General features: G+C 44.3%; 56 protein-coding genes, 2 pseudogenes and 1 other annotated feature (2 of these 59 cut by a window edge). Of the genes and pseudogenes, 10 read left to right on the top strand and 48 right to left on the bottom strand.

Translation table 11 applies throughout. The annotated features are described in order from the left end of the window. Window positions 1-309 carry the 5' portion of an ArsI/CadI family heavy metal resistance metalloenzyme gene (locus QNH15_RS13315; protein WP_283895339.1) on the bottom strand. It extends 141 nt beyond the left edge of the window, so the window shows 309 of its 450 coding nt (coding positions 1-309); it begins with the start codon at window positions 307-309; the stop codon falls past the left edge of the window. Between the two features lie 160 nt (window positions 310-469). Between QNH15_RS13315 and QNH15_RS13310 the strand changes: the two genes are divergently transcribed. Both QNH15_RS13310 and QNH15_RS13305 read left to right on the top strand, forming a co-directional pair. Then, window positions 470-793, top strand: coding sequence for an ArsR/SmtB family transcription factor (locus QNH15_RS13310; RefSeq protein WP_283895336.1), 324 nt, complete (start codon window positions 470-472; stop codon window positions 791-793). A 264-nt stretch (window positions 794-1,057) separates the two neighbouring features. Continuing rightward, window positions 1,058-1,216, top strand: coding sequence for a hypothetical protein (locus QNH15_RS13305; protein ID WP_283895334.1), 159 nt, complete (start codon window positions 1,058-1,060; stop codon window positions 1,214-1,216). A 53-nt stretch (window positions 1,217-1,269) separates the two neighbouring features. On the opposite strand, the gene QNH15_RS26205 is transcribed toward QNH15_RS13305, so the two are convergent. The 7 genes from QNH15_RS26205 to QNH15_RS13275 all read right to left on the bottom strand — a co-directional run bounded on the left by QNH15_RS26205 (window position 1,270) and on the right by QNH15_RS13275 (window position 8,275). After that, entirely contained in the window at window positions 1,270-1,569 is a 300-nt protein-coding gene (locus tag QNH15_RS26205) for a nucleotide-binding domain-containing protein (protein WP_430667151.1), read from the bottom strand. 294 nt (window positions 1,570-1,863) lie between these two features. Beyond that, window positions 1,864-2,028, bottom strand: a complete 165-nt coding sequence (locus QNH15_RS13300) for a hypothetical protein (RefSeq protein ID WP_283895332.1) — start codon at window positions 2,026-2,028, stop codon at window positions 1,864-1,866. 18 nt (window positions 2,029-2,046) lie between these two features. Continuing rightward, entirely contained in the window at window positions 2,047-3,027 is a 981-nt protein-coding gene (locus QNH15_RS13295) for an SDR family oxidoreductase (protein WP_283895330.1), read from the bottom strand. 511 nt (window positions 3,028-3,538) lie between these two features. Further along, entirely contained in the window at window positions 3,539-5,032 is a 1,494-nt protein-coding gene (locus QNH15_RS13290; protein ID WP_283895328.1) for a sodium:solute symporter family protein, read from the bottom strand. Between the two features lie 51 nt (window positions 5,033-5,083). Further along, complete coding sequence (locus QNH15_RS13285; RefSeq protein WP_283895326.1) at window positions 5,084-5,545, bottom strand: RidA family protein; 462 nt, start codon at window positions 5,543-5,545, stop codon at window positions 5,084-5,086. Then, window positions 5,538-7,172: an N-acyl-D-amino-acid deacylase family protein gene (locus QNH15_RS13280; RefSeq protein WP_283895324.1), complete on the bottom strand. Its 1,635-nt coding sequence runs from the start codon at window positions 7,170-7,172 to the stop codon at window positions 5,538-5,540. Before QNH15_RS13280 ends, QNH15_RS13285 begins: the two co-directional genes overlap by 8 nt. Before the next feature lie 14 nt (window positions 7,173-7,186). Then, the gene (locus QNH15_RS13275) at window positions 7,187-8,275 is read right to left on the bottom strand and encodes an alanine racemase (protein WP_283895322.1); all 1,089 of its coding nucleotides are present in this window, start codon (window positions 8,273-8,275) and stop codon (window positions 7,187-7,189) included. A 260-nt stretch (window positions 8,276-8,535) separates the two neighbouring features. Here QNH15_RS13275 and QNH15_RS13270 point away from each other — a divergent pair, with 260 nt between their 5' ends. Next, window positions 8,536-10,083, top strand: a complete 1,548-nt coding sequence (locus QNH15_RS13270; RefSeq protein ID WP_283895321.1) for a glycosyltransferase — start codon at window positions 8,536-8,538, stop codon at window positions 10,081-10,083. A gap of 67 nt (window positions 10,084-10,150) precedes the next feature. Here QNH15_RS13270 and QNH15_RS13265 read toward each other — a convergent pair whose 3' ends face one another. The 15 genes from QNH15_RS13265 to QNH15_RS13195 form a co-directional block, all read right to left on the bottom strand. Continuing rightward, on the bottom strand, window positions 10,151-11,857 hold the full coding sequence (locus tag QNH15_RS13265) for an L-lactate permease (protein WP_283895319.1): 1,707 nt from the start codon (window positions 11,855-11,857) through the stop codon (window positions 10,151-10,153). Between the two features lie 326 nt (window positions 11,858-12,183). Further along, window positions 12,184-12,981, bottom strand: coding sequence for an IclR family transcriptional regulator (locus tag QNH15_RS13260; protein WP_061970224.1), 798 nt, complete (start codon window positions 12,979-12,981; stop codon window positions 12,184-12,186). Window positions 12,982-13,050: 69 nt separating this feature from the next. Beyond that, entirely contained in the window at window positions 13,051-13,830 is a 780-nt protein-coding gene (locus tag QNH15_RS13255; RefSeq protein WP_283895289.1) for a fumarylacetoacetate hydrolase family protein, read from the bottom strand. Window positions 13,831-13,843: 13 nt separating this feature from the next. Then, window positions 13,844-15,049, bottom strand: a complete 1,206-nt coding sequence (locus QNH15_RS13250; RefSeq protein ID WP_283895287.1) for an NAD(P)-dependent malic enzyme — start codon at window positions 15,047-15,049, stop codon at window positions 13,844-13,846. Between the two features lie 113 nt (window positions 15,050-15,162). Then, on the bottom strand, window positions 15,163-17,340 hold the full coding sequence (locus tag QNH15_RS13245; protein ID WP_283895285.1) for a malate synthase G: 2,178 nt from the start codon (window positions 17,338-17,340) through the stop codon (window positions 15,163-15,165). Between the two features lie 123 nt (window positions 17,341-17,463). Further along, on the bottom strand, window positions 17,464-18,915 hold the full coding sequence (locus QNH15_RS13240) for an FAD-binding oxidoreductase (RefSeq protein ID WP_283895283.1): 1,452 nt from the start codon (window positions 18,913-18,915) through the stop codon (window positions 17,464-17,466). Continuing rightward, window positions 18,915-20,273 (bottom strand): (Fe-S)-binding protein, encoded by a 1,359-nt coding sequence (locus QNH15_RS13235; RefSeq protein ID WP_283895282.1) that lies wholly within the window; start codon window positions 20,271-20,273, stop codon window positions 18,915-18,917. Before QNH15_RS13235 ends, QNH15_RS13240 begins: the two co-directional genes overlap by 1 nt. Before the next feature lie 2 nt (window positions 20,274-20,275). Continuing rightward, window positions 20,276-21,601, bottom strand: coding sequence for an FAD-binding oxidoreductase (locus QNH15_RS13230; RefSeq protein ID WP_430667150.1), 1,326 nt, complete (start codon window positions 21,599-21,601; stop codon window positions 20,276-20,278). 248 nt (window positions 21,602-21,849) lie between these two features. Next, window positions 21,850-23,178 (bottom strand): 6-phospho-beta-glucosidase, encoded by a 1,329-nt coding sequence (locus QNH15_RS13225; RefSeq protein WP_283895280.1) that lies wholly within the window; start codon window positions 23,176-23,178, stop codon window positions 21,850-21,852. Then, window positions 23,162-24,154, bottom strand: coding sequence for an N-acetylglucosamine kinase (locus QNH15_RS13220; protein WP_283895278.1), 993 nt, complete (start codon window positions 24,152-24,154; stop codon window positions 23,162-23,164). The genes QNH15_RS13225 and QNH15_RS13220 overlap by 17 nt, the downstream gene beginning before the upstream one ends. Continuing rightward, window positions 24,154-25,116, bottom strand: a complete 963-nt coding sequence (locus QNH15_RS13215) for a carbohydrate ABC transporter permease (protein ID WP_283895276.1) — start codon at window positions 25,114-25,116, stop codon at window positions 24,154-24,156. Before QNH15_RS13215 ends, QNH15_RS13220 begins: the two co-directional genes overlap by 1 nt. A 14-nt stretch (window positions 25,117-25,130) precedes the next feature. Next, window positions 25,131-26,054, bottom strand: a complete 924-nt coding sequence (locus QNH15_RS13210) for a carbohydrate ABC transporter permease (protein WP_283895274.1) — start codon at window positions 26,052-26,054, stop codon at window positions 25,131-25,133. 53 nt (window positions 26,055-26,107) lie between these two features. Continuing rightward, window positions 26,108-27,433 (bottom strand): extracellular solute-binding protein, encoded by a 1,326-nt coding sequence (locus tag QNH15_RS13205; RefSeq protein ID WP_283895272.1) that lies wholly within the window; start codon window positions 27,431-27,433, stop codon window positions 26,108-26,110. Between the two features lie 59 nt (window positions 27,434-27,492). Beyond that, the gene (locus tag QNH15_RS13200) at window positions 27,493-28,887 is read right to left on the bottom strand and encodes a 6-phospho-beta-glucosidase (RefSeq protein WP_283895270.1); all 1,395 of its coding nucleotides are present in this window, start codon (window positions 28,885-28,887) and stop codon (window positions 27,493-27,495) included. Between the two features lie 16 nt (window positions 28,888-28,903). Further along, window positions 28,904-29,815 (bottom strand): carbohydrate kinase family protein, encoded by a 912-nt coding sequence (locus QNH15_RS13195; protein WP_283895268.1) that lies wholly within the window; start codon window positions 29,813-29,815, stop codon window positions 28,904-28,906. A gap of 291 nt (window positions 29,816-30,106) precedes the next feature. Here QNH15_RS13195 and QNH15_RS13190 point away from each other — a divergent pair, with 291 nt between their 5' ends. After that, a complete protein-coding gene (locus tag QNH15_RS13190) occupies window positions 30,107-30,841 on the top strand; it encodes a GntR family transcriptional regulator (RefSeq protein ID WP_283895266.1) in 735 nt (244 codons plus the stop codon). 185 nt (window positions 30,842-31,026) lie between these two features. Here QNH15_RS13190 and QNH15_RS13185 read toward each other — a convergent pair whose 3' ends face one another. From QNH15_RS13185 to QNH15_RS13170, 4 genes are all read right to left on the bottom strand, one after another. After that, a complete protein-coding gene (locus QNH15_RS13185; protein ID WP_283895264.1) occupies window positions 31,027-31,440 on the bottom strand; it encodes a YciI family protein in 414 nt (137 codons plus the stop codon). 29 nt (window positions 31,441-31,469) lie between these two features. After that, window positions 31,470-31,976 (bottom strand): NUDIX hydrolase, encoded by a 507-nt coding sequence (locus tag QNH15_RS13180; RefSeq protein WP_283895262.1) that lies wholly within the window; start codon window positions 31,974-31,976, stop codon window positions 31,470-31,472. Window positions 31,977-32,092: 116 nt separating this feature from the next. Next, complete coding sequence (locus QNH15_RS13175) at window positions 32,093-32,704, bottom strand: class I SAM-dependent methyltransferase (RefSeq protein WP_283895260.1); 612 nt, start codon at window positions 32,702-32,704, stop codon at window positions 32,093-32,095. Window positions 32,705-32,730: 26 nt separating this feature from the next. Further along, the gene (locus QNH15_RS13170) at window positions 32,731-33,213 is read right to left on the bottom strand and encodes a DinB family protein (RefSeq protein WP_283895259.1); all 483 of its coding nucleotides are present in this window, start codon (window positions 33,211-33,213) and stop codon (window positions 32,731-32,733) included. Between the two features lie 291 nt (window positions 33,214-33,504). Here QNH15_RS13170 and QNH15_RS13165 point away from each other — a divergent pair, with 291 nt between their 5' ends. After that, a complete protein-coding gene (locus QNH15_RS13165; RefSeq protein ID WP_283895258.1) occupies window positions 33,505-35,262 on the top strand; it encodes a glycoside hydrolase family 3 protein in 1,758 nt (585 codons plus the stop codon). A 150-nt stretch (window positions 35,263-35,412) separates the two neighbouring features. Here the strand turns inward: QNH15_RS13165 and QNH15_RS13160 are convergent, their stop codons facing one another. From QNH15_RS13160 to ligD, 5 genes are all read right to left on the bottom strand, one after another. Then, window positions 35,413-35,709, bottom strand: coding sequence for a hypothetical protein (locus tag QNH15_RS13160; protein WP_283895257.1), 297 nt, complete (start codon window positions 35,707-35,709; stop codon window positions 35,413-35,415). Window positions 35,710-35,834: 125 nt separating this feature from the next. Next, the gene (locus QNH15_RS13155; protein WP_283895255.1) at window positions 35,835-36,173 is read right to left on the bottom strand and encodes a YgiT-type zinc finger protein; all 339 of its coding nucleotides are present in this window, start codon (window positions 36,171-36,173) and stop codon (window positions 35,835-35,837) included. A gap of 68 nt (window positions 36,174-36,241) precedes the next feature. Next, window positions 36,242-36,862, bottom strand: coding sequence for a sporulation-specific diadenylate cyclase CdaS (cdaS, locus tag QNH15_RS13150; RefSeq protein WP_283895557.1), 621 nt, complete (start codon window positions 36,860-36,862; stop codon window positions 36,242-36,244). Between the two features lie 116 nt (window positions 36,863-36,978). Continuing rightward, window positions 36,979-38,451: an MDR family MFS transporter gene (locus tag QNH15_RS13145; protein ID WP_283895253.1), complete on the bottom strand. Its 1,473-nt coding sequence runs from the start codon at window positions 38,449-38,451 to the stop codon at window positions 36,979-36,981. A gap of 454 nt (window positions 38,452-38,905) precedes the next feature. After that, window positions 38,906-39,799, bottom strand: a complete 894-nt coding sequence (ligD, locus tag QNH15_RS13140; protein ID WP_283895251.1) for a non-homologous end-joining DNA ligase — start codon at window positions 39,797-39,799, stop codon at window positions 38,906-38,908. 76 nt (window positions 39,800-39,875) lie between these two features. On the opposite strand from ligD, the gene QNH15_RS13135 reads away from it, so the two are divergent. From QNH15_RS13135 to QNH15_RS13125, 3 genes and pseudogenes are all read left to right on the top strand, one after another. Next, window positions 39,876-40,817, top strand: coding sequence for an ATP-dependent DNA ligase (locus QNH15_RS13135; protein WP_283895249.1), 942 nt, complete (start codon window positions 39,876-39,878; stop codon window positions 40,815-40,817). A 40-nt stretch (window positions 40,818-40,857) separates the two neighbouring features. Next, entirely contained in the window at window positions 40,858-41,007 is a 150-nt protein-coding gene (locus QNH15_RS13130) for a hypothetical protein (RefSeq protein ID WP_283895248.1), read from the top strand. A gap of 14 nt (window positions 41,008-41,021) precedes the next feature. Further along, window positions 41,022-41,521, top strand: a pseudogene (locus QNH15_RS13125) (YibE/F family protein); the annotation flags it as partial. A gap of 288 nt (window positions 41,522-41,809) precedes the next feature. On the opposite strand, the gene QNH15_RS13120 reads toward QNH15_RS13125, so the two are convergent. From QNH15_RS13120 to QNH15_RS13070, 11 genes and pseudogenes are all read right to left on the bottom strand, one after another. Further along, on the bottom strand, window positions 41,810-42,112 hold the full coding sequence (locus QNH15_RS13120) for a DUF6509 family protein (RefSeq protein ID WP_283895247.1): 303 nt from the start codon (window positions 42,110-42,112) through the stop codon (window positions 41,810-41,812). 108 nt (window positions 42,113-42,220) lie between these two features. Further along, a complete protein-coding gene (locus QNH15_RS13115; RefSeq protein ID WP_283895246.1) occupies window positions 42,221-43,468 on the bottom strand; it encodes a glutamate-5-semialdehyde dehydrogenase in 1,248 nt (415 codons plus the stop codon). After that, window positions 43,465-44,589, bottom strand: a complete 1,125-nt coding sequence (gene proB, locus QNH15_RS13110; RefSeq protein WP_283895244.1) for a glutamate 5-kinase — start codon at window positions 44,587-44,589, stop codon at window positions 43,465-43,467. The genes QNH15_RS13115 and proB overlap by 4 nt, the downstream gene beginning before the upstream one ends. Window positions 44,590-44,635: 46 nt before the next feature. Next, window positions 44,636-44,855 (bottom strand) — a binding site (T-box leader). Between the two features lie 52 nt (window positions 44,856-44,907). Beyond that, window positions 44,908-45,156, bottom strand: coding sequence for a hypothetical protein (locus QNH15_RS13105; RefSeq protein WP_283895242.1), 249 nt, complete (start codon window positions 45,154-45,156; stop codon window positions 44,908-44,910). Between the two features lie 138 nt (window positions 45,157-45,294). Then, window positions 45,295-46,566, bottom strand: coding sequence for an ammonium transporter (locus tag QNH15_RS13100; protein WP_283895240.1), 1,272 nt, complete (start codon window positions 46,564-46,566; stop codon window positions 45,295-45,297). Then, window positions 46,563-46,973, bottom strand: coding sequence for a hypothetical protein (locus QNH15_RS13095; RefSeq protein WP_283895238.1), 411 nt, complete (start codon window positions 46,971-46,973; stop codon window positions 46,563-46,565). The genes QNH15_RS13100 and QNH15_RS13095 overlap by 4 nt, the downstream gene beginning before the upstream one ends. Before the next feature lie 199 nt (window positions 46,974-47,172). Continuing rightward, window positions 47,173-47,447: pseudogene (locus tag QNH15_RS13090) on the bottom strand (MBL fold metallo-hydrolase); the annotation flags it as partial. Between the two features lie 53 nt (window positions 47,448-47,500). After that, complete coding sequence (locus QNH15_RS13085; RefSeq protein ID WP_283895236.1) at window positions 47,501-48,421, bottom strand: dihydrodipicolinate synthase family protein; 921 nt, start codon at window positions 48,419-48,421, stop codon at window positions 47,501-47,503. 230 nt (window positions 48,422-48,651) lie between these two features. After that, complete coding sequence (locus QNH15_RS13080; RefSeq protein WP_283895234.1) at window positions 48,652-49,140, bottom strand: DinB family protein; 489 nt, start codon at window positions 49,138-49,140, stop codon at window positions 48,652-48,654. A 45-nt stretch (window positions 49,141-49,185) separates the two neighbouring features. Continuing rightward, window positions 49,186-50,334: a stage II sporulation protein P gene (gene spoIIP / locus QNH15_RS13075; protein WP_283895232.1), complete on the bottom strand. Its 1,149-nt coding sequence runs from the start codon at window positions 50,332-50,334 to the stop codon at window positions 49,186-49,188. Continuing rightward, complete coding sequence (locus QNH15_RS13070; protein WP_283895230.1) at window positions 50,318-50,497, bottom strand: hypothetical protein; 180 nt, start codon at window positions 50,495-50,497, stop codon at window positions 50,318-50,320. The genes spoIIP and QNH15_RS13070 overlap by 17 nt, the downstream gene beginning before the upstream one ends. 183 nt (window positions 50,498-50,680) lie before the next feature. Here QNH15_RS13070 and QNH15_RS13065 point away from each other — a divergent pair, with 183 nt between their 5' ends. Further along, on the top strand, window positions 50,681-50,983 hold the full coding sequence (locus tag QNH15_RS13065; protein WP_283895228.1) for an HNH endonuclease: 303 nt from the start codon (window positions 50,681-50,683) through the stop codon (window positions 50,981-50,983). A gap of 34 nt (window positions 50,984-51,017) precedes the next feature. On the opposite strand, the gene QNH15_RS13060 is transcribed toward QNH15_RS13065, so the two are convergent. Continuing rightward, a complete protein-coding gene (locus QNH15_RS13060) occupies window positions 51,018-51,737 on the bottom strand; it encodes a YebC/PmpR family DNA-binding transcriptional regulator (protein WP_283895226.1) in 720 nt (239 codons plus the stop codon). A gap of 141 nt (window positions 51,738-51,878) precedes the next feature. Here QNH15_RS13060 and QNH15_RS13055 point away from each other — a divergent pair, with 141 nt between their 5' ends. After that, entirely contained in the window at window positions 51,879-52,997 is a 1,119-nt protein-coding gene (locus QNH15_RS13055; protein ID WP_283895224.1) for an NAD(P)/FAD-dependent oxidoreductase, read from the top strand. A gap of 57 nt (window positions 52,998-53,054) precedes the next feature. Here the strand turns inward: QNH15_RS13055 and QNH15_RS13050 are convergent, their stop codons facing one another. The 4 genes in view from QNH15_RS13050 to QNH15_RS13035 are tightly spaced (at most 43 nt apart) and all read right to left on the bottom strand, a layout consistent with a single transcriptional unit that may run on beyond the window. Next, the gene (locus QNH15_RS13050; protein WP_283895556.1) at window positions 53,055-54,743 is read right to left on the bottom strand and encodes a long-chain fatty acid--CoA ligase; all 1,689 of its coding nucleotides are present in this window, start codon (window positions 54,741-54,743) and stop codon (window positions 53,055-53,057) included. 43 nt (window positions 54,744-54,786) lie between these two features. Further along, the gene (locus QNH15_RS13045; protein WP_129475588.1) at window positions 54,787-55,566 is read right to left on the bottom strand and encodes an enoyl-CoA hydratase/isomerase family protein; all 780 of its coding nucleotides are present in this window, start codon (window positions 55,564-55,566) and stop codon (window positions 54,787-54,789) included. 21 nt (window positions 55,567-55,587) lie between these two features. Further along, window positions 55,588-56,367: an SDR family NAD(P)-dependent oxidoreductase gene (locus QNH15_RS13040; protein ID WP_283895221.1), complete on the bottom strand. Its 780-nt coding sequence runs from the start codon at window positions 56,365-56,367 to the stop codon at window positions 55,588-55,590. A 12-nt stretch (window positions 56,368-56,379) separates the two neighbouring features. Continuing rightward, window positions 56,380-57,671, bottom strand: the 3' portion of a protein-coding gene (locus QNH15_RS13035) for an acyl-CoA dehydrogenase family protein (protein WP_283895555.1). It continues 475 nt past the right edge of the window; only the last 1,292 of its 1,767 coding nucleotides appear in the window; its start codon lies off the right edge, out of view — the gene reads right to left on this strand; the stop codon is at window positions 56,380-56,382.

Genomic DNA, 57,671 nt, shown 5'->3' with positions numbered 1-57,671 from the left:
CCAGAATTTATCCTGAGTCGCGTAGCAGCACGTCACATCCATTTCCTCGCGGGCGAAAAAGCCAAGTTTCTCTAAACGGCCTTTGTGTTTTAGGATCTCTTTTGCATCTTCAACCTGAAACCCAAAATGGCCGACCTGGTTTCCTGATACTTCATCTTGCAGGTTTAACGTAAAGTTAAGACCTGGATCTTGCAGTAAAAACTTGGCATAATCCGATTTTACTTTAACAGGGGTGGCGTCAAATACCTGTGTATAGAACTCAATGGATTTCTCTAAATTAGTGACATTTAAACCAACGTGTACGTTCATGTCTAATCCCTCCATGTTAATCAATTTTTCTTGATTAATCTTAGTATAGTAGCAACTTTATCCAATTGCAACTCCTTTTATCAATTTTTTTTGATTAAAAGAATTGACAACTCCCTGTCCTACGATATACGATAAATTTATCAAGACGAGGTGATGAACCATGCAAAAAGAAATTCCGCTCCAAGACCTTTCCCACGACAATGAATTCGAAAGGTACGAAAGCCAGTTTAAAGCGTTGGCCGATAAAAAGCGGCTCCAAATTATGAACATCCTCACTCAAAAAGGAAGAACGTGTGTGTGTGATCTAGTCGATGTTATGGATATGAAGCAGTCGAAACTGTCTTATCATTTAAAGATCCTCTGGGACGCTGGCATCATCCATAAAGAGGCCGAAGGAACCAATAGCTATTACAGCATCAACATGAAAGAAATTAATCATTTGCTTTCCCATGAGCTGTGTTGTATTTTTAAGCCCAGCTGTTAGTACCATCTTTTTTTAAGGTTTTAATCAATTTTTTTTGATTAATATATCAACTTTACTTGATTAAGGAGGAATTTATTATGTTTAATGAATATGGGGTGTATCTTTGGGCAAAGTCTCGTCATGAAAAAGTGGAAAGGCAAGCTCGGGTGGCGTGGATGTATCAGAACCGAAAAGAAAGTAACAAAGCGAGGAAACGAGCCGTCTCTAAACCTTCCTTAACACTGGAACCTTGCTGCTCATGTGCTTGCTAAAGGAGGAAATGAAATGATCGTTAATCGTGGAGGTGCTCTCGGAAAGGCGTATTTTATATCGTATTTACGGTTAATCATGAATGCTAGAGACTGCTCAGTGGTGGATGCTCAGGAAGTAGCAATGGACATTTTCTTTCATGGAGATAAAACACGTTTTGGGACAGCAACTTGAACAGTTCACAGCCGCTTTCCATGAGCTGTCTCATTAATCAAAGATATCAAACTCTAGAACCGTCTACCATTACAATCCTTAGAAAGGGCCATTTGTCCTCCCTTTTTTACTTTCCAAAACACTTGATAGGGTCCTGGAGTATTGGTTTCAGCAACAAATTCCAGCTCGTAACCAGGTAATAATAACTCTCTTCGTGCTAGGATGTTTTTTAGTCCACCAATCCTGCGTTCTTTGTGCCTGACGATAGCATCCAAAGAATGCTCATATTGTTCATTAGTAATCCCAAAGAAACTGTTCGATGTTTTCCTCGGTATCTCTGTACACCTCGCTATCTTGGATGGCAGCGTATTCATTTCGTTGTGACATAAGTCATATACAACAATATAATAAAAATTTATAAAAACACACCTTTATAGGTGTGTTTTTATATTGAGATATGCTTTAGCAATAATTTCTTCCCTGGGTCTTGCATCACAGACGATAAACTTTCAATATCTACTAATGCTATCCCTCCGGCCCTTCAAACGACTGTGATAACTCTTTTCTTATCAGTTTAAATGGATGAATTGAAAGTTAGCATAATTGTGAAACCTAAGCGAAGAATGGATTTCCACACTGTGTATAGTAGTCTTTTTGTCTGTTATTATTTAGATTATTGGATAATTCAGCTCGTAACTTGGGTTGTAATAGTATGGTGGTCTAAGTGCTATTTTAGACATTGGCCAGGAATCCTCAATATAGTCCATCTTTACTTTTTCATTTGAATGGTTTACTAGCAATAGCTTTACTTCTGGATTAAATTCATATCTCAAAATGGTAACCCCCTTCCATTAGGAATGTGCGGATTCTCCCCCATCAACATGAAGAACTTGACCAGTAACAAAACGAGAATCATCAGAAGCAAGATAGACAAAGGTTGGTGCCAGTTCAAATGGATGGGCAACTCGTTCCATTGGATTAAATGCTCCATATACAGCGACTTGGTCTGACGAGAAACTTGCTGAAATAAGTGGGGTCCAAATTCGGCCGGGGGCGACGGCATTGACTCGGATCCCTTGTTTCACGACATTTTTAGCCAAGGCACGTGTCCAACCCACTATTGCGCCTTTTGTTGCCGTATAATCAATCATTTGCTGCTCACCTACATACGTCACCACTGAAGATGTGCCAATGATTGAGCTGCCTGGTTTTAAATGAGGAAGCGCTGCTCTTGTTGTGTAAAAATGAGAGTATATATTAACTTTGAAGGTGTCATCGAATTGCTCATCTGTAATGTCAAGCAGACTTAGCTGTTGGAATTGGATACCAACGTGGTTACAAAGAATATCGAGACGTCCAAACGTATTTACTGTTTGTTCTACAATGGAGATACACTGTTGTTTGTCTCGCAAGTCACCAGGCATTAGAAAACAACGTTGTCCGAGTTGTTCAACTCTCGTTTTTGTTCTATTTGCATCCTCATGTTCATCTAAGTATGAAATAGCAACATCTGCGCCTTCTTTAGCAAACGCAATTGCTACTGCTGCACCAATACCACTGTCACCCCCTGTAATAAGTGCTACTTTTCCTATTAACTTTCCACTCCCTTTATAGTTCGGGTTTTCGATAATTGGAAGGGGTACCATAAATTTTTCCACTCCGGGATGGCGCAGCTGGCGCTGTTCAGGTAAACTTATCGGAATTTCTTCGTAACGTGTGATTTTCCCATAGTTAGGGTACATGGGATAAGGTTGAGTTTTCATGTTCGCTTTAAACATTTGTTGCATTTGCTTTATTTGGTCTAATTGACGACTTTGATCCTTTTGATCCATGGAAACCTCCTATAGAAATAATTTCCTTCTATAGAATGTTTATGTTGTTCACTACAAATAAAGTAAAAAAGTGTGAAAAAAGTTGTTCTCTTTCAACACAGAAGCCTATTCTTCCTCAAAAGAGCCTTTATTGAACTGACCTTTAGGACAAGGAGCTTTACTCAACATTCTACCCCCTTTAACAGATCAACTTATTGTTACTTAACAGTTCTTTAATCCCGGCTACCTCAAGAATAGTACCTAAAAAATAGGTCAACCAGAAAAAACAAGCTAACCACATAACCGTTTCGCTGTTCTCGATTCACTATATTGTTGCCAATCCTTTTTCGTGAGCATTGGAAGACGAACTTTATTTACAATATGCCGTACAATCACCTCTGGAATCTCATTAACTCTTTTAAAAATCCCCCTATTCTTGTGCCGATTAATTATATTAGGAATTGCTGAAAAATGTAAGAAGAATAAAAAAGCAGTGATTCCCAAGTACAGCGGGTTCACTGCTTTTTATTTCCTATGGCGTGACCTGCTTATTGCTGAGCACCTCTTCTGCCGATGAAGTATGGATCATCTCGCGGTCCTTTGCCAGTTTCTTCAGAATGTCTTCTTTGGACATGGTATTTTGGGGGGTTAACAGACTAACCACGATTCCGGCAAGAAAGGCAACGGCTAGTGATGGAAGGATAGGATTGCCCCAATAAGCCAGTAATTTCGGGCTTTGTAATAGAGTAAAAGAAGTAATCGAACCGCAAAGCAGGCTCGCCAGTCCTCCCTGCCATGTCACTCGCGGCCAAAACTTACCCAGGATAGATGCGACAAGAAGCCCTGACATGACGGTTGAAACAAAGTTGGATATGTAACCAATAATACTGTTTGAACCGAGGGTGAAGAGGAAAGCAAGAACGAGAGTGCCCACTAGTGCGATTCTTGAGTACATAATCATCTTTTCCTTTTCTGGATTCTTTCCTGTAAAAACCTGATAGACATCCCCTAACAGGATCGTTACCGCGGCAATGAAATCCGAGCTTCCTGATGACATGGTCGCACTTAAACCGGCAGTGAGTACAATGGCCCCGATCCAGACGGGAAATACCTCTGTAGCCAGATATGGAAAGGCATAGCCCGCTTCTATGTCTGGATTCATAATATGCGCGGCCATTCCAATTATAGAAGGAAAAAACGAGAATAGAACAAATAGGATACCTGAAACGAGAAAACCCTTCTTCACTGTGGCTGTGCTGTCGCTCGAGTAAATCCTATGTCTGTAAGACGGTGTGGCCAGTACACCGACAGCAATAACCACTGCCAGCGAAATGGCCGGGATGAGACCCATTTGATCCACGCCAAGGAACGATACCATTTCAGCGGGAGCTTCACTTGAAATGTGGCTGTATCCGCCGATTTTCATGAGCGTAAGTACGGTGAGAAGAATAAATCCAAGGAAAAGAATGACGCCCTGGATGGTGTCTGTATAAACGACGGCGAGATAGCCGCCGATAAAGGTATAAACAGCAAAGCCAAGGGCGGTTATGATTTTGGCCAGCAAGGGATCCATGCCTGTAATCCAGGACAGATACAAACTGCCTCCCATGATGTGGGCGCCAAGCCAGCCAATAGAGGCGATATAGAGAATAATTGAGGTTAACCCTTTGATTAGTTTGTTTCCACCGAAATAAAAGCTTAATTCCTCGGAATATGTCATAAAGTTATACTTTCGAACGTCAGCAAACAGGAGCAAAAGAACAAACATCCCGATGGAGCCCCCGATGCCGTAGAGCGCTCCCGCCCATCCGTTCGTATAGGCAAAACCGACCGCACCCATACTGGAACCGGTTCCGACAAGTGTAGCAATGGTCGTTCCGATGAGCAGAGGCAAGCTTAAACCCCTGCCTCCCATCAGAAAGTCTTCCCCGCTTTTGACCTTCTTGGATACCCACAGGCCAACCATTATCATAAGGATCGTAAACGCTATAAAAACACCTAAATAAATTCCCTGGTTATTTTCCATCGTACTACTCCCCTTTGCTTGAATGATGCCTTTCTTAAACCTGATCCGGTTCTACTCAATTTCAACGATCATCTCTATTTCTACTGGGGTATTAAATGGCAGTTCATTGGAGGAAATAGCCGATCTGGCATGCTTTCCTTTTTCTCCAAAGACTTCCTCAAGCAGTTCTGACGCCCCATTGATGACATAGGGCTGCTCCACGAACCCGTCGGCCGAATTTACAAAGGCGAGCAATTTAACGACTTGTTTGATCCTGTCAAGGTCTCCGACATGCTCCTTTAAAACAGCCAGAAGGTTAATCATGGTCTGCCTTGCTGCCTTATATCCTTGCTCCACGGTCAGATCGCTTCCCACTTTGCCATTGTACATCAGTTCTCCATTGATTCTGCAATCGGCTCCGGATGTGTAGACCAGGTTTCCTACGGTTTTCGCAGGGACATACACTGCTCCTGGGGGCGGAGCTTTTTGTAATTCAATTCCAAGTTCCTTCAGTCTTAGTTCAATGTTAGCCATGAGCTGCCTCCTGTTTTGTGTGGTGTTGGAACAGACACTTAGCCGCTGCGGCTTTAATTGCCATTCCGCCGCTCTGTCTGAGGTTTTCTTTTTCTCTAATGGTCAGTATCCCATTGACAATCACGTGGGATATTCCCTCAGGATGCTGGATCGGATCCTGATAGGTCGCTGTATCACTAATCTTTTTCTCATCAAATATGGTTAAATCCGCATGGTAGCCGGGAACAATCAATCCCCGTTTACCCAGGGAAAACCGCTGCGCCGGAAAGGAGGTCACTTTGCGGATCGCCTGTTCCAGTGAAAGCGACTTGTCTTCGCGTACATATTTGGAAAAAAGGCGGGGAAAGGTTCCGAATGACCGAGGGTGCGGTTTACCCGTTTCACAGCCTAGGCTGTCAGAAATGACGAGCGAACGGTCCCATTTCACCACCTGCTCGACATCCTGATTGGACATGTGATAGTAAATAATAGAAACCATTCCGTCCTCTTCTAGCAGCAAATCCAATGCCGCTTCAGCAGGGCTCTGTTCGATTTCAGTGCTGATGGCTTCAATGCTTTTTCCTTCCCATTCCTTGTGGCGGGAAAGAGAAGAAACGACGACGTTATCCCAACCAGTTGAAACGACAAGATTGTCCCATTCCTCCTGCTCTTCTCCAAGTTCCTCTATCATTCTTCGACGTGTAGCTGGTTCTCTGATTCGATCCAGACAAGCGGGAATTCCGCCTTCCAGGCTCCATGGAGGTAGTAACGTGGTAAGTGATGTAGATCCTGCATCATACGGATAAACATCACAGGTCACATCCAGTCCTCGTGCACTTGCTTCCTCAAGCAGCTCCATCGCTTTAAGCACTTTGCCCCAGTTCCGCCTGCCGGCCGCTTTCAAGTGGCTTACCTGGAGAGGGACACCTGCTTTTTCTGCAATCCAGATGACTTCTTTTATGGAAGGTATAAGATTGTTACCTTCTCCGCGAATATGGGTCGATAAAATTCCGTTGAATTTGGGCAGGACCTGGCATAGTTCCGCCAGTTCTTCCTTGGAGGCATACCTTCCTGGAGAATATAAAAGGCCGATCGACAAACCAATTGCCCCTGCTTTCATCCCTTCTTTAAGCATTTCCTTCATCATGTTCAACTCTTGCTTATCAGCGGGGCGGCCTGCAAACCCCATGACAGCAATCCGGAGGGCGCCATGTGCCACATAGGTTGATACATTTTCAGAGATTCCTGTTCTGTCCAATTCTCTGATATAGTCGGATACCGAATGCCATGGCCATTCCCACTGCGTCTCACCGACGACAGGCTGTATGTATCCTTTCAGCAGTGCCCCGTACTTGGGGACAAAAGGTGCAGGAGCAAGCCCACAGTTTCCGACTACTTCTGTAGTCACCCCTTGCTGCAGCTTTATATCCATCATCGGACGGTTAAGAACAAGCAGATCCGAATGAGAGTGGCCGTCAATAAATCCCGGCGATATGATGTTCCGTTTTGCATCGATTGTTTCCCTGCTCTCACTATTCACGGCACCGACCTCAACAATGATCCCATCCTTGATGCCAACACTTCCAAAAAACCAGGGATTACCCGATCCATCTGCAATCCGGCCGTTTTGGATGACTAAATCCAGCATAGCCTACATCTCCTTTACTGAAGTTTTCCTCTGCCAAGGACTGCTTGCTTCTCCAAAGTCCCATCTTCGTTTTTCAAAAAGACGTCATTATGGAGATTCACTGTGCTGCATATGTGATTGGGTATAACCTGAAGTACATCTCCGATTTGTACATTCGTTTCTCCATGAACCGCAATCATTCCGTGTTCTTCTGTCAGCCGTTCAAGCAGCATTTCCGGGTGTCCATTGATTTCCCCGAATCCCTCCAGAAATATAGGCGGCTGACCTGGCTGCACATCGGTAGCGAACGTTTTGCTTCCACCGTCTACGATCAGAAGAGAATCGGATGGTTTGCTGACAACGGTGACATGAATGGCAGCCGCACATTCCTCGTGTGAACAGCAATGATACTTTTCCTGCATCCTGTCATAAAAGACATAGGTGCCGGGGCGGATTTCCGTTATCCCTTCAACTTCTGCAGCGGAAGCAGAGGTGGAAGTGGATCCTACGCTGACATCGGTGATTGGCACGCCTTCTGCCCTAAGCTTTTCTGCCAAATCCGCCATCAGCTGTCCTTCCTGTTTTCCTGCTTCCTCAATATCCAAAGTTGGCTTTCCATCCAGAATGGGTCCCCGGAAGGTGTAGATTCCGGTTAACTTTATTCCAGGCAGCTCCTTTGCCTTCTTGGCCAGTTCAACTGCCTCATCATAAAGGACTCCTGTTCTGCGAAGACCGGAATCAATCTCCATCCGCACTTCAAGTACAACGCCGGCTGTCTCTGCTGACTGGGACAGTTTTTGTATCCCTTCGAGACTGTCAAACGCAGTAATCAATCTTATTTTTCTGCTCAAATCGATGGCTTTTTGAATTTTTATTTCTGAGACAAGAGGATAAGCGATGAAAATATCATCCATACCATGCTCGGCCATTACCTCAGCTTCTGACACTTTTGCCACTGTGATGCCAGCGGCGCCAGCTTCCAACTGAAGCTTCGCAATCTGTGGGTTCTTATGGGTTTTTGTATGGGGTCTTAAATGAACCTTTTGTGTTCGGGCAATGTCTGCCATCTTTTGAATGTTTGCATCCAGTTTTCTTTTTTCGATCACGAGTGCAGGTGTATCCATAATTTCCTCCTATATTAGTAGTAGTTGAATAGACCCAAACGGTTATCTATTATTTTCGACAAAGCTTATCCTACCTCTAAGTGCTTGTCAATAAATTTACAGTCAATTCAGACAATAGTCATTACAATACAACTTAATTTTTCCATCAATATGTTCACAAATTATAGCTATTCTTACATTTACGTTAACTTTTGTAGTAATATAGAATTAAAAATGATGTGGGATTTTTTGTCATATTAGTAAGTATTGAGGGGGATTTTATGAAAGATCAAATAACGATGTTCTGTCTTCTTAATTCTTTGGACTTGCAGCGTGGTGGTTTGACAAAAGCTTCTTTGATGCAGGCCAATACGTTTGCCTCACTTGGATATAAGACATTTATCCTCACCTTTAATTTTAATCCACGCTACAATACCATCATTGAACAAATGGTCAGCTTGAGAAAAATAGATTCAAGAATCCAAGTTTTAAATATGTATCAGTCCCTTGGTGAATTTGACTACTCCACCCTTTCCAAGCAGCCCATGATGGAAATTGAAAAAAGTAAAGCAAATGGAGCCGTCCTGGACCCGCATATTGGACAGCCACATTCCTACCGCGTTTACGAAAACGGGCTATATACCAAGTATTTCAGATTGGACGAAAATGAGAGATTGCTTTTTATCGATCATTTCAATGACCAGCGGTATCGCGTGAAACGTGAGGACTATGATGAATATGGCTATGCGAGAAAAGTGTCTTTCATGGATTATGAGCGTAATAAGCCGCGACAGATGGTCTTTTATAACGATACTGGCGAAGCATTCCTTTCTAAATGGGTGAACCCTCAAAATAGACTCGCATTCCGGGTAAACCTATTCCAGAATCGCCAACTCAAGGAAATATTATCCAATGATAATGAACTAAAAACCTATTGGCTGGAACAGGTTACTTCAAATTATGAGTATCCTGTTATTATTAGCGATGCCAGAGCATGTGACATCCTTCTCCTCAATCTCAAGTCGGAACACGCCGTTAAAATTTGGCGGCTCCATAGTAATCACTTGGATATGAGAGGAGAAGTAGCCAGCACTGTAGCTCCAGCACTTAACAACCTTCAAGCATTTGATGTAGCGCTGGCATTAACCAAACAGCAGAAAGAAGATATCGAAGATCAATTTGGTACAAAAGACAATTTAAAAGCCCTCCCCCATGCTGCAGATCAATTTGCTGAGTATAACTGGTTTAACCCCGTAAAAAAGGAAAATATCGCTGTCGTCGTTACCCGCTTTGCTGCACTCAAACGCATTGACCATATTATTATGGCGTTTAAACATGTCATTGCCCGGGTGCCGGATGCTAAACTGGAACTATGGGGCTACGGGGATGAAGAAAAGAACCTTAAAAGTTTAATCCGCTCGGAAAACCTTACAGCAAACATAAAAGTAATGGGCTTTACCCAAGAGCCTGCTGTTCCTTATCAGCGCTCCCTCTTCTCGGTGATGGCCAGTAAAACCGAGGGGTTTCCATTAAGTATCTTTGAGAGCATGTCCAATGGCTCTCCAATCATCAGTTATAACTTTAAATATGGTCCCAACGATTTAATTGATAACGGAGAAAATGGCTGGATCATTCCCAATGAAGATATCCAAGCGCTGGCAGAAAAAATGATCTGGATGTTTGAAAACAAAAAAGAAGCCATTAAAATGGGGAAAAAAGCGATTAAAAAGGTGAAAGAAAACTTCAACATGGATTTATATGCCAAGCAGTGGATTGAAGTTATTGAAGAAGCTGTAAAAAAGAAAATGCAAAATTACTTACAACAATAAAGGAAAACAAACAAAAGCAGTGATTCCCGATCTGGATCACTGCTTTTTATGATTTCATTAAGTCAATCTACGGCAGCATCCATGATAATACCGTGGATTGCAAATACGTGATGCAGCAAATGATGAGAAGCAGGATGATGCTATGCTTTATAGTGAAGCGGAGCAAATCGGATTCTTTTCCTCCCAGACCCACAGCCGCACAAGCAACCGCTATGGATTGTGGTGAAATCATTTTCCCTGTTACACCACCGCTGCTGTTTGCCGCAATAGCCAAGATGGGGTCCATCCCTACCTGGTTTGCCGTAATTTTTTGTAGGCTTGAAAATAATAAGTTGGCAGACGTATCGGAACCGGTCAGAAATACTCCTAACCATCCAAGAATCGGAGAAACAAACGGGAACAGAGAACCTGTAGCAGCGAGTGTCATCCCGAGTGTAATACTCATACCTGAAGCATTGGCCACATAAGCAAACCCCACAACTGATGCAATGGTTACCAAGGCGAACTTTAATTCATTCAGCGTTTCAATAAAAGTTGAAAACCAGCTTTTCCAGCCGATTTTTAGAATGAACTTCGAAATAATGGCCGAGATTAAAATGGCCGTGCCTGCTGCCGCTAATAGCTCCAACTTAAACAGCGCCGCAATGGGCTGGCCGTTTCCGTCGATTATTAAATTGTTCAACCCGGGGACGGCCGGATGAAAACTGAGATAGCTTCCAAGAGAATTCAACCCCTGAAGCAGAGTATTTGTTCCTTCATACTGTCCAATTAGTGCCTTTTTTATGGTCGGTATGCCCCAAACAGAAATGATGATAGTTAATAAAATGAACGGTGACCAGGCTTTTAAAATTTGCGGGAAGGTGTAGTTTTTACCGTCCGACTTAATCGCATGTATGGATACCGCGTTACCTGCCGCCATTTCTGCCTGTCCCATTTCAGACTTAAAACGAAATGCCGTTTTGGGCTGCCAAACTTTCAGGAACAAGGTTAAGGCGATGATGGATACCAAAGCTGAGATGATATCCGGAAGCTCCGGTCCGAGATAATTGGACACAAGGAACTGTGTGACCGCAAACGAGACCCCCGATACGAGAATAGCAGGAATCACTTCAAATGCCTTTTTGAAGCCTGCCATCATAACGACGAGGTAAAAAGGCACGAAAACCGATAAAAAGGGCAGCTGACGGCCGACCACCTTGGAAACCTCAATCGCTGACATTCCCGTGGGTCCTTCAATGGCGATCACAGGCGATCCAATGGCTCCAAAGGCTACAGGAGCGGTGTTGGCAAGCAAACAAAGACCCGCGGCATAGAGAGGATTAAACCCCAATCCCACAAGCAGAGCGGCAGAGATGGCAACCGGTGCGCCAAAACCGGCAGCCCCTTCCAGGAAGGCACCGAATGAGAAGGCGATTAATAAAGCCTGCAAACGCCTGTCCTCTGTTATGGAAACAATGGAATCTCGAATAATATCAAACTGCCCCGTTTTTACCGACAGTTTATACAAAAAGACCGATGCAACGATGATCCAGCCAATGGGCAGCAGTCCATAGACAGCACCCTGCAAAATGGACATGGCCGCCATTCCTGCTGGCATGCCGTAGACCAGCACAGCCACAAAGAGAGCCACAACCAATGTAGTCAATCCCGCTATGTACCCTTTCATGCGTTTTATTGCCAGCGCCCACAATAAATACAAAATAGGGATAAGAGCAACGAGTGCAGAGAGGCCAATACTATCGCCAATTGGATCATAGATTTGCTTCCATGACATCAAATAAAACCTCCTCTTTTTTTGTTTGTTATTACCAAACAATGTTTCCCGAAATTCTTAAATAAAAAAACACTAAGGAATTAATTCGTTGAATCATGAATGGAAGAATGTCTAAGGGTGGGATCATTGATGAGAGAGATGAGATGAAATTATAATAGATTTTTTAAATGAAGGTTCTTTATACTCCTTTCCTGCTGTAATAGAAGAGTTTCAAAATTTATTGTAATCGCTCTCATAATACCGCGTCAATTTATTTTCTGTATATTTTAAAAATTCAGTACATAAAAAGAGGACGGATTGTTTAAAACCCGTTCCTCTTCTTTTCACTAACTTTCCTTTTTCATCTGAACGAAATCTTCGTTCGTATAACCAAGCCGGGCAGAAAGTTGCATGCCGATTTGCTGCATGCGGGGCTTGAGCTGTTCCAAACGTTCATTGGTCATACGGAGGGTTGGCCCAGAGATGCTAACCGCACCAGCTACCGTTCCCAAATGATCGTAGATGGGTACTGCAATACACGTGATGCCCGTTTCATTTTCTTCCAAATCTAATGCATAGCCCTTCTGTCTTACCTGATTTAATTCTTCTAGAAAAAGATCTTTGTCTGTTATGGTTTTGTCCGTATGCTTGGGCATTCCTTTACGCTGGAGAATTTCCACGACCTCGTTCGCAGGCAGTGAAGCAAGGATGGCTTTCCCTACAGATGTACAATGCATCGGGGCACGCTTTCCCACCTTGGAATGCATACGGAGAGTTTCGTTTCCGTCCAATTTTTCAATATAGACGACCTCACCTTGATCAAAGACAACAAGATGAACGACTTCATTTGTTTCATCTTCCAGCTCCTGTAGAAATGGTTTTGCTTCCGCTCTCAGGTCGATGGATTCAAGCAGTTTTGAACTAACTTCCAAGAATTTATATCCGAGCTTATAACGCCCTGTTTCTTTATCTTGTTCAATATAGCCATACAGCACCAAAGTGGACAGGATCCGATAGACAGAGCTTTTGTTGATATCAATTTGTTTTGCGATTTCAGTTACACCCAATCCGCCTTTTTTCAAACTGACCAGGGTAATGATATCCAGTGCCCGGCTGACGGACTTTACCATATTCTCTCTTTCCAAAACCCCTCACCTCATCTGTAAGTATAAGAAAATTATAGCATATCTGCCACCGGGCCATGGATGGTTCACTTAAGCTTGGATGCGTTCTCTGGCTGCAGCAAACGTGTTGCGGAGTTTCCCAATCTCCTTGATCTCGCATTCGATCACATCGCCTGCTCCCACAAATTCTGCGCCGACAGGGCTGCCCGTTAAGATTACATCACCAGGTTTAAGCGTCATGACTCCGGTAAGATAGGAAATCATTTTACGAATGGGAATGATCATTAAATTCGTGGGACTGTTTTGTTTTTTCACATCGTTCAGCTTTGCCTCGACAATAACATTGAAAGGGTCCAGCTCCGTTTCAATGACCGGTCCTAGTGGAGTAAAGGTATCAAATGACTTTCCAATGGTCCAATGGCCGGCTTCATGGAAATATTGAGGGGCGGTCACATCATTGCCGACAGTATACCCGAAAACATACTCAAGCACCTCTTCTTCCCGGACATTCTTTGCTTCTTTTCCAATGACTATCGCAAGCTCTGATTCAAACTTAACCTGCTCGATATTGCCCGGTATGATGATATCTTCTTCAGGTCCGATTACCGAGGAGGTTGGCTTAAAGAAAAAAACCGGGATTTCCGGAAGCTCACTTGGAAGCTCGTTTGTCTTGGATACATAGTTGGCGCCAATTCCAATGATTTGGTTCGGAGCTATTGGAGCAAGGAAGTTAACGTCCGTTTCTGAAAACATTTGTCCGGTATATTCCCATTTACCAAACAGGTCTCCCTTGATTTCTCTGATGGTACGGTCTTCCGTTAAAACCCCTGTTAAAACAGAAGACTGAACCTTAAATCTAGTAAATTTCATTCTGCTACTCCTCTCAGTAATTGGTAGGTTGTTTCATATTAATGTTCCGGGCCACCCCTGTGGAAATGGCAGCGTCTGCTACCGCTTTGGCCACTGCTTCTACGACTCTCTTATCAAAGGCATGAGGAATGACGTAGTCATAGGTTAGTTCTTCGGTTGTAATTAAGTTAGCAATAGCATAAACAGCAGCTATTTTCATTTCTTCATTGATTTCAGAAGCAAAGACTTGTAAAGCACCCTTAAAAATACCTGGAAACGCCAGGACATTATTCACCTGGTTGGGAAGATCGGAACGTCCGGTTCCCACTACCGCCGCACCAGCCGCCTTGGCAAGCACAGGCATAATTTCGGGAATAGGATTAGCCATGGCAAAAATAATCGGGTCTTTGCCCATGGATTCTACCATTTCCGGCGTTACGGCCTCAGCCACTGAAACCCCGATAAAGACGTCGGCTTCTTTAATGACGTCTTGTAAGCTTCCTTCTGCGTTCTCTTTGTTGGTGAGAACAGAAATCCAATCTTTCATGGCGTTCATCCCATAGGCTCGTCCTTCAAAAATCGCCCCTTTGGAATCACAAAGAATGAGATCTTTCACGCCCATATTGATTAGCAGCTTCGTTACAGCGATCCCTGCAGCCCCGGCTCCATTTACAACGATTTTTGTATCCTCAATCCGTTTGTTGACAACCTTCAGCGCATTAATTAAGCCGGCTGCCGTAACAATGGCTGTTCCATGCTGGTCATCATGAAAAACAGGGATATCCATTTCTTTTTTCAGCCGTTCTTCAATAATGAAACAGTTAGGAGCTGAAATATCCTCTAAATTAATCCCGCCGAATGTCGGCTCTATTGATTTCACAATTTGAATGATCTGTTCGGCATCCTGCGTGTTTAAACAGATCGGAAAGGCATCAATTCCTGCAAAGGCCTTAAATAGCGCCGCTTTTCCTTCCATAACCGGCATCGATGCTCCTGCGCCGATGTTCCCTAATCCTAATACGGCTGAACCATCAGAAACGACCGCAACCACATTTCCTTTGATCGTATAATCGTAAATTTTTTGCGGATCCTGGTAAATGGCTTTACACGGCTCTGCTACTCCCGGAGAATAAGCCAAACTCAGGTCATCTGCATTTTCGATCGTAACCTTAACCGCCACACTGAGTTTTCCTTTGGACTGTTTGTGAAGTTCAAGCGATTTCTCCTTCAGGTTTTGCATATTCTCAACTCCTCACGAATTGTTGAACAGTAATCTCACGATCGAACCCGTAAAATTACTGCATTACCAGGTTTGTTTCTGTTATAAAAAAGCCGGTGGAAGCAGGCATTCTGCTACTGTTTGATGGCATATTTGGCTTTCGCTTCAATACGTCGGCGGTGCAGGATAGGTTCTGTGTAACCGTTTGGCTGTTCAAAGCCTTTAAAGACCAGGTCGCATGCTGCCTGAAACGCAACTGAATGGTCATAGTTATCGGACATTCTGAGATAGGATGGATCTCCGGCATTTTGTTCATCTACTACCTTGGCCATCCGCTCTAACGTCTCCCTTACTTGTTCTTTTGTGCAAATTCCGTGGTGCAGCCAGTTCGCCACATGCTGGCTGGAGATTCTGAGCGTCGCCCTGTCTTCCATCAGTCCAACATCATAGTAATCCGGCACTTTGGAACAGCCGACGCCCTGTTCCACCCATCGAACGACATAGCCTAATATCCCTTGCGCATTATTGTCCAATTCCTGTTGAATTTCTTCTGCGCTCCAATTTGCACGTTTTACGACCGGAATTTCCAAAATGTCATCCCGTAAATCCTTTGATTCTTTTTTAAGCTCATCCTGTACCTTGGAAACATCCACTTGATGGTAATGCAGGGCATGCAGCGTAGCGGCTGTAGGCGACGGAACCCAAGCTGTATTTGCTCCGGCCTTTGGGTGGCCAATCTTCTGCTTCAGCATATCTGCCATCAAGTCAGGCATCGCCCACATTCCTTTACCAATCTGGGCTTTACCCTGGAAGCCGGTCTCAAGCCCTGTAAATACGTTGGATTTTTCATAGCCTTGCAGCCAGGCGGATGATTTCATGTCACTTTTACGGATCATCGGACCTGCTTCCATGGAGGTATGGATTTCATCGCCGGTTCGGTCAAGAAAGCCTGTATTGATAAAGGCGATCCTGTCTTTGACTTCACGGATGCATGCCTTTAAGTTAAGGGACGTTCGACGTTCTTCATCCATTACGCCGATTTTAATGGTATTGCGTTCGAGTCCAAGCATATCTTCCACACGACCGAGAAGCTCATTGGCAAATCTGACTTCCTCTGATCCATGCATTTTCGGCTTAACAATATAGACGGATCCTTTGGAAGAGTTTTGATAGCTTCCATTACCGAGAAGAGTATGTTTGGCCAAAAGGCTCGTAATCACTCCATCAAGAATCCCTTCCTGAATCTCCTCTCCATTAACCAAAATCGCGTTATTCGTCATCAAGTGGCCGACATTACGGACAAACATTAATGATCGCCCTGACAATGTGAACTCTTCTCCAGCAGGAGTTGTATATTGGCGGTCGGCGTTAAGGGTGCGAGTCATGGATTTGCTTCCCTTCTGGAAGGTAGCCGTTAAATCTCCCTTCATAAGACCGAGCCAATTTCGATAGACAAGCACTTTATCTTCGGCATCCACAGCGGTTACAGAATCTTCACAATCCATAATCGTGGTAATGGCTGCTTCGACCAGGATATCTTTTACGCCGGCGTCATCGGTTTTACCGATAGGATGATTGCGGTCAATCTGGATTTCAAAGTAAAGATCATTGTTTTTGAACAAAAGGGCGTTTGGATTTTCTAACGACCCTTGAACCCCCGCAAACTTTGAGGAATCTTCCAGTCCTGCGGTATCCCCGGTATGTAGCGTAACGGATAACTCCCCGTCGACCACACGATATTGAACCGCATCTTCATGAGAAGCATCTTTTAAAGGAATGGTTTGGTTAAGAAACTCTCTTCCAAAGGCAATGACCCTTTCACCCCGAATCTGATTGTAACTAGCACCTCGCTCGGCCCCATTTTCTTCACTGATAGCATCCGTTCCATAAAGCGCATCATAGAGGCTTCCCCAGCGGGCGTTCGCCGCGTTGATGGCATAACGGGCATTGTTCACCGGAACCACCAGCTGTGGTCCAGCTTGGATCGCAATCTCATCATCCACTCCTTGGGTGGTAATTTCAAAATCCTCTGCCTCCGGTTCAAGATAACCGATTTCCTGTAAAAACTCCTTATACGATTCAAAATCGAACCGGTCCTTATGGTCCAGATGCCATTCATTAATCCGGTCCTGAATTTCATCACGGCGCGCTAATAATTCCCTGTTCTTTGGTGTGAGATCCTGAATCAGTCCTTCAAATTCCGACCAGAACGTGTCAGGGTTTACCCCGGTTCCGGGTAGTGCTTCAGATTGAATAAACTCATAAAGTTCTTGAGCTACTTGCAAATTACCTTTTTGAACATAGTTTTCCATCGCTTGTTCCTCCTTTTAGTATTTATTGTTTGTTATTACAAAACGCTGTTTTGTATGATGTTGAAAAAATAATAGCACGAAGTATAAATCGCTTTCAACTGTTTTCGGAAAATTTACACGATTTTAAAGTGCTGCCTCTTTTATCTCTTTTTTGACTTCAGCACATCGACCCGGACTTGGAAATAATTTACCGGCATTTAACAGGTTCCCCGGATTAAACACCTCTCGAATATCGGTCTGGGCCTGTATTTCTTCATCGGTGAACACGAAGCGCATTTCTTCTCTCTTCTCAATTCCCACTCCATGCTCTCCCGTAATGGTTCCACCAACATCTGCACAAGCTTGCAAACACGCACTGCCTGCGGCGATGGCCAATTCCGTTTGACCCGGAATTCTTGCGTCAAAAAGAACGAGCGGGTGAAGATTTCCGTCCCCTGCATGAAAAATATTAGCGATGCGAAGGCCGGATTCTTCACTGATCTGGTTGATTCTGTTTAGCACTTCCGGCAGCCGGCTGCGCGGGATGACTCCGTCTTGTACCAAATAGTCGGGAGAGATGGCACCCATGGCACCGAATCCTGTCTTCCGGTTCGCCCACCATCTGGCCCGTTCTGCTTCATCCTGGGCGACTTTTACTTCCCTGACATTCCGGTTTTTACAGACGTCGAGGATCTGGCTGATTTGCTCATCAATCCCGGCAGAGATGCCATCAACTTCAATGAGCAGCAGTGCTTCAATATCTCTCGGGTGTCCCACAGGAAAGGCTGCGGCCTCCACCCCTTCAATGGCTGTTTTATCCATCATTTCAAGCGCAGCAGGAACAATACCAGCAGAGATAATGTCCGATACCGCATGACTCCCGTCTGAAACGTCATTAAAATAGGCGAGCACAGTCTGTTTGGCTTCCGGGTTTTTCAGAATCCTGACGGTGATTTTGGTCACGATTCCCAGCGTTCCTTCCGAGCCAGTAATCAATCCGAGGAGATCATACCCAGGCGCATCAGGAACCCCGTTATTGCCGATTTCAATGATTTCGCCGTTTGGCAAAACCACTTCCAGTCCCAAAATGTGATTTGTGGTCACCCCATACTTCAGACAATGAGCGCCTCCCGCATTTTCTGCCACATTCCCGCCAATCGTACAGCAATACTGGCTGGATGGATCAGGTGCATAGTAATACCCTTTATCCGAGATGGAGTTGGTCAGCTTCAGGTTGACGAATCCGGGTTCAACCACCGCTCTTCTATTCTCGTAATCTACACTCAGCAGCTTTTTCATTTTAACCAGACTGATCACCACTTCTCCGTTGACGGGAATGGCTCCGCCGCTCAAACCTGTGCCTGCGCCGCGAGCGAGAAAAGGCAGCCCGTTGTCTGAGCAATAGTTGACGAGACGGGCAACCTCCAGTGTATCCTTTGGAAAAACAACCGCTTTTGGCAAATACTTGTGGATCGTAAATCCGTCACAGTCGTACGCCAATAAATCCTCTTTATGGTGTAAAATCGAACGGTCGCCTACGATCCTTGCGAGATTCTTAATGTGTTTATCTTTTGTTTTCAGTCCCTTTCGTCCCATTATTCTTGCCCCCTTAAGCCATCTTCTTTCTGGTAGGCCCAGTCGAGCAGCTGAACAGTGTGAACAATTTTTTGATTCCGCCCATATTTTTGGACGCCCATCGCCATTTGAAGCATGCAGCCGGGATTTCCCATCGAGATCATCTCCACGTCATCCGGTACATTCTCCATCTTGCTTTCCAGCACAGCTCCCGCCATTTCAGGATTGGTAATATTATAGATTCCGGCACTTCCGCAGCAGCGGTCAGCGTTTGGCATATGGACCATTTCAACGCCCGGGATATCAAGCAAAATGTTACGAGGCTCCTGACGTACTCCCTGTCCATGTGCTAAATGGCAGGCATCGTGATAGGTGATGCGGGTGTTTATTTCGGCCTGTGGCTTTTCATACCCCGTGTCATGAAGATATTTCGATACGTCTTCCACCTTGGCGGAAAACGCCAGCGCTTTTTCGTGCCATTCGGGCTCTTCACGGAACAATTCCGCATATTCCTTCATCATGCAGCCACATCCTGCGGCATTAACAATGATTTTTTCTGCATCGTTAAATGCCTCAATGTTCTGTATAGCAAGCTTTCTTCCCATTTCCCGATCACCCGCGTGCACGTGAAGAGCACCGCAGCATGTCTGGTTTTGCGGAATGACCACATCATTACCGTTTCGGGTCAGAACGTTAATTGTAGCGTCATTAATGTCACTGAACATCACATCCATGACACATCCCGTTAAAAAGGAAACCTCATGCTTGGTTACGCCTTTTGCTTTAATCACTTTTTGATTCTTGTATTTTTTTCGCACGGGTTTTGTCAGTACCGGCATGATTCCTTCCATCTCTGCCAGATGATCAGGCATTACCTTTAACAGTCCGGTTTTCCGGACGACCTTTTGCATCCCGCTCTTTTGATAAAATTTTAATAACCCGCCAACGGTGTTCAAGCGGTTCTGATGAGGAAATAGACTGTGCAGGAAAAAATTGCTGACGGTTTTTCTGTAGCCTGTCAATGGCATGGCTTGGCGAATTTGCCCACGCGCCTCTTCGATCAGTCCCCCGACATCCACATCCGCAGGACAGGCAGTTGTACATGCACGGCAGTCCAGGCAGGCAAAAACCGGATCCATAAACTGTTCATTCACCTCGATTTTTCCTTCGGCGACCGACTTGATGAGATGAACCCGCCCTCGGGGAGAATGTTGCTCCTGGCCGGTGAGTTCATACGTGGGACATGATTCCAGACACATCCCGCAATGGACACAATCCGCCCATTTATTTTCGTCAGGAGGATCGCTCCAATGATAATTGCTCAGGTTTGTGGTTGTGCATGCCAGGCGTTCTTTCACATCGCTTTCCCTTGTGCTCACGCTTAGATCCCTCCCACATAACGTTTGTCATTGAGAATTCTCTTGGGGTCAACTTTGGTTTTAATTCCTTCCAGCAGATAAAAATAGGATGGTGGCTTGCCCCACACACTGACCTGCTGCCGGAGAACGTAAGGTAAATGTGTCACGATAAGATAACCGTTTAACTGTTCTACAAGTTGCCGGAGATGAGTTATAGCCCTCAGGATATTACCGCTTGCTCCTTTCAATGTCACTTGACACAAACCATGTCCTAATCCACCGTGCCCCTGAATCACCAAATTGTGGCTGTCTTGCAAGAGCTCGCTTTCCTTTAAAACATGAAGGACGTCAAGATTGGTAACGCCGATTTTGACGGTTGCAACTGTTTCAGTATCGGTGGAAGGTAGGGCTCCATTCGGCCTGAGGATATAGAATTGATCCCAAAACGCCTGTGCTTTTTCTTGGGGCAAGATGTCCATTTGGACCTGGGCTGGAGAGATGCTTTTGACGAATTCCTCCTGATAATGCACAGCACTCTTTACATCCTCGAAACTCATCGCCAACGTATAAACTCGTTGACCGGTCAGTCTTTCGGAGAGAGCTGGTGTTAACAGCTCGAGAGTGACAGGTTCCATCATGGATTCCAAAAGAGTCGTGGCAAACAAGCGAACCGCCTCCAGATTTCCTTCCTGAAAGGACATGAGCACCAAGCTTTCATACTTCGCAAGCGGACGCAGTTTAAGAACCACTTCAGACATAACGGCCAGCGTACCCATGGATCCAATAAACAGTTTGTTCATATCATAACCGGCCACATTTTTTACGACCTTTCCCCCGGACCGTATGATTGAGCCATCAGGATAAACCATACGCAACCCAATGACTACATCTCGTGAGGAACCATAACCCAGCCGCTTGGGACCGCTTTCATTCGATCCGATAATACCGCCAATCGTGGCCTGTTCTGGCCACGCCGGATCTAGGGAAACGCGCTGCTGGTGCTCGGCCAGGTACGTTTGCAGCTCGTGAAAAGAGGTTCCTGCCTTCACAGTGATTGTCATATTTCCAACCGTATGTTCAACAATCCCTTTGTATTTCGATAACGAAAGCAAAATGTCAGCTTTTTCATTTTGTCCTCCATAACCCCTTTTTGTTCCCCTGCCCTGAATCGTAATCTTTTTATCATGGTCCCCAGCATATTTTAAAATGCCCTGAATTTCCTCTTCAGTTTCAGGAAAAACGGTGATATACCCTCCATTGCCTAGGGGAGGGTCATTCTCTTCCTCGACCATGATTTGTTCTTGGGGTAAGATCGAGGTTAAATCCGACAGGGATACTGTCTCAAGCAATACTCTCCACCTCCGGTTGTTTCGTAATAAGAAACACTGTTTCAATAATTGCTTAAAAAAATATTGCCTCTTCCTTTTTTCAGTTTTTAAAATATATAGCTTTATTAAACCACTCCATATCTTACTTTTCAACCGATTTATCAAAAAATTTTTAATACTTTAACAAATTAAGTTTTTGAGATTACATGGTCCTGCCTTCACTCATAAAAACGGAACTGAGAGATTTTTCCCAGTCCCGGAGCTTTTGCTTATACCGTTTTGCTTTCTGAAAAAAACTGTGGCAGAAAGGTCTTATTTTCATTTAGAATGTCTTGGAATATTTTTTCTGCAACAGAAGCACTCTTCACCAGCGGATGAGTAGTCAAGGCGAGCAGTCCCATGGCATAGTCTCCGTAAACTGCAGCTTCAATGGTCATTTCTTCATACGCTTTTACCACTTGCAGCAATCCGCGGATTCTTGCATCGATTTTGGTAGTAAGTTGAATGGGATGAGCACCCTGCCGGTCAATCACGCAATTGACTTCAATAGAAGCAGTATTAGGAAGACAGGATAGGATCCCATTATTCTGCACATTTACGGTCTGAATATCTTTCTTATTGTTATAAATCGAGGACATGATATCTACCGCTGCCTCCGAATAGAATGCTCCTCCTCTTTGAGCGAGTTCCGGTGGTTTGATGGACAGATTGGGATCTTGATAGCGTTTAAACAAAGCGGCCTCTACCTTTTTTACCTCATCCGCTCTGGTTCCAGTCTCCTGTAATTGCTCTAATTGATGTTTCAAAACCTCATCTTCCTTATAATAATAACGATGATAACCGCAAGGTAGAGCATCCAATGCCTGCAAAAAGTCACGATTCCATTCAAGATCAGGAATATTATTCATGTTAAAGCCTTTCAGGTCTGCTTCTCCATTTAAGAAACTCTCAGTAACATCTTTGTTTTTTACCCAAATTTTTGTCGTCCAATTCAAATGATTAATTCCTGCCATTTCAATCTCAATTTCATTGGCGTCCACATTAAAGAATTCAGCAAGCTGTTTCCTTGTGTTGATCGGTAGGTTGCAAAGCCCAATCGCATTTACGGTTGAATATTTATTTACCGCTTCCGTTACAACACCTGCAGGGTTAGTAAAATTGATCAAAAAAGCTTCAGGAGCATATTTTTCAATATCCCGACAGATATCAAGGATAACCGGTATGGTCCGCAGGGCTTTAGCAAACCCTCCGGCCCCAGTGGTTTCCTGGCCAATGCACTGATAACGGAGGGGGATTCTCTCATCCCTCGATCTTGCCTCAAGCATTCCCACACGGAGCTGGGTGATGACAAAGTCAGCTCCTGTGATAGCTTCCTCCCGATCAAACGTTAACGTGAGATGAATGGGAACGCCGCCTTTTTGAATCATCCTCCGTGCTAATTCTCCTACGATTTCAAGTTTTTCCTTTCCCTCGTTGATGTCCACCAGAAAAAGTTCCTGTACAGGAAACTCTTCATGCCGTTCAATAAAGCCTTCAATTAATTCAGGCGTATACGAAGATCCACCGCCGATCACCGCTACTTTAAGCCCGTTTTTCATAACTTATCCACCCTTCTTCCATTCGGTTTAAAATTTCAATGCTAACCGGCAAATGAAGATGGTCAAATGCCAGTAACACTGCTCCAAAAACCGGATCCTTTTGTGGAATGATCATCTCGATTTCGTGTCCCTCATTCTCGATCGTCTTTCTTAATGCATCCAATACTACAGGATTTTTCCCCTTTTGCAGTACACTGCCTGTTAAAACGATGGGAATAGGTAAAGGCAAGTTCCCGAGTCTCTTGATCACAGAGTTTGCCGCTATGCCCAGCTCGCTGCCGGCGTTTTGTAATATCCGGATCGAAAGCAGATCTCCATCCATTGCGGCTTGATGCAGAACAATCGCCAGTCTGCCGTCGACTTTCGTTACCCCCTTATCCAAGAATTGATTCCACATTTCTTCCATCGTATTAAATCCCAGAAAACGGGGGATCCGTTCGGTTAAGCTCGAAGGAATGTCCCGAAGCTCCCAGGAACGCACCGCAGATCTGAATGCTTCTGCCGCAAGTGCATTCCCACCTACCTGTCCATCGCCATAGAGATAACCGAAACCTCCAGTTTGGACCACGTTCCCTTCCTGGTTTCGTCCGGCTGCATTTGTACCGCTCCCTGCTACTAAAACGACTCCGGTATTGGAATCACTCCCGAGCCGCAAGCCTTCCATGGTGTCACATACCAGGTCCCATTTTTTATAAGGCAGGGTTGCAAGCTTTGATTTCAGCGTTCGAATATCTATTTCACGATCAGCGCCGGCCAGTCCATACTGGACAAAAGAAAGATCAGTGCTTGAAAGCCGGGCCTCCTGCATGGCGGTTGCAACTGCTTCTTGAATATTGGTGAACGCTTGCTCAATCCCGTTCACCTGGTAGTTGGAGCATCCTGAAAATCCTTTCCCAAGAAGGTTACCAGACTGATCGGCAATAACCGCATGTGTTTTGCTTCCGCCTCCATCAATCCCCATCACAATGTGTGTCATTATTCCTTCACACCTCCACCAGCAAGGCCCCCGACAATATATTTATAAAGAAATACGGAGACCAGAACCGGCGGCAGCGAGGCGATAAAGCCCCCAGCCGTCATAAGTCCCCAATCAATGTTGTGCTTGCCAATAAACTCACGGATAGCGATCGGCAATGTTTTGGAAGCAAAGGATTGAGTGAACGCACTGGCAAACATAAATTCATCCCATGCCAACAGCAGCGTAAAAATAGCGGTTGCCGCAATTCCGGGCATGGCAAGGGGAATAATAATCCGAAACAAGCTTCCCATACGAGAACACCCATCGATAATGGCAGCTTCCTCCAGTGCTTTAGGGATGGTTTGGAAGTAGCCGGTCATGATCCAGATGGCAAACGGCAGTGAAAAGGTCGTATAGGAAATAATTAACGACCAAACCGTGTCCAAAAGAGGAGGCGATTGAAACAATATGACATTGGTGAATGGGATAGCAATGGAAATTCCATTTCTCATCATGACATAGAGCGGAGCGATGATCGAGATGGACGGCAACAACTGCATCGCCAGCACTGTAAATAACGCAGAATTCCGAAATGGAAACATCACCTTGGAAAAGGCATACGAAGCAAAAATGGCCAAAATCAGTGTGCACACCGTGGTGCCCAGGGACACAATGATACTGTTTTTCATGGCTGCAATAAATTCGGCAGCCCCATTTCCCGTAAAAAGACGATAATAGTTTTCCAGTGTGGGAGAGTGAGGAACCAAATGACCGCTAAGAAGTTCTTCGGTTTTACTGATGGAAGACGTAAACAAATAGACAAAAGGAGCCAATGTAAACAGTGCGAGCAGGATTAAGCCGCACCACAAGTAAAGGGGAGGAATCAGATCTGTGCTGTTCACCTTAAACAAGCTGGATTTCCTTTTAACCGTTGCGACCTCATTTTTCACGCTTCTCTGTTCAATCGTTGGTTCAAACATGAATATCCCTCCTTTTATACCTCATGGGAATTCTTCTTTAACATGCGAATATACAAGACAATAAATACGAGAATGATAGCCGTTGAAACCCACGCCATGGCTGAAGCTTCACCGAGATAAAAGTAACGGAATGCCTTGTTGAATGTCAGGTAGGAAATAGAAGTGGTTGGGTCTCCTGTGAAAACGGTCAGGATGTCATAAACGCGAAATGCGGCAATGGTACGAAGCACAACGGCAATCATCAGGATGGGAAACAACTGAGGAATGGTGACATACCAAAGCTTTTTCCAGAACCCAGCACCATCCATCATCGCCGCTTCATAAAGTGTCGAGGGGATTGCCTGAAGGCCGGCCAAAAGTAAAAGTGTCATAAACGGGGTCATTTTCCAGACATCGGCAACCACCACGGAATTAATAATATTATGGGCATCAGCCAGCCATAACGGGTTTTCACTTGCGCTAAGCACATGAATTTTCTTCAGGATAATCGTAAATGACCCGTTCCCAGGCTGAAAAATCCATTTCCACAGCAAACCGTTTACGAGGGTCAGCATCGCCCAGGGAATGATGATAATCATCCGGAAAAATACTCTTCCCCTGAACATCTGATTGAGCAGCAAAGCGCTAAACAAGCCGAGTACTAATTCCGCTACAGTGGAGATGACGGTAAAGTAACCGGTAAAATAGATTGCCGTCCAGAAATCATGGTTCTTGAACAATGCTGTAAAATTACTAAAACCTACAAATACCACATCAGAACCATCCAGCATGTGATACTTATACATACTCCAGACGAGCGATTGATAGATGGGAAATAAAAAGGTTTTAAAGAGTATGTAAAAGGTGGGTAACAGCAAGATCACAGCAAAAAGTAGATCTTTTCTCTTTTTTTTCCCCCTAAGCCTGAATTTCACTGACTTACCAGCCGATTTTTCCATCTCGATCCTCCTTTGAAAGAAGAAGCGGTTAGTGCCTAACCGCTTCCTGATCATTATTTTGACTCTTCAATTGCTTTCTCTATTTTTTTTGCTGCCGTATCCAATGCCTCTTTCGGAGATTTTTTCCCTAACAGTGCTTCATGGATTTCAGCAGATAATATATCCGCCCACTCCACGTAACCTGGAGCATTGGGACGGTTTTGTCCATATTCAAACTGCTTCATGACTTTGTCCACTGTTTTTGTTTTGTCTGCCGCCTTTAGATCAGGATCGTCATATAGCCCTTCCGTTGTAGGATACATTCCGTCATTCTTAAACAATGGAAGTTGAAACTTCTTGGTGCTCATCCATTTTAAGAATTCCAATGCAGCTTGCTTATGTTTACTGTCTTTCATTAAAGAAATGCCCTCAGAACCGGTAACTGCAGCCGACTTCACATCCCCATTTCCCGGCATTAATCCGACATCGGTTTTATCAACTACTTTGGATTTGGATGGATCATTTAAATCGGGATACATACCTTCCCAGTTCGTCATCATGGCGATCTTTCCTGTAGAAAATGCATTTTTCACATCATCCTCACTCCATTGCAAGCTTGCCGGATCAACGGTTTTATCCTTTTGAGTGAGATCCGCCATAAATTGAAGCGCTTTCAATCCCCCGCCTTTATTAAAAACAGGCGCTCCATTTTCATCAAAAAATTTACCGCCAAACCCATATACGAGGCTGACAAAGTCACAGTTTAATCCTTCTGCTTGTTTCCATGACCAGGCAGAACCATATACACCATTCTTCGTCAGTTTTTTAGACATTTCCCGAAATTCATCCCACGTTTTTGGAGGAGCGTTATATCCGGCTTTTGCAAGAAGCTCCTTGTTCCAGTAGAAATGCTTTGTGCTGGAGAAAAATGGAACAGCGGCCAACTGGTCTTTATACATGACGGAGCTCAGGGACGATTGCGTATACTTTTTCTGAACGTCTTTCGGTACGGTGTCCGCCAGATCATAGGCAATCCCACCTTCCATGAACTGACCGGCCCAAATCGTATCCATTTCTGCCAAATCAATGTCCGCCGAATTGGAGAGAACAGCGGTAGTGATCTTGTTGTACAGGGAATTGTAATCAACCGCTATTTCTTTCACTTTGATTCCTGTGTCTTTGGTAAACTCTTTTAATATTTTTCCTCTCGGCCCGTTAGCACCGTCAGTATTCACCCACAATAAGGTGATTTCTTCCCCTTTTAGGTCTTTTTTGTTATTCCAGCTCAGCTTTTCACTCTTTGCCTCGTTTTTCTTTCCGCTTGTTGGCGGAGCAGCATTACAACCGACCAATAAAGAAAAAATCAAGATTAAAAGAAAAAGCACCTTTCCTTTTTTCAATGTAGACCCTCCCTTTAAACATTTTTTTGGAGTCTTGCTGGAAAACTCGTAATCTCTTGTTAAACGTTAATATTCTTATCTCTGAATTGAGGCAGATGCTTTTGGTGAGCCGTCAGATAATCATCCATCATTGCCTTCGCTGAGGTAAATGAAGGGACAAGAGGATGAACAGTCAAGGCATTCACCCCCGCTTGATAATCTCCCTTTACTGCACATTCCACGGCTAACCGCTCATACGTTTTTACCGGATGGATCAATGAAAGGGCAAAATCCGGAACGTCGCCAATATTAATTGGAAAATACCCATTTTTATTTACAAGACAAGGAACTTCCACCACATCATCGTTATGCAGCTGAGTGATTGTCCCATTGTTTGGCACGTTTAGGGTTAAGATTTGCTGTTTGTTGTTTGCAATACTGCGGATGATGTTGAGGGCCAAACCTTCATAGCCTTCTTCTTCAAAGGAGAGTTCAACGGTTTCTTCTTCTTCGTGAACATCATGGATTTGACCGGTCGTTTCCCTCGACATGTACGTGCTGCCCCGCGCATCAAGTGTTCCTTTATAATCAGCCCAGGCTTCCTCCATACGGTCCTGTTGGACGAGGTCTGACACTCTTTCAAGAAGCGGGCGGTTTAACTGAACAATTTGCTCGCCTCTCGTTTGATTCGATTGCAAGATGTTTGTTACTGCTTGATCTGCGTAATAAAAGTAGTACAAATATTCATTGGGCAGCATCCCCATGTTACGGATCAGTTCCGGTTCAAAAAAACGGAAAGTATGCGAAATACGGGATAGGTGTTCATAACGATCAAGAATTTCAGGAAGCCGGTCCACACCTTTTTCATAAACAGAAGGGACCCAGCCCAGATGGTTTAATCCAAAATAAGTAACTTGCAGGTCAGTATGAGGCACCTTTAAAAACTTGCACAGCGAATTTTTAATCCCGGCATGTGCATCGCATATTCCGATTACTTTTTTATGTTTTCCATATGTAGTAAGGGCTTGAGCCATCAAACCAGCCGGGTTGGTAAAGTTCAGAAGCCAGGCTTCCGGAGCTTCCTCGTAGATAATCCTGGAGTATTCGAGCATGACGGGAATCGTCCGCAACCCCATGGCAAATCCCCCCGGACCTGTTGTTTCCTGGCCGAGCACTCCATACTTAAGAGCGATTTGTTCATCAAGGACGCGTCCTTCCTCCTGACCCACACGAATGGCGGAGAAAATAAAATCCGCACCTCGTACCGCTTCCTTGATATCGGTGGTGAATGAAAGAATAAAATCTCCTTGGTATTTGTCTACCAGAAATCGAGAAATGCGTCCCATAACCGATAGCCTTTCTTCATCAATATCAAAGAGAGTGACTTCTTTAAAATGAAGATCATTTTGTTTAAACAAGCCTTCAATCAATAAGGGAGTCCTCATCCCGGCTCCGCCTAATATGGTCAATTTCATGATTCATCCTCCTGTATTATTTTATAGGTTCCAAAAAACCCTTTTGTACCTGTTGCCAGCTCGGACTGCCGGTTGCTCCTCCCAAACTTTGCACAGAGCAGCTACCGCAGTAATTGCCTAATTTAACGGAATCCTCTAAAGACCATCCCTTTAGCATCCCTGCCAACAGGCCGGCAGAGAAAACATCTCCTGCCCCTGTTGTATCAATGGCCTCGCATTGATAACCCGCGATTTTTTTGATGGTGTGATTTTGTCGCATCAATGCACCGTGCTCTCCCAGTTTAATAACGACGGAGGTGTTATGTTTACCCAGCTTTTCAATGGCTTCATAGGGATTCATAATCCCTGTTATTGTTTCTGCCTCTTTTTGGTTAGGTGTAAAGATGTCCGCCATTTTAAGGAGCTCACTCAATTGGTCGTCCTGCAGCCATTCCTCATCCCAGCCTACATCCAAAGAGATCAGCATTCCTTTAGTTTTGGCCGTTTCAATGACCCCTTTGTTACCTCTTCCTGCCGAAGTATGTAAGACCTTTGCTTCTGTCTTTTCAATTACAGAACACGCATAATCAGCAAGGTTTAATTTTTCAACGCTGTCCTGAAAAGAGAGAAACGATCGGTCTCCGCCATAATTAATGCAAACAGATAAACAACGAAGAGGTTGATCAACTTGGAACATGAGAGAGGTGGAAACACCTTCCGCCTCCAAACTCCCCTTCATAAACTGACTGAGAAAGTCATTGCCCATTGGGCCGATTACTGCCACCTTCAGCCCCAGCCTCGAAAGAGCTACTGCTGTGTTATAGGCTGCACCGCAGGTAAATTCAAACGATCCGCAATAGACCTCTTCTCCAGGATTCGGCATTTTGGGAATGGATGAAAAAATAACATCCGTGGAAATGATGCCCTCTACCAGTACATCATATGTCATAACATTTTCCTCCTTTCTCAATTTGTTGTGTTGTTACTACAAATCTATTGGATTTCTAATCTCTTGTCAACAGAATTTTCTAAATATTTAGATTGCATAACCGTTATTTACTAAGAATCCAAGCAATTCTTAAGGATTTTGATAGCGTTAATTGCATTAAAAACGACAGTAGCCGGGAAAACAGAATATTTTTGTAATAGTTCTACTATTAAATAAATTGTATAAATTCACAAATTTGTTGTAACATATGTATACACCATTCAGGTAGGAGAGATAAATCGGAGTGAGAATATGATAAATAGAAGCCCGGGAACTGCCTTATATTATTTAATTAAAGAAAAGCTTTTGGAACTTATTAAAAATGAGACGTATCAGATTGGGAGCCAGCTTCCCACTGAATCCGAATTATGCCGGATGTTTGATGTCAGCCGAACAACAATCCGCCTGGCATTGCAACAACTTGAAATCGACGGCAAAATTCATCGCGTTCAGGGAAAGGGCACTTTTGTATCAAAGCCGAAAATCAATGAGGCACTTTCTCAAAATATGAAGAGTTTTTCAGAGCAGATGAAAGATGCCGGCCTTGTATCTTTTTCAAAAGTTCTTGCATTTGAGGTCATCCCCGCCTATTATTCTTTGGCACAGACCCTTGAGATAGAAGAAGAGGACCCAGTCATCAAGCTGGTACGATTGCGTCATGGCGGTTCAGAACCTCTTCAGCATTCCACCTCTTTTATCCCTTGGAAGGTTGCACCAGGTTTGATGCAGGAAGATTGTTCGGGTTCTTTGTTTCAATTGTTAAGAAGCAAATTTGAGATTGAAATCCACCGATCAGTGGAATCCATCGAGCCCATTCTAACCAATGAAGCCATGAGCGAACTGTTGAACATCCCAGCAGGCTCCCCGTCTTTTTTACTGGAATCGATCACTTATTCCGCAAAGGAATTGCCAATCGAATTTTCTGCAAGCGTTGTACGAGGAGATCGTTCAAAGTTTGTTATGGAGAGATATTATAACTATTCTTGAGTAACAGATAGGAGGTTAAAAAACGAGCAAATCAACCCATTTACATCATATATGGCATATAGACAAAGAAAACTCGCCAACTTTTAGACGAGTTTTCTTTGGTATTATTATAGTTCTTCTCAGACTGAAGCATCCTTTAGTTTTTGAAACAATTTGTCTAGAGGGGTTACAATCAACTTCCCTTCTCAGAGCTCACGTAATTCCGCTTCCTTGGCCAACATTTCCGGATTCTTGGTCAGCTCCGGTGCCTCAAATACTTGACGCAATTCAATCTGACCTTCCCCATGTCCTTGCGGGTCCGGCATCCTCATGGCCCACTCGATGGCTTCTTCCCTCGACTTCACATCAATCAGAATGAACCCGGCGACCAATTCTTTTGATTCCGTAAATGGGCCTTCCGTAACCACCGGTTTTTCCCCTGGTTTCAGATACGAAAGGCGAATCCCATTTGAACTAGGATGAAGTCCTTTAGCCACAACCCTCACACCTGCCTTAACTAATTCCTCATTGTACTTCGTCATGGCTTCAATAAGCTCAGAGCTAGGGAGTTTTCCGGCTTCGGAATTCTTCGAGGCTTTGACGATCAGCATAAAGAGCATAATAATTACCTCCTCTTTTTTATGCTTAATTATTTAAGTATCTTCAAGTTATCCAACCACTCTTCGTTCCACTGGAAGGATACACAATCAGTTGTTTCTTCAAAAATGGATGCGGGGTATGGTATAGCAAGTTCCGGCCTCTCATCTGCTTTGAAATAGCGCAAATCAAAGGTTTCTGAATCAATCGGATTTAAGTCGCCACTGTGAACCTTACATTCGAACACAAACAAGTTGTATTCTACTTTATTTCCATCCGGATATTGATAGCGAAAGTCCTTACCGCCGAATACACCTAATAGTTTTTTTGGTATAACATGCAACCCGGTTTCTTCCCAAACTTCACGAACTAATGCTTCTGCTGGCGCTTCACCGGGTTCGATCGCTCCGGCAGGAAGACTCCAGTTCTCTCCTGTGCCTTTGTTTTGAAACAGAATCTCTCCGGCTTCATTTCGAACAATACCTGCCACACTCGGAACAAAAATCAGTTCGTTACCCACTTGATCTCTTAGTTTTTTATAGTAGTCTGACATTCCCATTTTGAATTGAACTCTCCTTTAAAATCATTTTTTTCAGAGTAAGCACTTTGCTTTTTATTTTAATGATGGAATAGTTACAGGTGTCTGCCTACTGCCATCTTCATATGGTCCACTCCTTATTCCTTTCGTGGCATGGCCCAAATAAGATGAAAGACATCCAGCCAATGATGTTCTGCTTTCTGAATTTCCAAAGGCGAGCGGTTAATCAGTTCCATAATGTTACGATTTTGATGGCAGCCCACGGTTTTAACAGCCAAGGGGTCCAGGGCTCTTTGTAAAGTTGAGACGAGGAAATTAGAGCTGATTCCGTGCTCCAGCAGCAATACTTGTCCGTTTGGTTTACACCATGTACTTACATTTTCCAGGATTCGCATAGGATGGGAATAACCACAAAATGAAAGAGTAGAAACGACCGTATCAAACTGTTGTTTTTCAAAAGCCAGCTCGTCAATGTCGCTTTCAATAAACGCTACCGGAAGATGATATTGCTGAGCTGCCTTTTTTGCTTTCCAAAGCATCTCCGGGCTGAAATCTACCGCAGTAATGGTATCGATCTCTTCTATCCTGTAAAACGGAAAGTTTCCTCCTGCGCCCACTGCCAGTTCCAGTACATGTCCTCTAGCCTCTCCAATTAATTTTTCTCTCCATTTTTGTTGGAAATGTTTTTCTCTCATTCGGTCGTAAGTCTCAGCCTGACGGTTAAACTTTTTAATCAGCTTTTTATTCACACTAGAGATTCCTTCCTGATAAATTGTCAACTAGGAATGAATTCTTCTATGAGATCTGTATCCGGCGGAATATACCCGAGCTGTCTGCCGATTTTTACAATCTGTCCTTTATGATGAAACTCGTGAGTGGCCGTGTGCGTAAACAGCCATAATACCGTTACATTCCAGGATTCTCCATTCCTGGTGACTTGAATGTTTCTGTCGCCATTTTCTTTAAATTCTTGAAGAAATTCAAGAACCAAATCATCTGTTTTTGCAAAAATCTCTCGCATATCTTGTACACTGTGAATGGTCTGTGGGTTAATTTCGGGAAACTGCTTTCCAAGTGCCCGAATTCCGAGCCAGGTCTGGTAACAGTCCGCTACATGAGCATGCAGATTTCGGATGGAGTCACCGCCAAATGTTTCTAACTCTCTTACATAATCATCATGTGCTAACGTTTCGCAATAACGAAATAATGTTTCCCGGGTGCGCCTGATCCAATCATACTGGCTTAGGAATACATCCATTTTCCCACTCTCCTTTTTTAATCTTTATAGTAGATTCATCCACGCTTTATATTCCCTGTGAGAGAGGTGAAAACCTTTTTTAATCACTAGGCAGAACTTCCCCATGCTTTTTATCCAGGAACGTTTTCATACATACAACCAATCTACCATATTCATCCAATGACAAGCTGTATAAATATGTAATATGATTCATTTTTTCTATTTTATGTAAATGGTAATTGCCCTTCTTATTCAAGGGTGCTACCCTTTCTTTGAAAGCGATTACATTTTATGCTAAGGAGGGAAAGTGCAATGAAGAAAATGAGTGCTTTTATCAGTACAGTTCTTATTGGTTCCACTCTCTTATTGCCTCTTAGTGCAAGTGCCGATCTATCAAAACGAAATGCCGATCCATCCAAGTCTCCCAAAGATAAGGTCATCGAGCAAATCATAGCTAAAATGACGGCTAAGGAAAAGATCGGACAGCTTGTCATGCCCTCGACACATGACAATGAAAGTAAAATGCCGAATGAGGATACCCGGAAGCTGATCCAAAAGTACAAAGCGGGTTCAGTTATCGTTTATGGTGCCCGTAATGCCCGTACAACAGCTCAATATAATAACCAGCTGCAAAAATGGGCTGCCAATACCTCTCCAAAACTCTCACTGTTGGTTTCCGCCGATTTGGAATTCGGGACAAAACAACATGTCACCGATGCAACCCCTTTTCCACGGCAAATGGGTATTGGTGCCACACGACAAGCAAAAGCGGCAAAGGATGTGGCCAAAATAACGGCACTCGAAGCAAAAGCAACCGGATTTAATTGGAACTATTCACCGGTCGCTGACGTGAATACGAACCCTGCCAATCCTGTTATCGGTGTACGGTCCTTTGGCGAAAAAACAAGTCTTGTCTCCAGCATGACCACCGCACAAATTAAAGGCTATCAGGAGAATGGCGTAGTCGCAACAGCCAAGCACTTCCCTGGCCATGGGGATACGAGCGTGGATTCACACCTGGGCTTAGCTGCTGTTACATATGACCGCGAAACACTTGAAACCGTGCATCTTCCTCCATTTCAGGCGGCAATTGATGCAGGAGTAGATTCCATCATGACGGCCCATGTGATCATTAATGCGATTGACAAGGAACTTCCTGCCACGCTTTCCAAGAAGGTGCTCACCGGTTTACTCAGAAATGAGATGGGCTTTAAAGGACTGATCGTAACAGACGCCATGAGCATGCATGCGATCGCCAAGGAATGGGGTGCAGGACAAGCGGCTGTGATGGCGGTAAACGCCGGAGCGGATATTGTGATGGCTACCGGAAATCTGGACGAACAACTCGAAACCTTTGATGCCTTAAGTGCCGCGCTGAAATCCGGCCAATTATCCGAAAAAAGAGTCAATGAATCGGTAAAAAGGGTTCTGGCTTTGAAGATTAAATATAAGCTTTTTGGCCACCGGTATGTGGATCCCGAAGGAGCTGTCAATGTCGTCAATCAACCGGCACATAAAGAAACAGCTGCCGAAGTTGCAAGAAAGTCGATCACGCTCGTAAAAAATGAGGATGTCCTTCCTTTTCACCCGGCGGAGAAAAAATTGACACTTGTAACAGGACCGCAAATCTACGGCTCCACCAATTTCATCAACAATATTGCCAGCATGGTCGATGAAAAATCGGCAGGAAATGTAAAAAGCTTTACCACTTCAGAAGATGCGACAACGGCAGAAATTCAACAGGCAGTAAAGCTCGCTGAACAAGCGGACCAAATCATCGTTCCTACGTTTTCTCCAAGTGAGCTGCCTGCCGGACAGGCGAAGCTGGTAAAAGAACTGCAAAAAACAGGTAAGCCTGTTGTCGCGGTTTCCCTCGGCCTCCCTTATGATGTTAAAGATTATCCTGAAGTCGGCGCGTACATTTCGACATTCTCGGTTGAGCGCTGGGGTTCACCTGTTCCAACATCGTGGAAAGCAGCTGTCGATGTGATTTTTGGAACACAACCAGGAGGAAAGCTGCCCGTTTCCATTGAAGGCCTGTACCCCTATGGAACCGGCTTGAATTATTAATATTCAGCACAAAACCCTGTTATTTGGCTTCTTTGCCAAACGACAGGGTTTTGTCATATCTCTTTTTTAACGAAATAACCTAGAAGAAAATAAAGGCCGCTTATACTCAGAACCAGGAATTCAATCGCTTTTCCCAAAGCACCTATGGAACTAAAAAAGACAATCAGGAGAAAGAGTCCCATGCTCCAGCAGAATAAAACATATTCCATTTCTCCATCCTTTTCTTTTTAAACCGAGGGAACCTAATCCTGTTATGAAGCCAATCAATAAAATACACATTAGAACTACAAACATAAACGGTACATCCACTGAAGGACCTGTCTGTGAGCCAAGCGCTTTTCCCAAAGAGGTCCCAAGCATATACAGCCCTCCAAAACCCAGGGCGGACAGGATAATGATAATGCCTGCAACAAGACCTATAGTTTTGGAAACTGTGTATTTCTCCATTTCTCCTCCCCTTCAACCTATTGACCTTGAATACTTTATGGATACTATTCCTCATATCTGGTCCTATTCCTCTATTGATAATAACCATGACTCCGTTTCGTCAATGGCTATAACCTGAGAAAACATTAACGGGAATTATTTCTTGCTGCATACCATAGTGCACCCGATTCTCCAACCAGTGCCCCCAATAAAAATACGGAGGAAGGGGCGGATGGCTTGTCCCCCGGTTCCTTGATCTCAACAATTTCATATTTAAACGTGCGGGTTCCATGTTCATCATTCAAATTCTTGGCCACCTGTTTGATTTCGGATAAATGATCCACAAATTCATGGGTATTGCAGTGGGTGCAAACAGTAAAAGGCACATTATGAATGTAAAGACTCGCTCCCTTATGATAAACAGAGATAATATTAATCATAGGCAAAACCAAACCATTTTTACAGGTTTTACAGCTTTTCAGCATGTCCAGCCTTCCCTTCAAAAGTAAATAGAAAATCATTAGGAGTATATTCATCCCCACATAGAATAGAACTAAACAATAGAACTGGAAGTACTAATAGGATATAGCTTACCTCCCACCGCAAATGAGACTCTTCCTGTTTCTTCAGAGACTACGAGGACAAGTGCATCGCACACTTCTGTTAAACCCATAGCAGCCCGGTGACGGGTACCTAATTTTTTATTTCCTGCTTCTATGCCGGATACCGGAAGCACGTTCGAAGCTGAAACAATTGTCTCACCCCTAACCAATACTGCTCCGTCATGCAGGGGATTCCCGGGATAAAAAATGGATTCCAGCAGGGGAAACGTAAGATCCGCTCCAATTTTATTTCCAGCACTGATCAATGCTTCAAGAGCCTCTTCCCGTTCGACCACAATTAAAGCGCCGTGCCTTTGGCTGGAGAGGTGCTGAATACAGGTAGAGATCTCCAGGTATTTTTCTGTGTATGGTGAAAGATAACAATTCAAATAAAAGGAAGCTGCAACAGTTTGGGTTTGTTCAATCTCTGCTTTTAGTTCTTCAAGATTTCCCAATAAGCAATAACTCTCTGTTTCCAATGAGCGTAAAAAATGTTGAATCCCCTGGTTGACCTGTTGAAGATGGTCAACAATTTGCTCTTTCATCGAGGAGGTATCACAATCTTCTCTCATGTCTGCACCCATTTCCGTCCACACTCTCTCCGAGTGTCTTAGTTAGATCCTTTATCTATTCTTTACGCCCGTTCACCCTTTTATGAGAAAATTTGTCATAAAAAAGCATGGACGATTTATCCATGCTTTAAATACTGATATTCCTGGCTCTTAGATTTTCTTCTTTTGATTAAAGCAAATGATACAGCAAAGCTCAAGCCTGCGGCCAGCAGCATTCCGCCATGAATGGCATGAACGGCAGAAGCAAGGATTCCGTGCATCTCTGACAGCTTGTCCTCCGGTACATGACCTTCGCTGAACGAGGCGTTGAAATTCAGGTCTCCCTCGCCTTTTTTCTTTGCTTCAGAAAGCAAAGTCAGGTTGAAAATAGTACCAAAGATCGCGGATCCCAATGTTTGGCTGAACGTGTTTGTAAAGGTGTTCAGTGCCACTGCAACTCCACGTTCTCGTTGTTGGACAGACGATTGGATCGTAAGCATAAAAATCGGGGTAATGAGCCCCATGCCCAGTCCAACCATTCCTGTTGCCATGTAAATAAAGGCAGAAGGCGAGTCGCCCGTTAGCGAGAACATGAACAATGAAGCAGCAGTCACAATCCCAGTTCCAAACGTAATGATCCAGTTAGGCTTCATCCGTTCTACAAGCTGGCCAGAAAGAATAGCCCCCAATGTCCAGCAGACGGGCATCGGCATCAAAACAAAGCCTGCCTCCGTCGCGCTTTTGCCCATAACCCCCTGGCTCCAGATGGGAAGATAAACCGTTATGCTGATGACGACTCCGCCAACAAGCAAGGTTAAAAGGTTGATCAGTGAAATGTTCCGGTTGGAAAAAAGATGCAGCGGGATCAGAGGCTCAGGCGATCTTCGTTCAACTCCATAAAATCCGATATAAGCGGTTAATGTAAAGAGGAACAAGCCGATGATGACCGGGCTTCCCCACTCCTGCGACTGGCTTCCCTCCAATAGGGCATACAAGAAGGCGATCGTTCCTATGGAGAAAATAGCCGCTCCTTTGTAATCGATGTACGGTTTTACCTTTTCAATATCTTCCTTATAATTCGCTGCGAGCATCATAAATGCAACCAATCCAAACGGAATGTTCAAAAAGAAAATATAGCGCCAGGTAAGAGTATCCACCAAAAAACCGCCCATCAGCGGACCGAGAACCCCGGCAACACCCCAAACGGCACTAATCCAGCCTTGTGCTTTTGCCCGATCTTTGGTTTCCGTGTACAAGTCGCCGATAATCGTCATCGTGACCGGCATAACAGCTCCTGCTCCCAAACCCTGAACCGCACGAAATAAAATCAGCTGTCCCATCGACTGGGCCAGTCCGCACAGTGCAGAACCCGCAAGGAAAATAACTATCCCCGCGAGCATTACTTTTTTACGTCCGAACAAATCCGCAAGCTTTCCATAAATCGGTGCAGACACTGCCGTTGCCAGCATATAGATGGCATACACCCAACTCACCAGCTCAATTCCCGACAAATCACTGGTGATCCGCGGTACAGCTGTACTGACGATGGTGCCTTCCATAGCAGCAAGAACCGTCACCAGCAGCAATGCTCCCATTATTTTATTTCTCATGTTTTTTCCCCCTGATCCACCAGGCTTTCTCTGACCTGGTGAATGAAATACTGCCATACCTCCAATGGGATGGTAACGTTCAGTATTTTCGATAAAACCCAACAAGATATTTTATCACTTAAGATTTTAATAAGCTATACATTTAACAAATAAAAAAAGCATCATTAGAGATGCCGGTTCAATATTTTATTCACCATAATGCCCGTTAATGGAGGCAAGGATTTAAGAGACTGGAACATACATACACCAATAAAGATCATCTTCATTTCCATCTACATGAGATGCAGAATGAATGCGGAATTTATTGATTTGATTTGTTGGTCATTTATCGAAATGAAACTAAGCCCTTCTGTTGTATGTTGTTGGTTACATAAGCTTTGAAACAGCATGCTTTGCTGCTTTAGATTTAGCTATCGAAGCAAAAAAGGCTTAGACTACTCATTTGAAATGTAGTCTAAGCTTTTTTTGTGAAAGATAATATTTCGTATACACGTGAAGTGTTCTCTTCTTTAATCTTGTGCGTCGTTGCAAACAGGTCCCCTTTTTCTCTAATCCTTTGAAGAACAACAGATGGAGTAAAATCACTCGGGTGAAAACCTGAACTTAATTCTTCCCAGGTAACCGGGGTAGACACCAATGCATTCTCTATTGTCCGGAGACCATAGGGAACTGCGATCGTCCTTCCCTTCCATAATTGAAGATAATCAAAATAAAGTTTGTTTCCCCTTCTTTCTTTTACCCTCTCCAAGGTTACTTTACCTGGATATTTTTCTTGAATATACTGTGCAATAAATTGATTTACTCTTCTTGCCTCTGCAAACGAGAACAAGGGTTCTATCGGAACAAAAAGATGCAGGCCGGTTTTTCCGGAGGTTTTGACATGACTGGTTAAGCCAAGCCCGTCCAATACCTTTTTCAGGACCAATGAGATTTCAAGGACGTCCCCAAATTCTTCCGGTGAATGATCCAAATCAAACACCAAATCCGATGGGAAATCGGGTTTGGTGTATTGATCAAACGGTACGTGAAACTCAAGCGCTCCCCAATTGGCAAGCCATAGTAAGGTCTTTTTATCATGAAGTGATATCCGTTCTTTTTCTTTATAAAAGGTGCTCACCAGCCATCCCGGTGCTTTTTCGGGTCTGGAACGCTTCTCCACTTTGGGTTGGTGCATTCCATGTGGATACAGCCAGTACATCAGCATCCGGTCTTTCGTATAAGGAAGCATGTAATCGGAGACTTCTAATAAATAGCGGATATAATCAGCCTTGGTAAAACCGGCTTCCTTCCATATCATTTTTTCCGGATGTGAAATAGGAATGACTATGCCTTCCACTTGTACTTCCATGACGATTCCTCCGCTATTGATCACTGATGCTGCTAGTGTAAACGATTGGCGTAAATCTATACCCGAGGTGAACATCATGGATCCCCTTTTTCCCATGGAACCGAAAAGCGCGACAAATATCCCTGCTTCTTCAAAATGGATTGCTCAAATCAAATGGGATGGCGTACACATTCTAACCTATTCCGATGGCCAAACCACACGTCTTTTTAATCGCAAAAAAAGAGAGCGTACAGCGAACTATCCAGAACTGGCTCCTATACAAACATACTGTTCGGCCGAATCTGTCATCTTAGATGGCGAGGTCATTGCGCTCGGGGACAACGGGCGGCCAAGCTTTCATAAAGTAATGAGAAGAGATGGAGTAAGAAACCTGGACCGTGTTCGCCTCCTGCAACATCAGGTCCCTATTACTTACATGATTTTCGATGTTCTTTTTTACAATGGTGAGTGGATAACAAAATGGCCGCTAGAAAACAGGATCTCACTGTTGTCTGAGATCATCACGCCGAATGATCATGTTCAGCTGGTCCGTTCCCATCATGATGGCGAAGCTTTATTTAAAGCGGTAAAAAGCTCCGAAATGGAAGGCATTGTGATGAAACAGCTGCAAAGCCCTTATTATATTGGTGAGAAGAACGAGGTTTGGCTGAAAATTAAAAACACCCTGGATGTAAATGCGGTGATCGGTGGATTTACGTTGAGCGGCGGTGTAGTGAATGCGGTTCTTCTTGGGTTATATGATGATCAGGGACAATTCGTTTATATCGGGCATACGGGTACGGGGAAATTTACCGTTCAGGATTGGCGGAACTTGACTTCCAAGCTTCTTACGATTGAAACTTCCCAGCGGCCTTTTGTGAACCTCGTTGAACGGCACCGTGATGCCTACTGGGTAAAACCGGAGGTGACCGCCAAGATTCATTTTGCAGAATGGACGGAAGCTGGAAAACTCCGGCAGCCGAGTATACAAGCTCTGCTAGATATTCCACCTTCAGAATGTACCTTTCAAAACACATAGAAAGATAAAAGTGATACATAATACAGGAGAGGTGAAAACTGTGACAGAACGAACAGGACACAATAACATGGAAGAATACAAGCCGGTCGTCAATGGGTCGGTTGAAACACCTGTTGAAGCTCACCGTATGGTAACGGTCAATAAAGCAGAAGAAGAGTTGAAGAACCAAAAAGGCCAACTACCTGAATAAGGTAGTTGGTCTTTATTACAGCTTTCCTTTCTACTCTTGTCACGATAGTTATCTTACTTTTATTTATTGACATCGTGGCAAAAGTGGCAATGATTCAAGGATTTGGTGAAGAACAATCAGAGGAACTTGCTCCATTTTCCCTTTTTGTTGGTGTTGATTTTGCTAAAATTGGCGCATCCGTGGTTATTATCAGCACAATAGGCGCTATTACGGAGGTGGCGATATCCATTACTCCATCAATGGGGGAAACATTGAATCATCACCCTGCCATCAGCAGGAAAGATTTGTTCTTATCGGGAATAAGAATTGGGAAGGATATTCTGGGGACGGATATTCAATAGGCGAAATAGTGAATTCAAGCATCTTTTGTGCTGAAATGATCACTATTTTTTGTGCGGGTATTGGCGTAGCGCTAATTATTCCCATTACTTCATGGATTAATGCCTATTTTTCAGTGAAAGCCAGAGAAAAGCAGCGAGATGTGAAACAAGGAAATATTAACGGAAAAACATAGGTTGAAAATAACCACCAAAAAAGTGGCAGTTTCTGCGCGCTGTTTTGGTGGTTCACTTATATACACAGGTACCTGTCCATTTTCCGGCTGAATCCCTTGCTTTTACTTGAAATTTATAGGCCTGTCGTGAGGTTAACCCTTTGACGATATAGAAATACTTTGTGGTTGTGTATTGATTGGAGTGAATACAGCATCCCCCATTAACGGTTTGCCGTTTTGGTAGAGACCTGCTGATCATCCCGAGCGTGAAATTATCCATGCTTGTTGGTTAGCTTGTATGTATTATAGTTAATTTAAATTACTCTCTCCGGCGCTTAACTTGCTTTTACAAAACGCATCCAGCTCTTGTTCTTCCTCTTCCTCCAGTTCAAAATCCATGATGTTATCAGTATAGTTTTCTAAAAGCGTATATTGTACAATTCGGGAATTTCCTGGCTGAACAACATAAATCAGTTTGACATAGATTCCGTTTTCCATGTAAAGTTCATCATCTTCGTCCACATCGACGTGAATGATAAATTCATAACGTTCCCCCTCCAAAATTCCTGTGGGGTCTTGCAATTTTTCCATTGAGTGCCTGGTGATTTCCATTTGCATTCATTCCTTTCAGCTGTGTTCTCTTTATTATACCCTTAAGTATCACTAAACAACGAACAGGAGCAGCGCATGACTGGCTGCTCCTGTGAAAAACGTTTTTGATTATTGACGAATTTGCCCGTTCCCCCGTATCACATACTTGCTTGATGTTAATGCAGGCAGTCCCATTGGCCCGCGTGCATGAAGCTTCTGTGTGCTGATTCCGATCTCAGCGCCAAAACCGAATTCAAATCCGTCGGTAAAGCGGGTTGATGCATTATGATAGAGAGCGGCACTATCAACAAGTTGGAAAAAAAGCCTCACATTTTCTTCGTTTTCGGTGATGATGGCTTCAGAGTGTTTTGAACCATAATGATTGATATGCTCGATCGCTTCCTGTGTACTGGAGACTCTCTTTAGCGCCAAAACGTAATCAAGGTATTCCGTATGCCAATCTTCCTCTGTCGCAACGGTAAGGGAAGGAAATGAATCGCTGAGAGCAGCATCTATTCTTATGTCTACACCATGTTGCTGAAGAGTCTCAACCAGCTCCTTAACATTTTCATCTGGCCAGCTCTCATGAACAATCACTTTTTCAATAGCGTTGCAAACCGATGGCCGCTGGGTTTTGGCATTAACAACAATATCGATGGCCATTTGCCGATGAGCTGTTTCATCAATATAGATATGGCAGTTGCCTGCGCCTGTTTCCAGGACGGGAACCGAAGCATTCTCAATTACAGTCTGAATTAATTCTTTTCCTCCCCTTGGAATCAGAACATCAAGGTATTGGTTAAGCTTGAATAACTGGGAAGCCGTCTCCCGGCTTGTATCTTCAATCAACTGTACAGCATCGACAGGGAGATCGCTTTGTTCCAGCGCCTGATGGATGACATGTACCAGTGCTTTATTGGAATGGATGGCAGAGGAACTGCCTCTCAGAAGCACAACGTTCCCGGTTTTTAAACAAAGGCTGGAGGCATCAACCGTTACATTGGGTCGTGCTTCATAGATCATTCCAATCACACCTAACGGAACGGCGATTTTTTCTACTGAAAGACCATTGGGCCGTTCAAATCGCTCAAGGACCTCACCAGCCGGATCCGGCAAATGAGTGAGCTGCTCAAGAGCACCTGCCATATCTTCAATTCTTGCTTCGTTAAGCATAAGACGGTCGACCAAAGATTCATGAACCCCTTTTTGCCGGGCTGTTTCAATGTCCTTTGAATTTTCCTCGAGAATAAAAGGCGTTTCCTGAATTAATTGACGGGCAATAAGCCTGAGCGCTTCATCTTTTTGCGCGGTGGATTTTGTCAGCATGTCACTCACCGCTTCTTTTGCCTTTTTCGCTTTCATCAGCAGTTCACTCATATTGTTTTCTCCTTTGCCATGGATAGCCATTTGTTTCGATGAATGACTTCCGAATGGGGATTGTTGGTGTGCATTTTCGCATCCTGGCTTGCCATTCCTTTAATCAAGTTCAGCTCATCAGATGAATATTGAACCTGTCCTTTTCCGATCACTTCATGATTTGTATTGATAATTTCAACGACATCACCAGCTGCAAACATGCCACTAATCTTTTTAACACCGGCCGGGAGCAAGCTTTTTCCTTCATGTAAAATCGCCCGGGCTGCTCCATCATCGACTTCAATCGCACCACTAAGCGGAGAGTGAAAAGCAATCCATTGCTTCTGTGTTTTTAACGCTGGAGCAAGCTGACTGCCGATATAGGTTCCATCCCCCCTGCCTTCCAATATTTCGAGAAGCTTGGATTTGCCGGTCCCTGTCCCCACGAAGACCTGAACTCCTAGGGATAAAGCGGTTTTAGCGGCCAACAGCTTAGATTTCATTCCACCGGTTCCGAACTTTGAAGACGACGGGTTATTGGTCATCCCCAGGTGTTCATCTGTGATTTCTTCAAGAAAATCATAGCGCCGCGCTGTTGGTATCGTACGTGGATTTTGGTTATACAAACCGTTGATATCGGTCAAAATGATGAGATGATCCGCATGAACGAGCCCGCTGACAAGAGCCGAAAGCATATCATTGTCTCCAAAGGTTAATTCATCAATCGATACTGAATCATTTTCATTAATGATTGGCAATACCGACCGCTTTAAAAGTTCGGTTAACGTAGCATAAGCATTCGTGTATTGTTCATTTTTATAAAAGTCATTTCGTGTTAAGAGCAGTTGTGCAGCAATGATTCCATGCTGTTTAAAAACCTCTGTGTATGACTGGATCAGCAATCCTTGTCCGACTGCCGCTGCAGCTTGTTTGCCTGCTGTTGTCACTGGACGGGACGGATACCCCAAATCCGCGAATCCTGCTGAAACTGCTCCTGATGAAATCAAAACCACCTCATGCCCCATTTTGCGAAGTTCAGCGATGGCACTGGCATGCTCCAAGATTTTATTTTGGCTCAGCCCGCCATTCTTGTTGGTAAGCGAGCTGCTCCCAATTTTGACCACAATTCGTTTTTTGCCCATAAACCCAGCCCCTTTCATTAACTAAAAAAGACCCTTCCCATCCTGTTATAAGGACGGAAAGAGTCTGTTATCCGCGGTACCACCTTGATTAGCATCATCTTTTGATGAGGCTCTCTTAGATCCCGTAACGTGGGTAAACGGTCAGGTTTCATCTGACAGCTCGAGGAGTAGGTTCAATTGGTTCATGACGATGGAATCTTTCAGCCGGTGGATTCCACTCTCTTGCGCATGTCTTCCAATTTACTGGTTCCTGTTAACGCGCTTAGCAATTTTAAAATATATTATGATGCACGTGATCTATTATTGTCAAGAAAATTCTTATATTTTATTTTGCTGGTTGATTTGGTTGATTTCCTCTTCCAAGGCTTTTTCTTTCCGCATTCGCCGGTAATGGGGCTCACAATATCCCTTGCAAAAATGGTGGCGTTCACAGCCTGCTACTTTACATTCTTTTTTTACCATAGTGACTTCAGGATCACCATGCCTTGCCCACCGTTTATAATGCATATGGCAAAGTCCTCTCCCTGCCACAGGTCTGTCGCACCCTTCCATTTTGCATGATTTCATTTTCTTTCACCCGCTTGTTTGATAGTAGTGCTATTATATCACTTTTGTTCTTTATAAAGAAATACTTGTACTTCAAAAAGAATAAAATTATAGTAAAAAAACGCCTTTCGTCAAAAGGCGTTTTTTCTGGCACAGGCATTAATCTTCTTTGTAATGGAGGTAATTGCTCTCATACTTGATAAACTCTTGTTCCTGAAAGGCGGCTACCATGCCATGGTAGCTGATATCCAGCCCTACCTCTTCTTCCTCTTCGGTGGAACGGACAGGAATCCATAGCTGAATCAATTTCAAACCTAACCAGGTTAATACAAATCCCCATGTGCATAGGACCAAAAGGCCGAGTACTTGAACCCCTAGTAAGTGCCAGCTTCCTGTTGTAAATAAACCATTATCGGTTGCAAACAGGCCAACCGCAATCGTTCCCCATATCCCTGAGGCTGCATGTACAGGAAACGCTCCAACGGGATCATCAATCTGTTTGATTTCCAGCCAGTGGGTCGCAAACAACATCACAAATCCGGAAACAACACCAATTAATATCGCGAATGAGTCACTGACAAAGGCACATCCGGCAGTTATTCCCACCAGTCCTGCCAGTGATCCATTAATGACGGAAGGAGCGTCAGACCGCTTGTAGCGAAATAATGTAAAGAGCATCGCTGTCGCTCCTCCTGATGCTGCAGACAACATGGTTACGATAGCAATGTGGCCAATCCTGGCATCCGTTGCGCTCAACGTACTTCCTGCATTAAATCCAAACCAGCCGAACCAAAGCAAAAAGGCTCCGACCGATGCTAACGGAAGGTTACTAGGCAACGAGACTGTACTCATCCCTTGAGGCGTGAATTTCCCTTTCCGCGGTCCGATAAACATCGCTGCTGCCAGTGCTGAAAAACCGCCAAGTGCATGAATGACGCCTGATCCAGCAAAATCCTGCATTCCGAGTTTGCCAAGCCAGCCTCCGCCCCAGACCCAATGTCCGGCGACAGGGTAAATAAAAATGGTCATAAGGATGGCATAAAGAATATAAGCACGAAAGTTGATTCGCTCCGCGACAGCGCCGGATACGATGGAAATAACCGCTATAACAAAAGCTGCCTGAAACAGCCAAAATGTATCCGTAGAAATTAAAAAGTCCAAATGGGATAAATCCCCTTTAATCATGAACCCGTTGGTTCCAAGTAACCCGAATGCGTCTTTCCCATACATGAGTCCAAAACCGATCAAATAAAAGCAAAGGGTGCCAATGGTAATATCCGCAAATACCTTCATAATGATGTTGACATTATTTTTGTGACGTACAAACCCCGCTTCAAGCAACGCGAAGCCGCCCTCCATCAAAATAATCATGGCCGCCGTTAAGACCACCCATATGGTATCAATTCCTGTATTTAATGTTTGTATCGTCATGATGAAAAGTTCTCCATTCTATGATTATTCCTTACTTCTCTAAAAATGGACGTTGATAGCGTTATTTCTTCCTTGTGTTCTTCCTGCAGAGAGCGTATGGAATGATTGAGTTCAAAAAGTCCTTGCTTTAGACGCTCAATCTGCTGTAACGGCTCTTTTACATGAGCGATATATTCAACAGCCTGGTGATGGCTCGGCGAACGGCCGGTAAATAATTTTCTCATGGGGGACAGCGATTGATAGAAGGTTTCCTCGGCATTTTTCTTTTGTACGTATTTATTAATCTTGCTTTTAATTTTGTCAATCTCTTGTTCTTTTTTCGTGCGAATAAAGTGAAGTATCTCCAGTAATTCCGTTTCCGCCATATGCATATTCACATTTTGATTGAGCTCATCCTGTACGATCATGTAAATACCCCTTACAATTCAATGTTATATTTTCTAACATTATATCGAAAGAGTTTCTGTTTCGTCAATAACGGAATGTTAAGAATATTATTGTTTTTGGATTCTTAAACATCAAAAAAGCCTGGTTTTTCAACTTAAATGCTGAGAAATCAGGCTTTTTTCGTTCAGATATAGAAAATTTATATCACATATTTTTAATTTACTGGTCTCTGTACTTAAACACATATCTTTTATATAAAGCTTTGTTGTAAAACAGGTCTCGCCCATGTAAGGAACTGATTAGGGAAGGCAAAATTTCATCAATAATCGCTCCGCTATCTATATTCTGATTCATATCCACACTGAATTTCCTAATGGGTGGATGTAAATCGTCTTTACTTTAATAAAAAGCTCTCCAGATAATAGTACACGATCCATTTCGTGATAATAGACGACATGCCCTGGAGAATGTCCTGAAGTAAGATGGTAAGCGATTTCATAGGATTATCCGAGAAATTGGGCTTTTCGCATTTGCTCGAGGCAAATGATTATTTTACTAAAACTGCCGATTCATCCAGCAGCTGTGACAGGAAGCTTTTTATTTGTGCTTTCTTCTCCTCATTTAATGGCCGTGCAGGTGCCAACACATCCGTCGAGATATCAATCCCGCGCAGAGCAATCGCCTCTTTGGCCACATTCACAAACGGAGAGTCCAGTTTATACAGGGAAAGGGTTGGTGCCAGTTTTCTGTGCAATTCAATTGCCTTTTTGTAATCTCCTTTCTTAAACGCCTGGTAGATACCAACAGAGAATTCCGGTACAAATGAGGCGGTAAGAGGGATCGAACCATCTCCTCCCAGAGATAAGGTATTAAGAAAATGATCGTCATAACCGGAGAACACCGCAAAATCTTCTGTATATGACTTAACCGTATAAATCATTTCCCTCGTATGTCCTACAGACTCTACAGTTTCTTTAATTCCGACAATATTGGGATACGCTTTCACCAGCCGGAGTACAAATTCTGGCGAAAGGTCCTGTCCGGTAAGACCCGGAAAGTTATACAGCAAGATTGGCAAATCAATAGCTTCAGCGATGTCGGCATAATGCTTGAAAAGGTTCTCCTCTGTAAGAGTCCAATAGTATGGATTAATGACAACGATGCCATCTGCTCCCGCATCCTTGGCATGGTGACTTAACTCAAGGGTGTCCATAGTACTTGGGGTCCCAGTTCCGATTAATACCGGAACCCGTCCATTGACATAACCGATCGCAAAGTCTGCGACTTCCTTTCTTAGTGCGATTGGCATCTGGCTGAATTCTCCGCCGGATCCAAGAAAAAATAACCCATCAACCTTTGATTCAATTAAAAAGTCGATAAGTGCCCCCATACCCTTTTCATCTAATTTCCCTTTATTATGAAGGATGGTTGGAATTGGCGGGATCACTCCCTGGAATTTTACAGGCATTTTCATCTCTCCTCTTTTTTGTGCTGGTTGGACTTAAGAAATATCAACTGAGCTTGTTATGTAATGACTGTTTAATTGTTCTATAATATAAAACTCAGTTTTCGATATCGTAAATTTAGTGTACCACTTTTTCAGAAATATTTGAATTATGACGAGAGGTATGATGAAAATATTCTTTATTCATTATTTATTATAAATATTAAAAATACGGTACGTGAAATTATTTCGTTTTAATCCACTCCCAAAACATCTGTATTTGGCGGTTCCATCCCCAGCTGCCGCATCATCGCCATGACTTGTCCTTTATGATGAAATTCATGAGTCACTGTATGAAACAACAACTGTCTTGGCGTCATGGAAAGAGACTCCCCGGTATCTCTCCACGGGATGATTCTATTGACAGGTTCCTCCATCCTTCCGTCATACTCACTCCAAATCTCTTTCACGTAAAGATCAACTTGTGAAAACCTTTCCCTGATGTCGTTCAGGCTCATCTCATCAAATTTGTCTTTTGGAGTGAGCGGTGTTTTGGTCCTCAGCAAAAGAAAGGAGCCCAGCCAGGCGTAGTAGCAATCTGCTGTATGAACCAGTAGATTGCGGATCGATGGATAGCCAAATCCCTCCACGTTTGCAGTCAGCATTTCGGTTGTCAGGTTACCGCAAACGTCCAGCATAATTTTTCTTGTCTGTTTCACCCATTCATATTCAATCGTTTCCATATCTTCCTCTCCTTTGCACAAATAAAGAGCTGAAAATTCAGCTCTTTATTCTTTCTTTCTTTCCCCGCCGTTCACCTTCTCTGCTTGCCAGTAAAAGTCGCCAAACACATCAGCGAAGGCATCAGCGGTTCGATACAGCTCCTGGAAGTTATTATCTATGCCACCGATTTCAATAAGCATGGCATTATTGGAAAGATCCTGGTTATAAATGCCGTTTCCTTCATATTTGTTTTTGATGATGACCCCCCTGCTCAAATGCGGATATTTTTTGACGATCCTGCGGTTGAGCTCTTCAGCAAGCTGCAAGTTCTTTTGAAACGATGGGTGCTCCCGGCCAACGATGAAACAAATCCTTGCATAATCCTGGTTTTTGATGGAGATTGTCGTCAGCTTTCTTGGCTGCGAGTCGCGATGAATATCAATGAAATAGGAAAGTCTTCGATTTTGTGATACAGCCTGCTGGACGGTTTCTCGCGAGAGAGCATAGGCCTTGCCTGTTCCCCATTTCCTCGCGTTCAGCTTTTCCCCGACATTTGACGTATCATGCGATGCCCCGATTCCCCTCGTCTCTAAATCCTGTTTTAGCCGGTCCCCGACAGAAATGATGTTGGTCTTCGGATCCGTGCTCGTGAACTTTCCTCCTTTTAACACCGGTCTGAATGATTCATAGCTGTGGGAATGGTAGATATAAACAACTTGTCCTTCCGTGTTTTGCTTAGGAGGCGGAAGATTCTTTTCCGGCTGCTGCACTTCCGCGTTCTTTTCGTTCGGTTCATTCGGCTGCAATACCTCCTGCAAAGGAAGCGTAGGCTCGATTGGCAGCGTTGAATAATTTGTTCCTTTACCGGCAATATAAATTTCAGAATCAAAAATAGCAAAGCCCGGCAGCTCCGAACCGAGAAGGCTGCGGGGATCTCCCGGCCGCAGGCTCGTCATGAGCTGCAGCATCACAGAAGATAGAGCCGGCGGCTTGCTTTCTTTAGGCAGCACCTGCGTATAGTACGGATTCTCTGAACCAATCGCATACACCATCGCTTCAGCGGTAAAGTTATTGAACCATTTCTTCACAATAGAAGATGAAACATCAAACTTGAATTCAGCGGATGAGATAAACCCGGCAATAAAAAAAAGAAGAATGCTCAAGAGAGAAATCTTCAAACCTGTTGAAAAAACCCGGTTATTGCTGTTTCTCATCCCATTCCTCCTCCTTAATCTCAACGGCCATATACACAAGACTGGCCATAATTAAGCCGGTTATAAAAAAGCTGACAGTAAATAACGGCGAGAGATACAAATAACTGTAAACGGTGGTAACGATCATCATCAGCAGCCAGAAGCAAACTTCCTGAAGTCCCATGTCATTTCCCTTCTTCCATTTCGTTTCTAGTAAACTATATTCAGATTGCGAGAGTTTATTCTGAATTTGGCAGAAGTTTTTCAGCTGAAAAACTTGCTAGTTTCATGGGTCTGAGCCAACAGCGTTTATTTTTCACAAAAATGGGTGACATAGTTAAGAAGAGAAAAAAGTGAGGTTGTAGCCATGCCAAAAAATGCGCTGGGAACGTGTGAATTATGCGGGAGAGAAAACGTAGAAACGACAATACACCATCTGACTCCAAAGGAAATGGGGGGCACATTTAAACCGACGTCCTCCCTTTGTTTGCCCTGTCATAAGCAAATCCATTCCCTTTACACCAACGAGGAGCTGGCGGCACGGCTAAATACCATTCCTCTACTCAGAGAAGATGAAAAAATAGGAAAATTCATTAAATGGATCAGAAAACAGCCGGCTTCGAGGCTGATCCGAACCCGGAAATCAAGAGAGCGAAAAAGAAGAACATAAAAAAGACCTTGGCTATCAAGGTCTTTTACTTTCATTATTCGCCCAAATCAACGTTATGGTACACCTGGCGGACATCTTCCAAATCCTCGAGTGTATCGATCAGCTTTTCAAACTGCACCTGTGAATCTTCCGGCAAGCTTACATCGTTTTGTGCGAGCATCGTCAGTTCAGCCGTTGTAAAGTCGGTTACGCCTGCCTGCTTGAACGCTTCCTGAACCGCGTGGAACTGATCCGGTTCCGCATAAACGATCACAGCATCATCTTCTTGTATAATATCACGCGCATCGACATCGGCTTCAAGAAGAATTTCCATTGCTTCTTCTTCCGTTTTGTCTTCGACTCCAAAAACAGCCGTTGCATCAAACATATAAGCAACTGATCCGGACACTCCCATGTTTCCTCCGTTTTTCGTAAAGGCAGCGCGAACTTCCGCTGCGGTACGGTTCACGTTATTGGTCAGCGCATCGACGATCACCATCGAACCGTTAGGGCCGAATCCCTCATAGCGCAGTTCATCATACGTCTCATCAGAACCACCCTTCGCTTTTTCAATCGCACGGTCAATGATGGTTTTCGGCACGCTGTATGTTTTTGCACGCTCCAGCACGACTTTTAATGCCTGGTTGGATTCAGGATCCGGTTCGCCCTGCTTGGCTGCCACGTAAATCTCACGGCCGAACTTAGCGTAGACCCGGCTTGTATTTGCGTCTTTTGACGCTTTTTTTTCTTTAATATTGTTCCATTTACGTCCCATTATGTTCCACTCTCTTTCAACTTCGTTTTCATTCTGTCAAAGTGTTCAACATCTCTTATTATACATAAAATGGACTTTTTTCTCCATGAAAGGATTCGGTTATAATAAAAGAGGAATTTTCTAAACAAAGGATGCTGATTCATGCAAAACATTATTATTATCGGCGGCGGAATTCTTGGTGCCTCTGCGGCTTATCTGTTAAGTAAACAAACTGTGAAGGTTGTGCTCATTGACCGCAAAGACAGAGGACAGGCAACCGATGCGGCTGCAGGCATCATTTGTCCGTGGATCTCTCAGCGCCGGAACAAAGCATGGTATGCTCTTGCGAAAAATGGAGCAGCATTTTACCCTGATCTTATCAGCCAGCTTGAAGCAGATGGAGAAGTTGACACCGGCTACGCCCAAGTAGGGGCCATCAGCCTGCATCAGGACGAAGAAAAGCTGCTTAAAATGAAAGAACGCGCATTGAAACGAAAAGAAGATGCACCGGAAATGGGAGAGATTACACAATTAACGCCAGAAGAAACAAAGCGGAGGTTTCCTCTCCTGCCTGATGATATGGGGTCGGTTCATGTAAGCGGAGCTGCCCGCGTTGATGGCCGGGCACTTCGGGATGCGTTAATTCGCGGTGCGGTCAAACACGGGGCACAACATGTTCGGGATAGCGCTTCTCTGCTTTTTACGGGGAAAAAGATAACCGGAGTTCAAGCAGGGGAGAAAACGTATGAAGCAGAAACTGTGATTATTTGTGCGGGTGCCTGGGCCAATGCATTGCTCGAGCCACTTGGCATGAACATGAAGGTCACCTTCCAAAAAGCACAAATCGCCCACCTGAATATTTCGGAAAAAACAAAGTCCTGGCCGGTTGTCATGCCGCCTAGTGATCAATATGTCCTTGCGTTTGATCATGGGAAAATTGTAATCGGAGCTACACATGAAAACGATCCTGAGGGTTATGACACCAGGATTACTGCCGGCGGATTGAATGAGGTTTTTGCAAAAGGAATAGCCACTGCTCCCGGTCTGGCAGATGCGGAATTTTCAGAAGCACGCACCGGCTTCCGCCCATTTACCCCCGGTTTCCTGCCGGTCGTGGGCCCGATTCCCGGATGGGAAGGCTTGTTGTTTGCTAACGGGCTTGGCGCTTCCGGACTTACCATGGGGCCGTTCATCGGAAAGCAGCTGGCCATGCTTGCCCTTGGACAGGAGCCGGACCTTGATCTTTCTCCCTATAACGTACAAGGAGCAATGGAAATGTAAGAAGACAGCGGTTTTTGTCAGCTGTCTTCCCTTGTATTGCCTGAACTGGTGCAAAAACTACTTAGACGCTGAAATAGATTCCCTTTTGGACTTTTCTTCTTCCTGCAGCTTTCTCCAAAGAATTTTGCCGCTGGCCGTTGTTGGAAACGATTCTCTAAACTCAATGGTTCTCGGGTATTTATAGGCAGCCATGTGCTCTTTGGACCAGTCAATGATCTCCTGTTCCGTTATTTTCCCCTTGTGTTCTTCCTTTAAAATAATGAAAGCTTTTACCGTTTCTCCGCGTTTCGGATCAGGAATGCCGACTACACAAGCCTGCAGTACAGCAGAATGGTCGTAAAGGAGAGATTCCACCTCTGTCGGCCACACTTTAAAGCCCGAGGCGTTGATCATCCGTTTCACCCGGTCCACCATAAAATAATAGCCTTCCTCATCAAAGCGTCCTATATCTCCTGTTCTGAAAAAGCGTTTACCGTCTTTTTCAAAGAAGGCCTGCTTCGTCTCTTCCGGACGGTTATAATATTCTAAAAACACTTGCGGACCGGCCACAACGATCTCCCCGATTTCACCAACTCCCAGCTCTTTTAATGAAGCAGGGTCCACGATGCGGGCGTCCACATCAAAGGAAGGAATACCGAGACACTGAAGCTTTGGCCGGTCAGGCGGATTGAAATGCGTATGAGAGATCGTCTCGGAAAGGCCGTACCCTTCAACAAACTTAACCCCTAGAAGCTGATAAAGTTTTTCTCCCACCGCCTTCGGAAGGGCTGCTCCTCCTCCTGCGATGCTGGACAGTGACGAAAAATTATAATCCATAAGGTCAGGATGAGACAGAAAGTCGATCACCATTGTGCTGATGCTTACCCAGTGGCTTACGCTCTCGGATTGAATGGTTTCTGCAGCCGCGTTTCGGTCCCACCGGGTGAGCACAGCGATTTGGGAACCTGCAAAAATGGGAGCATGCATACTGTGAAGCATCCCCGTCACATGAAAAAATGGAAGAGTCGCAAGGTGAATGCTGTCCGACATAGTGTTCATCCAGTTCACCGCACCTGTAACATTGGCCTGTATCGTCCGGTTTGTATGTACACAGCCTTTTGGCAATCCTGTTGTTCCAGATGTGTAAGGCAGACAAACAATATCATCCGCATGGCCCTCATAGTCAGAGGGAGGGATTTCCCGATCAAGCGCTTCTTGCCAGCAATGATTGTTTTTACGGTTCACCGGATGCCGGCTTTCCAGGACAGAAGCTGGAACATGGTGAGAGATTCTTTCGCTGCTAAGGTAATCAGAATATGCTCCGATTAAAATCTGCTGCAAGGAAGTGCCTGATAAGAGCGGCTGAATCTGGGGATATAGCTCCTGGCTTACAATCCCGGCCGCGATCTTACAGTCTTTAATATAAAACTCCAGCTCATGCACCGTGTTCATCGGATTTAATGGGACTACAACCGCACCCGACCTCATGATGGCATAACAAGAGATGATGTACTGAGGGGAATTTTGCATAAACAGCATGACACGGTCACCCTGCCGAACGTTCATTTCCTGCTGCAGATATCCGGCAATACGATCCACCTGCTGTAGCAGCTTTTCATAGGTCATGCTGGCTCCGTAAAAAGATAACGCCGTTTTCTTTGGATACCGGCGTGCGGAAACGAGCAAGTTATCATACAGTGTTGTTTCAGGGACAGTCAGCGTTTTGCTGACTCGTTTCGGCCAATAAGGATAGTGGCTTGTGTTCATCATGACCCTCCTGTCAATGGTTCATCCTGCATGCGTTTTAGATCTATTTGCCGGTAAATACAGGCTGCCTTTTTTCTTTGAAGGCCGAAATGCCTTCCTGATGGTCCTCTGTTGTGATCATCAGCGTTTGGTTCAGCCGTTCCTGCTCCAACATCTCCTCAAGGGTAGACTGATAAGACGCATCAATCAGCTTTTTCATTTTTCCATACGCTCCAACCGGACCGTTGGCAAGTTTTGCTGCCAGTTGACCCACTTCCTCTTCTATTCGCTCAAGCGGCGACAAATAGTTGATCACCCCGAGCTGATAAAGCCGTTCGGCAGGAATCGGCTCTGCGCTGAAAAAGAACTGCTTGGCAAGGTGAGGACCGATCAGTTTTGGCAAAAAGTAAGATCCTCCTCCGTCCGAAATCAAACCCACCTGTGAAAAGCTGAGCGCAAATTTGCTGTTCTCGGCTGCAACGATCAAATCGCACGCCATGGCGAGATTAAATCCGGCTCCTGCCGCAAAGCCATGCACAGCCGCAATGATCGGAATCTCGGTTTCTTTCATAGTTAAAATACACCGGTTCAGCTTACCAATATGTTCATAAACATCCTGTGGTGTGGCCTGTCCCATCGTTTTTACGTCTCCGCCAGCACTGAACGAACGGCCGGCTCCTTTCAGGATAATCACCTTAATTTCACCAGAATTCTGAGCCTCTCTCAGAGCTTCTGTCAAACTTGTAATCATTTCCTCACTGAATGAATTCAAGCGTTCCGGACGGTTTAGTGTTAGTGTTAAAATCGGGCCTTCCGCTTCAATTAATAGATGATCTTGTTCCATCCAAATTCCTCCTGCTATGTTTTATTTAATAAGCCAGCCGCCGTCGGCCAGAACATCCGATCCGGTCATATAGGAAGCCTCACTGCTCGCGAGAAAAGAGATGATGTTCGCAATCTCCTCGGGCTTGCCGATCCTTCGCAATGCCGTATTTTTTTCAATCGCTTTGACGAATTGTTCGTTTTCGAGTCCTTCCTCGGTCAGTGGTGTCTCGATAAATCCTGGTGATACCGAGTTCACCCGTATACTGTAGGGGGAAAGCTCCAATGCGAGTGCTCTTGTAAAATTGATCACCCCTGCTTTGGCCGCACTGTAATGGGGGATATGTGCGCCAGCCTGATGCCCTGATAAGCTGGCAACATTCACAATGGCACGGTTGGCTTTGTGTTCGTTTTCCGTTTTTACACCTTTGATCATCACTTTGCCAAGAATGCGCGAAACGAGAAAGACACTTTTTAAGTTCGCGCTTTGCACATAATCCCATTCACTGACTGGTGTGTTCAGGATGGACGTCTGGCTGCTGCCGCCAGCATTGTTCACAAGAATGTGCAGAGCACCGAAACGAGTTTGCACATATTCTGCCAGTTTTTCCACATCTTCTTCTTTCGTTACGTCGGCAGAAAAGATTTCCGGCTTCTGGGCTCCGCTTATTTTGCTGATTTCTAAAGCGGCAGCTTCCAGTTTGGACACCGTTCTTCCAACAAGGAGAACCGTAGCTCCGCCTTCTGCCAGTTTGATCGCTGATGCTCTTCCAATACCGCTTCCTGCCCCTGTTACAAGTGCAATCGAACCTCTAAATTTCATTGTTTGTCTCCTTTAGCAAATATAGCGATTGGCATCATATAGTTTTTCGGCAATCATCCGGTTGCGTTTTATTTCCTGACCATAAGAATGACAGCGGTTACACGATTGAACAACAAGCAAGTGCAGCTGCTGTGCTTTTTCTCCCTCGGCCAGTTCCAGAACCAGTTTCCGTGTTAGCTTTTCAGCTTCCCACATGCTTTCATCAAGCAGAGTCTGTGACAGAGCGATTTTAAAAGATGCTTGTTCTTCCCCGTTCTGCTTTGCTTCCTTCATGGTGCGAAGAATTGCTGACTCTGCTGCATAGGTGAGAATGGCGAGATCGGCCAGCATCATCAAAATTTCCTGCTCATGCATAAGCTTTTCACCGAAACGCTTGTAGGCCAGTCCGGCTGAAAGAAGAAACAGGTGCCGAAGTGTTTCCACGCTTTTTTGCATATCGTCTTTCTCATCATCGTTCTCCTTCTCCAGATAACTAGCAGCCTCTCGGAGAGCTGATTCTAAATCCACCTCGCCCTTCATTGCCTTTCTAAAAAAGTGGGTGGGGATCAGCAGGCGGTTAATCTCATTGGTCCCTTCAAATATCCGGTTGATCCTGGAATCCCTGTACAGCTGTTCCATGCCATATTCCTGAATGAACCCTGCTCCGCCATGCAGCTGCAAGGCTTCGTCTGCCGTCACATCGAGAGTTTCCGACCCGTACACTTTGCAGATGGCACATTCCGTGGCATACTCGCTCATCGCGGTTCCCACTGTTTTTAAATCCGCATGTTCATCAAGGCTCCCAAGCGCATCTTCGAGCAGATGGGCGGTTCGGTATTGCAGTGATTCTGCAGCATAAAGCCGGGCGGCAAGCTTGGCAATTTTTTCTTTGCTGGCCGCAAAATCGGCGATACGCTGTTTAAACTGTTTGCGTTCCTGAACAAAATGGACCGCTTTTTTCAAACCGTGTTTGGCTGCACCCATGCACGCCGATCCAAGATTAAATCGTCCCAGATTTAATACGTTCAAGGCGATGACATGTCCTTTTCCTTCTTCACCAAGAAGATTTTCTGCAGGAACCCGGCAATCTTCAAGAATGACCGAACGGGTGGACGAGCCTTTGATTCCCATTTTGTTTTCTTCCGGACCAAGTGACAATCCGGGGAAACTTTTCTCAACAATAAAGGCTGTGAACCTCTCTCCATCTACTTTCGCATAAACGATAAACGTATCGGAAAAAGCCGCATTTGTAATATAAATTTTTGTTCCGTTCAGGATGTAATGAGAACCTTCCTCATTAAGAACAGCGGTTGTCTTGGCGGCAA

This window comes from Fictibacillus enclensis, from assembly GCF_030123385.1.
GTDB lineage: Bacteria > Bacillota > Bacilli > Bacillales > Fictibacillaceae > Fictibacillus_C > Fictibacillus_C enclensis.
This window is presented reverse-complemented; position numbering and strand designations above follow the sequence as displayed.

Coding starts and splice junctions, on each gene's coding strand:
- QNH15_RS13145 (WP_283895253.1), bottom strand. CDS start 38,451: ATGAGAAATAAAATAATGGGAGCATTGCTGCTGGTGACGGTTCTTGCT.
- QNH15_RS13120 (WP_283895247.1), bottom strand. CDS start 42,112: ATGGAAATCACCAGGCACTCAATGGAAAAATTGCAAGACCCCACAGGA.
- QNH15_RS13180 (WP_283895262.1), bottom strand. CDS start 31,976: ATGGGAATGTCAGACTACTATAAAAAACTAAGAGATCAAGTGGGTAAC.
- QNH15_RS13285 (WP_283895326.1), bottom strand. CDS start 5,545: ATGGCTAACATTGAACTAAGACTGAAGGAACTTGGAATTGAATTACAA.
- QNH15_RS13190 (WP_283895266.1), top strand. CDS start 30,107: ATGATAAATAGAAGCCCGGGAACTGCCTTATATTATTTAATTAAAGAA.
- QNH15_RS13225 (WP_283895280.1), bottom strand. CDS start 23,178: ATGAAAAACGGGCTTAAAGTAGCGGTGATCGGCGGTGGATCTTCGTAT.
- QNH15_RS13055 (WP_283895224.1), top strand. CDS start 51,879: ATGCAAAACATTATTATTATCGGCGGCGGAATTCTTGGTGCCTCTGCG.
- QNH15_RS13070 (WP_283895230.1), bottom strand. CDS start 50,497: ATGGGACTTCAGGAAGTTTGCTTCTGGCTGCTGATGATGATCGTTACC.
- QNH15_RS13220 (WP_283895278.1), bottom strand. CDS start 24,154: ATGACACACATTGTGATGGGGATTGATGGAGGCGGAAGCAAAACACAT.
- QNH15_RS13185 (WP_283895264.1), bottom strand. CDS start 31,440: ATGCTCTTTATGCTGATCGTCAAAGCCTCGAAGAATTCCGAAGCCGGA.
- QNH15_RS13270 (WP_283895321.1), top strand. CDS start 8,536: ATGAAAGATCAAATAACGATGTTCTGTCTTCTTAATTCTTTGGACTTG.
- QNH15_RS13095 (WP_283895238.1), bottom strand. CDS start 46,973: ATGATCGTACAGGATGAGCTCAATCAAAATGTGAATATGCATATGGCG.
- QNH15_RS13210 (WP_283895274.1), bottom strand. CDS start 26,054: ATGGAAAAATCGGCTGGTAAGTCAGTGAAATTCAGGCTTAGGGGGAAA.
- QNH15_RS13115 (WP_283895246.1), bottom strand. CDS start 43,468: ATGAGTGAACTGCTGATGAAAGCGAAAAAGGCAAAAGAAGCGGTGAGT.
- QNH15_RS13200 (WP_283895270.1), bottom strand. CDS start 28,887: ATGAAATTGACCATATTAGGCGGAGCCGGGATGAGGACTCCCTTATTG.
- QNH15_RS13155 (WP_283895255.1), bottom strand. CDS start 36,173: ATGCTGAAAAGCTGTAAAACCTGTAAAAATGGTTTGGTTTTGCCTATG.
- spoIIP (WP_283895232.1), bottom strand. CDS start 50,334: ATGAGAAACAGCAATAACCGGGTTTTTTCAACAGGTTTGAAGATTTCT.
- cdaS (WP_283895557.1), bottom strand. CDS start 36,862: ATGAGAGAAGATTGTGATACCTCCTCGATGAAAGAGCAAATTGTTGAC.
- QNH15_RS13160 (WP_283895257.1), bottom strand. CDS start 35,709: ATGGAGAAATACACAGTTTCCAAAACTATAGGTCTTGTTGCAGGCATT.
- QNH15_RS13310 (WP_283895336.1), top strand. CDS start 470: ATGCAAAAAGAAATTCCGCTCCAAGACCTTTCCCACGACAATGAATTC.
- QNH15_RS13250 (WP_283895287.1), bottom strand. CDS start 15,049: ATGCAAAACCTGAAGGAGAAATCGCTTGAACTTCACAAACAGTCCAAA.
- QNH15_RS13305 (WP_283895334.1), top strand. CDS start 1,058: ATGATCGTTAATCGTGGAGGTGCTCTCGGAAAGGCGTATTTTATATCG.
- QNH15_RS13105 (WP_283895242.1), bottom strand. CDS start 45,156: ATGAAATCATGCAAAATGGAAGGGTGCGACAGACCTGTGGCAGGGAGA.
- QNH15_RS13195 (WP_283895268.1), bottom strand. CDS start 29,815: ATGACATATGATGTACTGGTAGAGGGCATCATTTCCACGGATGTTATT.
- QNH15_RS13050 (WP_283895556.1), bottom strand. CDS start 54,743: ATGAACACAAGCCACTATCCTTATTGGCCGAAACGAGTCAGCAAAACG.
- QNH15_RS13295 (WP_283895330.1), bottom strand. CDS start 3,027: ATGGATCAAAAGGATCAAAGTCGTCAATTAGACCAAATAAAGCAAATG.
- QNH15_RS13085 (WP_283895236.1), bottom strand. CDS start 48,421: ATGCCTGTAAAATTCCAGGGAGTGATCCCGCCAATTCCAACCATCCTT.
- QNH15_RS13265 (WP_283895319.1), bottom strand. CDS start 11,857: ATGTCATGGAAGCAAATCTATGATCCAATTGGCGATAGTATTGGCCTC.
- QNH15_RS13045 (WP_129475588.1), bottom strand. CDS start 55,566: ATGGAACAAGATCATCTATTAATTGAAGCGGAAGGCCCGATTTTAACA.
- QNH15_RS13100 (WP_283895240.1), bottom strand. CDS start 46,566: ATGACGATACAAACATTAAATACAGGAATTGATACCATATGGGTGGTC.
- proB (WP_283895244.1), bottom strand. CDS start 44,589: ATGGGCAAAAAACGAATTGTGGTCAAAATTGGGAGCAGCTCGCTTACC.
- QNH15_RS13135 (WP_283895249.1), top strand. CDS start 39,876: ATGGATCCCCTTTTTCCCATGGAACCGAAAAGCGCGACAAATATCCCT.
- QNH15_RS13240 (WP_283895283.1), bottom strand. CDS start 18,915: ATGGGACGAAAGGGACTGAAAACAAAAGATAAACACATTAAGAATCTC.
- QNH15_RS13170 (WP_283895259.1), bottom strand. CDS start 33,213: ATGGATGTATTCCTAAGCCAGTATGATTGGATCAGGCGCACCCGGGAA.
- QNH15_RS26205 (WP_430667151.1), bottom strand. CDS start 1,569: ATGAATACGCTGCCATCCAAGATAGCGAGGTGTACAGAGATACCGAGG.
- QNH15_RS13165 (WP_283895258.1), top strand. CDS start 33,505: ATGAAGAAAATGAGTGCTTTTATCAGTACAGTTCTTATTGGTTCCACT.
- ligD (WP_283895251.1), bottom strand. CDS start 39,799: ATGGAAGTACAAGTGGAAGGCATAGTCATTCCTATTTCACATCCGGAA.
- QNH15_RS13290 (WP_283895328.1), bottom strand. CDS start 5,032: ATGGAAAATAACCAGGGAATTTATTTAGGTGTTTTTATAGCGTTTACG.
- QNH15_RS13275 (WP_283895322.1), bottom strand. CDS start 8,275: ATGGATACACCTGCACTCGTGATCGAAAAAAGAAAACTGGATGCAAAC.
- QNH15_RS13080 (WP_283895234.1), bottom strand. CDS start 49,140: ATGGAAACGATTGAATATGAATGGGTGAAACAGACAAGAAAAATTATG.
- QNH15_RS13280 (WP_283895324.1), bottom strand. CDS start 7,172: ATGCTGGATTTAGTCATCCAAAACGGCCGGATTGCAGATGGATCGGGT.
- QNH15_RS13040 (WP_283895221.1), bottom strand. CDS start 56,367: ATGAAATTTAGAGGTTCGATTGCACTTGTAACAGGGGCAGGAAGCGGT.
- QNH15_RS13245 (WP_283895285.1), bottom strand. CDS start 17,340: ATGGAAAACTATGTTCAAAAAGGTAATTTGCAAGTAGCTCAAGAACTT.
- QNH15_RS13065 (WP_283895228.1), top strand. CDS start 50,681: ATGCCAAAAAATGCGCTGGGAACGTGTGAATTATGCGGGAGAGAAAAC.
- QNH15_RS13255 (WP_283895289.1), bottom strand. CDS start 13,830: ATGAAATTTACTAGATTTAAGGTTCAGTCTTCTGTTTTAACAGGGGTT.
- QNH15_RS13060 (WP_283895226.1), bottom strand. CDS start 51,737: ATGGGACGTAAATGGAACAATATTAAAGAAAAAAAAGCGTCAAAAGAC.
- QNH15_RS13215 (WP_283895276.1), bottom strand. CDS start 25,116: ATGTTTGAACCAACGATTGAACAGAGAAGCGTGAAAAATGAGGTCGCA.